This window comes from Sphingosinicella sp. BN140058 (assembly GCF_004135585.1).
GTDB lineage: Bacteria > Pseudomonadota > Alphaproteobacteria > Sphingomonadales > Sphingomonadaceae > Allosphingosinicella.
In genome coordinates this window covers 3191160-3248830 of the sequence record NZ_CP035501.1, presented here as the reverse complement: position 1 = coordinate 3248830, position 57671 = coordinate 3191160, and the positions used below count along the sequence as shown (strand labels likewise).

Annotated in this window: 50 protein-coding genes (2 of these 50 cut by a window edge); 22 read left to right on the top strand and 28 right to left on the bottom strand. The window is 67.5% G+C overall.

Features of this window, described 5'->3' with window-relative positions; all coding sequences use genetic code 11:
- The 7 genes from ETR14_RS14605 to ETR14_RS14575 form a co-directional block, all read right to left on the bottom strand.
- A protein-coding gene (locus tag ETR14_RS14605) for a glycogen/starch/alpha-glucan phosphorylase (protein ID WP_129385693.1) crosses the window boundary here: on the bottom strand, positions 1–291 show its 5' end (the start). It extends 2214 nt beyond the left edge of the window; the window shows 291 of its 2505 coding nt (coding positions 1–291); the start codon lies at positions 289–291; the stop codon falls past the left edge of the window.
- Positions 292–592: 301 nt separating this feature from the next.
- Positions 593–2218, bottom strand: a complete 1626-nt coding sequence (locus ETR14_RS14600) for an alpha-D-glucose phosphate-specific phosphoglucomutase (RefSeq protein ID WP_129385691.1) — start codon at positions 2216–2218, stop codon at positions 593–595.
- A gap of 216 nt (positions 2219–2434) precedes the next feature.
- Positions 2435–4963 carry a malto-oligosyltrehalose synthase gene (gene treY / locus ETR14_RS14595; protein WP_129385689.1) on the bottom strand — a complete coding sequence of 843 codons (2529 nt, stop codon included), beginning with the start codon at positions 4961–4963 and terminating at the stop codon, positions 2435–2437.
- Positions 4960–6954 carry a 4-alpha-glucanotransferase gene (gene malQ / locus ETR14_RS14590; protein WP_129385687.1) on the bottom strand — a complete coding sequence of 665 codons (1995 nt, stop codon included), beginning with the start codon at positions 6952–6954 and terminating at the stop codon, positions 4960–4962. Before malQ ends, treY begins: the two co-directional genes overlap by 4 nt.
- A gap of 222 nt (positions 6955–7176) precedes the next feature.
- Positions 7177–8913 (bottom strand): malto-oligosyltrehalose trehalohydrolase, encoded by a 1737-nt coding sequence (gene treZ, locus ETR14_RS14585; protein ID WP_129385685.1) that lies wholly within the window; start codon positions 8911–8913, stop codon positions 7177–7179.
- A 199-nt stretch (positions 8914–9112) separates the two neighbouring features.
- A complete protein-coding gene (glgX, locus tag ETR14_RS14580) occupies positions 9113–11242 on the bottom strand; it encodes a glycogen debranching protein GlgX (protein WP_129385683.1) in 2130 nt (709 codons plus the stop codon).
- A 149-nt stretch (positions 11243–11391) separates the two neighbouring features.
- Positions 11392–11958 carry a MarR family winged helix-turn-helix transcriptional regulator gene (locus ETR14_RS14575; RefSeq protein ID WP_371416677.1) on the bottom strand — a complete coding sequence of 189 codons (567 nt, stop codon included), beginning with the start codon at positions 11956–11958 and terminating at the stop codon, positions 11392–11394.
- Positions 11959–12029: 71 nt separating this feature from the next.
- Here ETR14_RS14575 and ETR14_RS14570 point away from each other — a divergent pair, with 71 nt between their 5' ends.
- Positions 12030–12425, top strand: coding sequence for an Ohr family peroxiredoxin (locus ETR14_RS14570; protein ID WP_129385681.1), 396 nt, complete (start codon positions 12030–12032; stop codon positions 12423–12425).
- Here the strand turns inward: ETR14_RS14570 and ETR14_RS14565 are convergent.
- A complete protein-coding gene (locus tag ETR14_RS14565; RefSeq protein WP_129385679.1) occupies positions 12374–13078 on the bottom strand; it encodes an Ada metal-binding domain-containing protein in 705 nt (234 codons plus the stop codon). The genes ETR14_RS14570 and ETR14_RS14565 overlap by 52 nt on opposite strands.
- Positions 13079–13199: 121 nt before the next feature.
- Here ETR14_RS14565 and ETR14_RS14560 point away from each other — a divergent pair, with 121 nt between their 5' ends.
- Together ETR14_RS14560 and ETR14_RS14555 are read left to right on the top strand one after the other, a co-directional pair.
- Positions 13200–13613, top strand: a complete 414-nt coding sequence (locus tag ETR14_RS14560) for an SRPBCC family protein (RefSeq protein WP_129385677.1) — start codon at positions 13200–13202, stop codon at positions 13611–13613.
- A gap of 159 nt (positions 13614–13772) precedes the next feature.
- Entirely contained in the window at positions 13773–16544 is a 2772-nt protein-coding gene (locus ETR14_RS14555) for a TonB-dependent receptor (RefSeq protein WP_129385675.1), read from the top strand.
- A 357-nt stretch (positions 16545–16901) separates the two neighbouring features.
- Here ETR14_RS14555 and dld read toward each other — a convergent pair whose 3' ends face one another.
- Positions 16902–18641 (bottom strand): D-lactate dehydrogenase, encoded by a 1740-nt coding sequence (gene dld, locus ETR14_RS14550; RefSeq protein WP_371416816.1) that lies wholly within the window; start codon positions 18639–18641, stop codon positions 16902–16904.
- Positions 18642–19251: 610 nt separating this feature from the next.
- Here dld and ETR14_RS14545 point away from each other — a divergent pair.
- Entirely contained in the window at positions 19252–20640 is a 1389-nt protein-coding gene (locus ETR14_RS14545) for a sensor histidine kinase (RefSeq protein WP_129385673.1), read from the top strand.
- A gap of 128 nt (positions 20641–20768) precedes the next feature.
- Here ETR14_RS14545 and ETR14_RS14540 read toward each other — a convergent pair whose 3' ends face one another.
- Positions 20769–21353 carry a TetR/AcrR family transcriptional regulator gene (locus tag ETR14_RS14540; protein WP_165356453.1) on the bottom strand — a complete coding sequence of 195 codons (585 nt, stop codon included), beginning with the start codon at positions 21351–21353 and terminating at the stop codon, positions 20769–20771.
- A 75-nt stretch (positions 21354–21428) separates the two neighbouring features.
- On the opposite strand from ETR14_RS14540, the gene bdcA reads away from it, so the two are divergent.
- Together bdcA and asd are read left to right on the top strand one after the other, a co-directional pair.
- Positions 21429–22142, top strand: a complete 714-nt coding sequence (bdcA, locus tag ETR14_RS14535; protein ID WP_129385669.1) for an SDR family oxidoreductase — start codon at positions 21429–21431, stop codon at positions 22140–22142.
- A 554-nt stretch (positions 22143–22696) separates the two neighbouring features.
- On the top strand, positions 22697–23548 hold the full coding sequence (asd, locus tag ETR14_RS14530; protein WP_129385667.1) for an archaetidylserine decarboxylase: 852 nt from the start codon (positions 22697–22699) through the stop codon (positions 23546–23548).
- A 47-nt stretch (positions 23549–23595) separates the two neighbouring features.
- Here the strand turns inward: asd and ETR14_RS14525 are convergent, their stop codons facing one another.
- The gene (locus ETR14_RS14525; protein ID WP_129385665.1) at positions 23596–24501 is read right to left on the bottom strand and encodes a LysR substrate-binding domain-containing protein; all 906 of its coding nucleotides are present in this window, start codon (positions 24499–24501) and stop codon (positions 23596–23598) included.
- A 112-nt stretch (positions 24502–24613) separates the two neighbouring features.
- Between ETR14_RS14525 and ETR14_RS14520 the strand changes: the two genes are divergently transcribed.
- Together ETR14_RS14520 and ETR14_RS14515 are read left to right on the top strand one after the other, a co-directional pair.
- Positions 24614–25366 (top strand): SDR family NAD(P)-dependent oxidoreductase, encoded by a 753-nt coding sequence (locus ETR14_RS14520; RefSeq protein WP_129385663.1) that lies wholly within the window; start codon positions 24614–24616, stop codon positions 25364–25366.
- A gap of 173 nt (positions 25367–25539) precedes the next feature.
- Positions 25540–25749, top strand: coding sequence for a hypothetical protein (locus tag ETR14_RS14515; protein WP_129385661.1), 210 nt, complete (start codon positions 25540–25542; stop codon positions 25747–25749).
- A gap of 33 nt (positions 25750–25782) precedes the next feature.
- Here ETR14_RS14515 and ETR14_RS14510 read toward each other — a convergent pair whose 3' ends face one another.
- The 5 genes from ETR14_RS14510 to ETR14_RS14490 all read right to left on the bottom strand — a co-directional run bounded on the left by ETR14_RS14510 (position 25783) and on the right by ETR14_RS14490 (position 30065).
- Complete coding sequence (locus ETR14_RS14510) at positions 25783–26109, bottom strand: helix-turn-helix transcriptional regulator (protein WP_129385660.1); 327 nt, start codon at positions 26107–26109, stop codon at positions 25783–25785.
- Position 26110: 1 nt separating this feature from the next.
- Positions 26111–26581, bottom strand: a complete 471-nt coding sequence (locus ETR14_RS14505) for an SRPBCC domain-containing protein (protein ID WP_129385658.1) — start codon at positions 26579–26581, stop codon at positions 26111–26113.
- A 148-nt stretch (positions 26582–26729) separates the two neighbouring features.
- Positions 26730–28823, bottom strand: a complete 2094-nt coding sequence (locus ETR14_RS14500; RefSeq protein WP_129385656.1) for a WD40 repeat domain-containing protein — start codon at positions 28821–28823, stop codon at positions 26730–26732.
- Positions 28824–29064: 241 nt separating this feature from the next.
- A complete protein-coding gene (locus ETR14_RS14495) occupies positions 29065–29307 on the bottom strand; it encodes a hypothetical protein (RefSeq protein ID WP_129385654.1) in 243 nt (80 codons plus the stop codon).
- Between the two features lie 29 nt (positions 29308–29336).
- Entirely contained in the window at positions 29337–30065 is a 729-nt protein-coding gene (locus ETR14_RS14490) for a Crp/Fnr family transcriptional regulator (RefSeq protein ID WP_129385653.1), read from the bottom strand.
- 338 nt (positions 30066–30403) lie between these two features.
- Here ETR14_RS14490 and ETR14_RS14485 point away from each other — a divergent pair, with 338 nt between their 5' ends.
- A complete protein-coding gene (locus tag ETR14_RS14485; protein WP_206185841.1) occupies positions 30404–31441 on the top strand; it encodes a DMT family transporter in 1038 nt (345 codons plus the stop codon).
- A 78-nt stretch (positions 31442–31519) separates the two neighbouring features.
- Here ETR14_RS14485 and ETR14_RS14480 read toward each other — a convergent pair whose 3' ends face one another.
- From ETR14_RS14480 to ETR14_RS14455, 6 genes are all read right to left on the bottom strand, one after another.
- Positions 31520–32539, bottom strand: coding sequence for an AraC family transcriptional regulator (locus ETR14_RS14480; RefSeq protein WP_129385651.1), 1020 nt, complete (start codon positions 32537–32539; stop codon positions 31520–31522).
- A gap of 112 nt (positions 32540–32651) precedes the next feature.
- On the bottom strand, positions 32652–33620 hold the full coding sequence (locus tag ETR14_RS14475; protein ID WP_129385649.1) for a chlorophyllase: 969 nt from the start codon (positions 33618–33620) through the stop codon (positions 32652–32654).
- Positions 33621–33851: 231 nt separating this feature from the next.
- The gene (locus tag ETR14_RS14470; protein ID WP_243455522.1) at positions 33852–34187 is read right to left on the bottom strand and encodes a glyoxalase/bleomycin resistance/extradiol dioxygenase family protein; all 336 of its coding nucleotides are present in this window, start codon (positions 34185–34187) and stop codon (positions 33852–33854) included.
- Positions 34188–34413: 226 nt separating this feature from the next.
- Complete coding sequence (locus tag ETR14_RS14465; protein WP_129385647.1) at positions 34414–34863, bottom strand: hypothetical protein; 450 nt, start codon at positions 34861–34863, stop codon at positions 34414–34416.
- A 426-nt stretch (positions 34864–35289) separates the two neighbouring features.
- Entirely contained in the window at positions 35290–35754 is a 465-nt protein-coding gene (locus tag ETR14_RS14460) for a hypothetical protein (protein WP_129385645.1), read from the bottom strand.
- A 276-nt stretch (positions 35755–36030) separates the two neighbouring features.
- Positions 36031–36783 carry a hypothetical protein gene (locus ETR14_RS14455; protein WP_129385643.1) on the bottom strand — a complete coding sequence of 251 codons (753 nt, stop codon included), beginning with the start codon at positions 36781–36783 and terminating at the stop codon, positions 36031–36033.
- 1330 nt (positions 36784–38113) lie between these two features.
- Here ETR14_RS14455 and ETR14_RS14445 point away from each other — a divergent pair.
- Together ETR14_RS14445 and ETR14_RS14440 are read left to right on the top strand one after the other, a co-directional pair.
- Positions 38114–39259: a hypothetical protein gene (locus ETR14_RS14445; protein ID WP_129385639.1), complete on the top strand. Its 1146-nt coding sequence runs from the start codon at positions 38114–38116 to the stop codon at positions 39257–39259.
- Positions 39260–40240 carry a hypothetical protein gene (locus ETR14_RS14440; protein ID WP_129385637.1) on the top strand — a complete coding sequence of 327 codons (981 nt, stop codon included), beginning with the start codon at positions 39260–39262 and terminating at the stop codon, positions 40238–40240.
- Between the two features lie 468 nt (positions 40241–40708).
- Here the strand turns inward: ETR14_RS14440 and ETR14_RS14435 are convergent, their stop codons facing one another.
- Positions 40709–41611 carry an HNH endonuclease gene (locus ETR14_RS14435; protein ID WP_129385635.1) on the bottom strand — a complete coding sequence of 301 codons (903 nt, stop codon included), beginning with the start codon at positions 41609–41611 and terminating at the stop codon, positions 40709–40711.
- Positions 41612–41861: 250 nt separating this feature from the next.
- Between ETR14_RS14435 and ETR14_RS14430 the strand changes: the two genes are divergently transcribed.
- On the top strand, positions 41862–42497 hold the full coding sequence (locus ETR14_RS14430) for a YceI family protein (RefSeq protein ID WP_129385633.1): 636 nt from the start codon (positions 41862–41864) through the stop codon (positions 42495–42497).
- A gap of 332 nt (positions 42498–42829) precedes the next feature.
- Entirely contained in the window at positions 42830–43222 is a 393-nt protein-coding gene (locus ETR14_RS14425; protein WP_129385631.1) for a hypothetical protein, read from the top strand.
- Between the two features lie 852 nt (positions 43223–44074).
- Here the strand turns inward: ETR14_RS14425 and ETR14_RS14420 are convergent.
- Positions 44075–44446, bottom strand: a complete 372-nt coding sequence (locus tag ETR14_RS14420; RefSeq protein WP_129385629.1) for a reverse transcriptase-like protein — start codon at positions 44444–44446, stop codon at positions 44075–44077.
- Positions 44447–44554: 108 nt separating this feature from the next.
- Here ETR14_RS14420 and ETR14_RS14415 point away from each other — a divergent pair, with 108 nt between their 5' ends.
- Complete coding sequence (locus ETR14_RS14415; protein ID WP_129385628.1) at positions 44555–45280, top strand: NYN domain-containing protein; 726 nt, start codon at positions 44555–44557, stop codon at positions 45278–45280.
- Positions 45281–45509: 229 nt separating this feature from the next.
- Complete coding sequence (locus tag ETR14_RS14410) at positions 45510–45995, top strand: hypothetical protein (protein WP_129385626.1); 486 nt, start codon at positions 45510–45512, stop codon at positions 45993–45995.
- 270 nt (positions 45996–46265) lie between these two features.
- Here the strand turns inward: ETR14_RS14410 and ETR14_RS14405 are convergent, their stop codons facing one another.
- From ETR14_RS14405 to ETR14_RS14395, 3 genes are all read right to left on the bottom strand, one after another.
- On the bottom strand, positions 46266–47279 hold the full coding sequence (locus ETR14_RS14405; protein WP_129385624.1) for a cation diffusion facilitator family transporter: 1014 nt from the start codon (positions 47277–47279) through the stop codon (positions 46266–46268).
- Positions 47276–47728, bottom strand: a complete 453-nt coding sequence (locus tag ETR14_RS14400) for a hypothetical protein (RefSeq protein ID WP_129385622.1) — start codon at positions 47726–47728, stop codon at positions 47276–47278. The genes ETR14_RS14405 and ETR14_RS14400 overlap by 4 nt, the downstream gene beginning before the upstream one ends.
- Positions 47729–48393: 665 nt before the next feature.
- Positions 48394–48594, bottom strand: coding sequence for a hypothetical protein (locus ETR14_RS14395; protein WP_129385620.1), 201 nt, complete (start codon positions 48592–48594; stop codon positions 48394–48396).
- 293 nt (positions 48595–48887) lie between these two features.
- On the opposite strand from ETR14_RS14395, the gene ETR14_RS14390 reads away from it, so the two are divergent.
- Positions 48888–51890 (top strand): GAF domain-containing protein, encoded by a 3003-nt coding sequence (locus ETR14_RS14390; RefSeq protein WP_129385618.1) that lies wholly within the window; start codon positions 48888–48890, stop codon positions 51888–51890.
- Positions 51891–51900: 10 nt separating this feature from the next.
- On the opposite strand, the gene ETR14_RS28390 is transcribed toward ETR14_RS14390, so the two are convergent.
- The gene (locus ETR14_RS28390; RefSeq protein WP_165356229.1) at positions 51901–52050 is read right to left on the bottom strand and encodes a hypothetical protein; all 150 of its coding nucleotides are present in this window, start codon (positions 52048–52050) and stop codon (positions 51901–51903) included.
- A 251-nt stretch (positions 52051–52301) separates the two neighbouring features.
- Here ETR14_RS28390 and ETR14_RS14385 point away from each other — a divergent pair, with 251 nt between their 5' ends.
- The 6 genes from ETR14_RS14385 to ETR14_RS14360 form a co-directional block, all read left to right on the top strand.
- The gene (locus tag ETR14_RS14385; RefSeq protein WP_129391891.1) at positions 52302–54572 is read left to right on the top strand and encodes a heavy metal translocating P-type ATPase; all 2271 of its coding nucleotides are present in this window, start codon (positions 52302–52304) and stop codon (positions 54570–54572) included.
- Positions 54573–54584: 12 nt separating this feature from the next.
- Positions 54585–54974 carry a Cu(I)-responsive transcriptional regulator gene (gene cueR, locus ETR14_RS14380; RefSeq protein ID WP_129385616.1) on the top strand — a complete coding sequence of 130 codons (390 nt, stop codon included), beginning with the start codon at positions 54585–54587 and terminating at the stop codon, positions 54972–54974.
- Between the two features lie 8 nt (positions 54975–54982).
- The gene (locus ETR14_RS14375) at positions 54983–55351 is read left to right on the top strand and encodes a hypothetical protein (RefSeq protein WP_129385614.1); all 369 of its coding nucleotides are present in this window, start codon (positions 54983–54985) and stop codon (positions 55349–55351) included.
- 36 nt (positions 55352–55387) lie between these two features.
- Positions 55388–55675 (top strand): hypothetical protein, encoded by a 288-nt coding sequence (locus ETR14_RS14370; RefSeq protein ID WP_129385612.1) that lies wholly within the window; start codon positions 55388–55390, stop codon positions 55673–55675.
- Between the two features lie 71 nt (positions 55676–55746).
- Positions 55747–57444 carry a copper resistance system multicopper oxidase gene (locus ETR14_RS14365; RefSeq protein WP_129385610.1) on the top strand — a complete coding sequence of 566 codons (1698 nt, stop codon included), beginning with the start codon at positions 55747–55749 and terminating at the stop codon, positions 57442–57444.
- On the top strand, positions 57441–57671 hold the start of the coding sequence (locus ETR14_RS14360; RefSeq protein WP_129385608.1) for a copper resistance protein B. 681 nt of this gene lie beyond the right edge of the window; the window shows 231 of its 912 coding nt (coding positions 1–231); the start codon lies at positions 57441–57443; the stop codon falls past the right edge of the window. The genes ETR14_RS14365 and ETR14_RS14360 overlap by 4 nt, the downstream gene beginning before the upstream one ends.

Here is a 57671-nt window from a genome sequence, read left to right as displayed (position 1 = left end):
GAATTCGAGGCTGAGATAATAAACCCGCTTCTTCTTCTCGGCCTTGGTGGCGCGGGTCGAGGTCATCCAGCGCTCGATCACCCGGTCGCGTACCGCCAGCGCGGTGGCCAGGAACCAGTCATGCTCGCGCGCCGCGATCGGATCCTTGCCGACCGAATAGGCCAGCTTGTTGACGATCAGCCGCCGCAAGGTCGCAACGTCCTCGTCCTGCACCGGCAGCGCCAGCTGGCTCGCATTCACCGCCCGCACCCCGCCCCCCGGCGAGTCCGAGCCGAATTCATTATACGCCATGTCACCCCACCCCGGGAAAAGAAGCGGAGGTTAGGGCCGCCGTTACGCCCCTGCAACGCCGGGTTGTTGCGTAGGAGAGTGGTAAGGGGGAGAGGAGATCTCCTCGCAGAACAGTTGATCGCGAGCCACTCGACCTTTCTCCACCCCTCCCCTTCAGGGGAGGGGATCAAGGGGTGGGGCAGCCGCGAGGCGGCTCGATGCCGCCGAGTGGCTGACTGGCGTCCTCGGCCCCATCGAGGGGCCTCGACCGGGCCCCACCCCTTTCCCCTCCCCTGAAGGGGAGGGGCGTCATCGAATCCCCTCACGTCACCACGTCCGGCCGCTCCCGGCCGGTATGCGTCTTGATCCCGGCCAGCGCCTCGGCCGCATCGATCAGCGGCTTGAGCGCGTCGCCGACATCGAGGCCGAGAGTGCCGCCCGCCGCCTCGTAGCGTTCGAGATAGACGCGCAGGGTCGCGCCCTCGGTGCCGGTACCGGAGAGACGGAACACGATCCGTGACCCGTCCTCGAACAGCACCCGCAGCCCTTGGTGGCGGCTCAGCGACTGATCGGTCTGGTCGAGATAGGAAAAATCGTCGGCGCTGGCGATGCGCAGACCGTTGACGTCGATCCCGGCGAGGCGATCGAGCTTTTCGCGCAAGCCTCCGACGACCGCCTCGGCCTTGTCGACCGGCAGCGCCTCATAGTCGTGCCGTGCATAATAATTGCGCCCGAACCGCGCCCAATGCTCTTGCAGGATCTCGGCGACGCTCTGCTTCCGGCTGGCGAGGATGTTGAGCCAGAGCAGCACTGCCCATACCCCATCCTTTTCGCGAACATGGTTGGAGCCGGTGCCGGCACTCTCCTCGCCGCAGATCGTCACGAGACCGGCATCGAGCAGGTTGCCGAAGAACTTCCAGCCGGTCGGAGTCTCGAAGAGGCCGATGCCGAGCGCTTCGGCAACCCGGTCGGCCGCCTGGCTGGTCGGCATCGAGCGGGCGATCCCGGCAATGCCGCCGGCATAAGCCGGGGCGAGGTGCGCGTTGGCGGCGAGGACGGCCAGCGAGTCGGATGGCGAGACGAAGATGCCGCGCCCGATGATCAGATTGCGGTCGCCGTCGCCGTCGGACGCGGCACCAAAATCGGGAGCGCCCTCGCCCATCATCCGCTCGTAGAGTTCGTGCGCGTGAACGAGATTGGGATCGGGGTGGTGGCCGCCGAAATCGCGCAAGGGCACGCCATTCTGCACCGTGCCCGCGGCGGCGCCGAGACGCCGCTCCAGGATCTCCGTCGCGTAGGGGCCGGTGACGGCGTGCATCGCGTCGAAGCTCAAAGTGAAGCCGCCGGCGATCATCTCCCTTATCGCGGCGAAATCGAACAGGCTCTCCATCAGCTCGGCATAATCGGCGACGGAGTCGACGATTTCGACCGCCATGTCACCGACACGGGTTTCGCCGATCGTGTCGAGATCGATCTCGTCGGCATCGACGATCCGGTAGCGGTCGATCTGCTTGGTGCGAAGATAGATGGCGTCGGTGACCTTCTCGGTCGCCGGGCCGCCGTTCGATCCGTTATACTTGATCCCGAAATCCTCGTCGGGGCCGCCGGGATTGTGGCTGGCCGAGAGGATCAAGCCGCCCGTCGCCTTGCGCAGACGGATCAGGTGGCTCGCCGCGGGCGTCGACAGGATGCCGCCGCGACCGACGATGGAGCGCGTGAAGCCGTTCGCCGCCGCCATCCGGATCGCGATCTGGATGACCTCGCGATTGAAATAGCGCCCGTCGCCGCCGATCACGAGCGTGTCGCGCCCGTCCACCACGTCGAACACCGACTGGATGAAATTGGCGGCGTAATTTTCCTGCTGGAACACGCGTACCTTCTTGCGCAGCCCCGACGTCCCCGGCTTCTGGTCGGGATAGGGGCGGGTGGCGACGTCTCTGATCGTCAATGGTCTAGCCTTTCGTTACGCTTACGACACGAGCGCGCATGCCGCGCCGGCCGTACCCTGTCCATCCTCGCCGGCGCCCTCACCGTCTCATCGCCTCCACTCCCTCTATTCACCCCTCCCCGCTCGGGGAGGGGCAAGGGGCGGGGCAGCTGCGAGGCGGCTCGTTGCCGCCGAGTAGCTCTCCGGCGCAGAGGTGCGACTTGAGCGGTCGCCCCCTCAAACCCAGCGCAGCGCATAAGGCGCCGCCTCGAACAACTCCGCCGCCGGCAAAGCCTCACCGCCGGGCACCACGACCTCCGTATCGCTCCAATATTGCGCAGGGAAGACGGGCGCGTCGGCGCCATGCAGAACCGCGCCGACCCGTAGCGGCACCGCGACCAGCAGCCGATCGCTGCCATGGCTGCGCAGGAAAGCGAAGACGTGATCGGCCCGGGCGCCGGTCACCGCGACACGCTCGAACCGGCCCTCGGCAAACAGCGCCGGCTTTTCCCGACGCAGCCGCAGCGCCTCCGCAATCGCCTGTTGCTTGAGCGCACCCGAGCGCCAGTCGCGTCCGTCGCCGGCAAGGGTGGCGATCCGCGCCGCAAAGTCGACCGGACGGCGGTTGTCGGGGTCGACGAGGCTGAAATCCCAATGTTCGGTGCCCTGATAGCAATCGGGAACGCCCGTCACCGTACAGCGCAGCACCGCCTGGACGATTCCGTTGACCGCCCCCGCCGCTTCGATCTCGCCCACGAACGCTCGAAGCTCGGCGGCGAAGTCGCCGGCAAGAAGCTCGCGAACGAAGGCCTCGCAGGCTTGCTCATAGGCTTCGTCCGGATGCGTCCACGACGACCGCAATTTGGCTTCGCGCAAAGCCTTGGTCTGCCAGGCGACGACACGGTCGGCGAAATCCGCCTCGGCCGACCCGAGCGGCCAGGCGCCGACCAGGGTCTGGAACATCTGGTAGCAATCGCCCGCGTCGATCCCTTCGGGCACGCGCGCCAGCCAGCGCCGCGCCGTTTCGATCCAGCGCTCCGGCACTTCGCTCAGCACCGCCAGCCGCGCACGAACGTCCTCGCCCCTCTTGTGATCGTGGGTGGCGGTGGCGAGCAATGCGTGCGGAAAGGTTTCCAGCCGTTCGACCGCGGCGCGGGCGAAATGCTCCGGCGTGGCGGCGAAGCGGGCCGGATCGAAGCCGACGTCGGTGCGCGAGAGCAAACGGCCGTAGCGATAGAAAGCAGTATCCTCGACCGCTTTGGCCGACACCGGCGCGGAGAGCTGCTGGAAGCGGCGCACCGCCTCACGCCTGAGCGCGATGTCGCCAGGTCCCTCGCCTGCCAGCCAGCCGACAAGCAGATCGATCACCGGTGCCTCGGCCGTGCCGATCTCCACCTTTGCACGTTCCGCAGCGCTTGCCCGGATGGTCGCATCGGTCTCCACCGCGCCGTCGCCCGTGCCATAGGTACGATAGGCCGGGAACACCGACAACAAGGCGGTCAGCCCACGCCGGAGCGCGCCGGCCGAAACGTCGCGGGTGACGACGTCCGACCGCGCAACCGCGTGGAAGGCCGCGACGGCAGCATCGAGCTGGCCGGAGAAGCTGCGGCTGAGGATCTCGAGCCGCGCCGCTTTCTCCTCCACCGCGAAATTCGCGGGGCGCCCGCTCAGCTCTTCCCAGAAGGCGGAAAGCGGCGCCTCGCCGGCGGGATCATGGAGCAGGGCGGCAGCCTCGTTCATATAATCATAGCCGCTGGTGCCGTCGGTGCCCCATTCGCGCGGCAGCCGCTCTCCCTCGGCCAGGATCTTCTCGACGACCAGATAGGCCGGACCGGCCGGAGCATCGACCGGCCGCGATGCGGCGGCGATCTCGAGCGCCGCGCGCAGGCGCCGGCAATAATCGGTGGGATCGGCAAGGCCGTCGACATGGTCGACCCGGACGCCGTCGATCAGTCCTTCGGCGTAGAGGCGCAGCGGCAAGGCGTGCACCGCGTCGAACACCGCCGGATCCTCGACCCGCAAGCCGGCAAGCTCGGTGATCTCGAAGAAGCGCCGCCAGTTGATCTCGTCGCCGGCGACCCGCCACCAGGCAAGGCGATGGAGCTGGCGGTCGAGCAGCGCATGGAGCCGCTCGCGGCCGGCGTCGCGCAGCGGGTCGTAGAGCGATTTCAATTCCTCGGCCACGGCCTCGGTCAGGCGCTCGGCACCCGCTTCGGCGAGCAAGGCGGGATAATCGTCGCGGCGGATCGGGAATCGATGAGTGCCGTAGGCGAGCACCGACAGGCGCCTCTTGTCCGGCTCGTAATCGAGCACGAGGTCGCCGCTGGCGAGCACTTCCTCATAGGGCCCGCCGAGGAAGGGCGCGAGCACCTTGCCATCGAGCTCGGGGTCGGCCGGCGCCCAGTCGATGTCGAAATAGCGGGCATAAGGGCTCTCCGCCCCTTTTTCGAGCACGTCCAGCCACCAGTCGTTGTCGGAGCCGCCGACCGCCATGTGATTGGGAACGATGTCGAGGATGATGCCGAGCCCGCGCTCCCGCAGCGCCGCCGCGAGGGTACGGAACGCCTCCTCCCCGCCGAGTTCGGGATTGATCCGGGTCGGGTCGACGACATCGTAGCCATGGGTCGAGCCGGCCCGCGCCGTCGCGATCGGCGACGCGTAGAGATGGCTGATGCCGAGATCGGCGAAATAGTCGACCAGACCGAGCGCGTCGGCGAAGGTGAAGTCCTTGTGGAACTGGATCCGGTAGGTGGCGCGGGGCGTCACTGGGCACGTGCCTCGTTGATCAGGGCGATGCGGCGGGCCGTTTCGGTCTCGGAGAGCAGCGCCTCCGCCGTTCCCGGCAGCCGCCGGCGCCAATTGGGATGTTCGTCGATCGTGCCGGGCAGGTTCGGCGCCTCCTCGATGCCGAGCAGATCCTCGGCCGGAAACAGAGCGAGGTCGCACGGCGCGGCTGCTGTGAAGGCCAGGGCGGCCTCGAGCGCGGTTTCCGGCGCGTCAGCGGCCGGGACCTTGCCCTTGGTGATCTTGGCGGCGGCGAATGCCTGCCAGAGGGCGGATCGCTCCTCGGCGCGGTGCGCGCGCGCGGCGGCCATGTCGTCACTCGTCAGTCTGGTCCGCCAGTCGAGGTCGCGTTCGCGCCACCAGCCGGCGACCGGCACCAGATCGTGGGTACTGGTCATCGCCACGGCGCCGCGCTCCCAGGCCGCGTTCGGACGGAATGCACCGTCCTTGTCGCGCTCGAACGGCAGCACCCGCATCCCGGAAATGCCGCGGGCGGCGATCGCGTCCCGGAAGCCCGGAGGAACGACGCCGAGATCCTCGCCGATCACCGCCACCCCGGCGCGCTGCGATTCGAGCGCGATCAGGCGGAGCAGATCCTCTTCCGGCATCTGGAGATAGGCGCCGTCCATGGGCGAAGCGCCTTCAGGCACCAGCCAGAGGCGGCGGAGGCCCAGTGCATGGTCGATCCGGATCGCACCGGCATGGCGCATCGCCGCGCGCAGCATGCGGATGAACGGGGCGAAGCCGGTCCGCTTGAGACCCTCGGGCGAGAAGCTGGTCAGGCCCCAATTCTGGCCCGCGGCCTGGAACGCGTCGGGCGGCGCGCCGATGCCGAGGCCGGTGAGCAGCTCACCGCGACGGCCCCAGGCGTGGCTGCCGCCGGGATCGAGCCCGACGGCGAGATCGGCGACGAGGCCGATCGCCATGCCGCGCGCCCGCGCCATGCCGTGCGCGCCGCCGAGCGACGCATCCGCAAGCCATTGCAGGAAGCTGTGGAAGCGGATCTCGTCGACGTTGGCCTTGGCGAATCTGGCCACCGCGTCGCTGTTTGGATCCTGATAGTCCGCCGGCCACTCCTGCCAGCCGCCGGCGCCCTGGGTGCGGAAGAAGAAGCCGTGCAGCGCCTCGAACAAGGCATGCTGTCGCAGGCGTTCGCCGCCGATCTCGACGAACGCGCGAAAGTGGCTCTCGTCCCGGTCGGGATCGGCGAAGAAATCGTCGTGGAAGCGTCGCAGCGCCTGCATTCGGCACGGCCACGCCTCCGCCCAGTCGACCAGGTCGCCCTTGCCGGGGCCGCCGCAATCCTGCTCGATGCCGATCAGCGCCGGATCGATGAACAACGGATTGAGATATTCGCGGCTCGACGGCGAATAGGGGCTGTAGCGGCCCGGATCGGCGGTAAAGAGCGCATGAACCGGGCTGATCGCGAGCGCGTCCATGCCGCGCTCCGCCGCCGCCCAGCCGAATTCGGCCAGCGCCCCGAAATCGCCGAACGCGGTCGGATGTTCGCCGCGCAAGGCATAGATCTGCACCGAAGCGCCCCATGGCCGCCGCCCGCCCTCGCCGGCCGGCAAAGGCGCACAGCGCGCCGGCGCCACCGCGACGACCAGCGATCCGTGGTGATGCTCGACGCCATGATAGCCGGGCTCGTCGATCGCCGGGAGCACGCCATCGGCACCGGTGTCCACCTCCCGCACCGCGCCGCTCTCGAGACGCAGCCGAACCTTGCCGTGAACGCCGGGCAGCCTCACCGGGGCGCCGACATCGGCGGTGACGAAATTGGCCGCATGTGCGTGCGCCAACGCCTCGATCGACTCCTTGCAGGCCACCGGGGTATCGCAGCCATGGCCAAGCGCGGCCAGGATGGTCCGCAGATTGGCGTCGGTCACCGTCTGCGGATTGCCGTCCGCATCCTCCCAGTCGACGAGCAATCCAGCCGCATCGGCAAGGGCGTGAAGGGCTTGATCAGTCATGTGCAAACTCTCGATTGAACAACCGCCCCTCCCTTTCAAGGGAGGGGAAAGGGGTGGGTTGCGGCTGAACCCCCTCGATGGGGGTGAAGACGCCCCGAGCCCCTCGGCGGCCCTTCGACGCCGCTTGCGGCGTCGCTCTGGACAGGCGCTGAGCCGCCTCACGGCTAACCCCACCATGCGACGCTTTCTCGGACCATGCCGGGGGCTTGGCAGTCGCAGCCATCAAACCTCCAGCCACGCGACGAAGCTCGCTCCGGCGAGCTGCCCATCCACCGGTCCTGCACCGATCGTAGTGAGCGGCGCAGTCTCCGGCGCCGTCACGGCCACCGCCTCATCGCCCAAATTCAGCGCCACCGTCAGCAGCCCCGTCCCAAGCCGCCACCGCGCCACCACCGCCTTGTCGCCGATCGCCTCGGCGCCTTCGCTCCGCGCTACCGCAAGGCCGGGCACGATCCGCTCCCGCCGCAGCGTCAGCAGCTCGCGATACAGGGTTCGCCACGCCTCGGCGTCGGCCCCCGGCTGCGGCCGCGACGCCTCGAAGGTCGAGCGCGCGTTCGGATCGGGGATCTTCGCCCGCGCTTCCGGATCGGCGAAGGCCGGGAATTTTGCGAACTCCTTGCGCCGCCCCTCCCGCACCGCATCGGCAAGCTGGTCGTGGAAGTCCGTGAAGAACAGGAAGGGCGTGGTCGATCCCACCTCGTCGCCCATGAACAGGAGCGGGATCTGCGGCGCGAGCAGCAACAGGCCGGTGGCCGCGCGCAGCTTCGCGGGATCGGTCAGCAACGTCAGCCGCTCGCCGAGCGCACGATTGCCGATCTGGTCGTGATTCTGGAGGAAGGGCACGAAGCGGGTCGGGGAGAGATGTCCGGACGGCACGCCGCGGGTATGGCCGTCGAAATCCTCGCCCTGATAGACGAAGCCTTCGGCGAGGCAGCGGGCGAGACGCTCGGCAGGCCACTCCGCGAAATGGGCGTAATAGGCGTCGCGCTCGCCGGTCAGCAGCACGTGGAGGACGTTGTGGAAATCGTCGTTCCATTGCGCGTCATAGCCGCCGGCGCGAAGCCGGGCCGCGTCGTTGCTCTCGTTCTCGAGCACCAGGTGGACGTGCCGCTCCGGCTCCACCGCCGCCCGTATCTCTCCCGCCATGCGATCGAGGAACTCAGGATCGCCGATCGCGTGGACGGCGTCGAAGCGAAGCCCGTCGAAGCGGTACTCGTTGAGCCACATCAACGCATTGTCGATGAAGAAGCGGGCAACCGCCTCCTGACGCACGTCGACCGCACCGCCCCAAGGCGTGTGCACGTCCTGGCGGAAGAAATCCGCGGCATAGGCGCCGAGATAATTCCCCTCCGGTCCGAAGTGATTGTAGACGACATCGAGGAACACCATCAGGCCGAGTTCGTGGGCGCGGTCGACCATCGCCTTCAAGTCGTCGGGCGTGCCGAGCGCGGCATCGGGCGCATAAGGCAGCACGCCGTCATAGCCCCAGTTGCGCGTCCCGGAAAAGTCGCCGATCGGCATCAGTTCGATCGCGGTGACGCCGAGAGCTGCGATCTCCGGCAGCCGCTCGGCGACGCCGCGAAAGCCGCCGAGCAGGCCGGCATGAAGCTCGTAGAGCACCACCTCTTCCCAGGGCCGCCCGCTCCAGCCGGGCACGCGCCAGGTGTAGGCTGTGGGGTCGACGACGAGGCTCGCGTCATGGACATCGCCGGCCTGGGCCCGCGAAGCGGGATCGGGCACGGCGAGGTCGGTGGAGATTCGGTATTTGTAGGCGCTGCCCGGGGCAGCGGGCGCTTCGATGGCGAACCAGCCGCCCGCCTCCCGGGCCATGGGAATTGGGTCACGCCCCTCGATCTCGAGCGAAACCGCGTTTATGCCGGGCGCCCAAAGCCGGAAGCGCGCGCGCCCGTCAGGACGCAGGGTGGCGCCCCAGGTTTTGGGTTGGACGAAGGTGGTCACAGCCGCCTCACCCTCTTGAACATAGGTTTCCCCTCCCTCTCAGGGAGGGGCTGGGGGTGGGTTGCGGCCGAAGCCCCTCGACGGGGCTGAGGACGCTCGCCGACAGCCGAGCCACGAGGCGGCATCGAGCCGCCCCGTGGCTCACCCACCCCCAACCCCTCCCTGGAAGGGAGGGGAAGAACGAGGGCCGGGACATACATCACGCCCCGCCCCACCCGACCACCACCACGGCGCCGCGGTCGGCAACCTCGATCGCCTCGCCCTCCGCAAGGTCGCGCTCTTCGCCGGCGGGATCGGCGCTGTCGACCACCAGCCGCCGCTGCAGCGCCGGCCCGGCGAGGGTGAAGGTCAGCGGCACATGGCTGCCGTTGACGAGCAGGTCGACCGTCTCGATGCCGCCATCGGCAGTCTTGCGCGCCCGCCGCATCACCAGCGCCCGCCCTTCCGGATTCTGCCAGTCCTCGGGGCTGAGGCGATTGCCGGCCTCGTCGAACCACTCGATGTCGGGCAGCCCGTCAGCGACCTGCTCCTGGCCGTAGAGGAAGCGGCCGCTGCGGATCAGTTCGTACCGGTCACGGAGTGCGATCAGCCGGGCGACGAAGTCGGTCAGCTCTTCGCCCGCCTTCGAGCGCGCCTGTGCCCAATCGATCCAGCTGATCTCGTTGTCCTGGGCATAGGCATTGTTGTTGCCGTTCTGGCTGCGCCCGAATTCATCGCCGGCGAGCAGCATCGGCGTGCCGAGCGAGCATAAGAGGGTGACCAGCATCGATCGCCGCACCCGGCCGCGGATGGCATTGATGTTGGGGTCGTCGGTCTCGCCCTCCGCGCCCCAGTTGCAGCTCATATTGTCCGAATGGCCGTCCCGGTTGTCCTCCCCATTGGCCTCGTTGTGGCGCTGCTCGTAGCTGACCAGATCGTGCAGGGTGTAGCCGTCATGGCTGGCGAGGAAATTGACGCTCGCCCAGGGACGGCGGGCGCGGCGGTCGAACAGATCGCCGGAGCCCGCGATCCGCGCTGCAAATTCAGGACGAAGGCCGCCGTCGCCTTTCCAGAAGCGGCGGACGGAATCGCGGTACTTGTCGTTCCACTCGGCAAAGCCCGGCGGATGGTTGCCGAGCTGATAGCCGCCGGGCCCGATGTCCCACGGCTCCGAGATCAGCTTCAACCGTCCCAGCACCGGATCTTGGCGGACGACATCGAACAGCGAGGCACCGGGATCGAAGCCGCCATCGGGACCGTCGCGGCCGAGCGTGGCGCCGAGATCAAAGCGGAAGCCGTCGACTCGGAAGCTCTCCGCCCAGTAACGCAGCGAATCCGCGACGAGCTGGACGACTCTGGCCTTGCCGAAATTGAGCGTGTTGCCGGTGCCGGTGTCGTTGACGCAGTAACGCGGATTGTCGGCCTGCAGCCGGTAATATGAGGCGTTGTCGAGCCCGCGCAGGCTCATCGTCTGGCCGAGTTCGCTGCCCTCGCAGGTATGGTTGTAGACGACGTCCAGGATCACCTCGATGCCGGCGGCGTGCAGCCGGCGGATGGCGATCCGCAGATCGTCGTGGCTCGCCTCCACGCTCTGGCCTCGGGCGCCGTAAAGCGGCTCCGGCGCGAAGAAGGACAGGGTGTTGTAGCCCCAGTAATTGGTCAGCCCCTTTTCGACCAGGAAGCGATCCTTGACGAAGGCGTGGATCGGCATCAGCTCGAGCGCGGTGACGCCGAGCCGCTTCAGATGCTCGATCACCCGCGGATGGGCGAGTGCGGCGAAGGTGCCGCGTTCCTCCGGCGGCACCTCCTCCATCAGCCGGGTGAGGCCGCGGACATGGGCTTCGTAGATCACGGTCTTCGACCAGGGCGTGTTCGGCCGGACGTCGCCGCTCCAGTCGAACACGTCGGCGGTGACCACGCCTTTCGGCATCGCAGGCGCGCTGTCGCGCGTGTCGAACGAGAGGTCCGCTTTGCGCGAGCGCACCCGGTAACCGTGAAGCGCGTCGGTCCAGCGGACCTGGCCATGGAGGCGGCGGGCGTAAGGATCGAGCAGCAATTTGTTGGGGTTGAAACGGTGTCCCTGCTCAGGCGCGTAAGGGCCGGTGGCGCGGTAGCCGTAGAGCAGGCCCGGCCGTGCCTCCGGCAGGTAGCCGTGGAACACTTCGTCGGTCACTTCCGGCAGCGGGTAGCGGGCGACCTCGCGCTTGCCCGAGGGATCGAACAGGCAAAGCTCGATCGCGTCGGCATGGGCGGAGAAGACGGCGAAATTGACGCCGAGGCCGTCGAACGTGGCCCCGAGCGGATAGGGAGAACCGCTTTCCAGGCGGTCCGGCAGGCGGTTCAAGGGCATTCCTTCACGAGACTGAGACTGGCACGCGACTGCCCACGCGCCAGGACGGCGGCGGGATCAGGCGTCGGAACGGCGGACGATGCCTGCCGGTTCCCGAAGGCTTCGGCGCCGGCGCGCATTCTTGCGGCAGTGCAGCATCGCCCCTGCGGCTAACGCGCCGCCTTGCCCACGCGGAGCAGCTTGTCCCGGAGAGCCGCGACCGCCTGCTGCAGCTCGCCCAGCTCCTCGCCGAGGTCGGCCGCCTCGGCGACGGCCAGTCCCGGATCGCTTTCGAGCAGTTGCCGCCCGGCGAGCGTCAGGCGCATCCGCACCTGCCGCTCGTCGGCGGGATCGCGGCGGCGCTCGAGAAAGCCGAGGCTCTCCAGCTTCTTGAGGATAGGAGTGAGCGTGTTCGATTCGAGGAACAGCTTCTCGCCGAGCGTGCTCACCGTCTGGTTGTCCTCCTGCGCGAGCGCGACCAGCGCGATATACTGGGTGTAGGTGAGGCCCAGCGGATCGAGCACCGGCTTGTAGGCGCGACCGAAGGCGAGGTTCGCCGAATAGACCGCGAAGCACAGGAAGTTGGACAGGCTCCGGATCTCGGCGCCCCGCGTCGGCGGCGTCCCGGAGCCGGGGTCGTCGTCGGGCCTCTTGGCGGCAGTCTTGGGCATGATCACCTCTTCTTTCAACGCCGATATAAATCGCATGCGATTGAATCGGAAGGGGTTGACGAGCATCAACCGCCAACCTAATTACATCGCATCCGATTGAAACGGACACGATACTTCTCTCGCGAAAGGACTAGGACATGACTGACAAGATCCTCTTCACCGGTGGCGCCCACGTCGTCGGCGGCAGCAACGGCAGCGCGCGCAGCACCGACGGCACGCTGGATCTCCCGCTGCCGGCACCGCACCCCGCCGCGGAGCATCTGTTCGCCGCCGCCTGGTCCGCCTGCTTCCTCGGTGCGCTCGGAGTCGCTGCCGGCCAGCGCAAGATCCGCCTTCCCGAGACTCCGGAAGTCGATGCCGAACTCGATCTGCTGCAGGGCGCCGACGGCTTCTTCCTGCGCGCCCGGCTCGACATCAGCGTCCCCGGGCTGGATCGAGAGACCGCCCAGGAACTGATCGAAGCCGCCGATCTGATCTGCCCCTATTCCAAGGCGGTGCGCGGCAATATCGAGGTCGAGCTCGCCCTCGCCTGATCCTCAGCCGTCCGCCCGATTCCGGGCGGACGGCCTGACGAGGTCGATGCAGCGTTCCCGGTTCCTCGCGCCCGTCGCAACCGGCTCGGCGGCATCCGATAGACGGCCAGCATCGCGGTGTTGAAGGCGCGCAGGCTGTTGAAGCCGGCGCGGTGCGCGATCTCCGTCATCGGCAGATCGGAACCGTCGATCAGCCGTTTCGCCCGCTGCACCCGGGCTGTCCGTGCCGCAGCCGTCGGCGTGGTCTGGAGATAGCGGCGGAACAGGCGCGCGAGATGGCGGGCACCGATGCCGAGCCGCTCGGCAAGCTGCTCGACCCTGGTCTGCTCGCCGTCGAGGGCGCCCTCCTCGATCAGCCGCAGAGCCCGCCCGACCGTCGCCCGCGCCCCGTTCCAGGCCGGCGAGTGCGGCGCCGTCTCAGGACGGCAGCGCAGGCACGGGCGAAAGCCCGCCGCTTCCGCTGCCGCTGCGCTGGGTAGGTAGACGACGTTTCGGCTGAGCGGTTGGCGCACCGGGCAGATCGGCCGGCAATAGATGCGGGTCGAGGTCACGCCGATGAACAACCGGCCATCATAAGCCGGATCGCGGGCGTAGCGGACACGCTCGCATTGCTCGAAGCTCAGGTCCGGAAGGCTGTGGGCGGGCGGGGCCATGAAGCTCTTCTACGCTCCCGGCGATCCGGGGTCACCGGCACGGCTTTGACCAGGTCCGATTTCGGCCAGCCCAGGTCACCCTCTCCCGCTATTCTCCGCTCTCGACCTGAGGAGACAACAGATGCCGACAGTCCATCACGAGATCACCATCGCTCGCCGACCCGCGGCGGTCTGGGAGGCCGCGCGCGATGTCGGCGCGCTCCACACCCGGCTGGTACCTGCTTTCGTAACGGACACCCAGATGCTCGCCGACACCGTCACACCGACTCGCCGGGTCACCTTCGCGAGCGGCACCGTCGCGGACGAGGTGATCGTCTCGATCGATGACGAACGCCGCCGGCTGGTGTGGAGCGTGCTCGGCGTCGAGCACCACAATGGCGCATTGCAGATCTTCGCAGCGCCTGGCGGATCGCGCGTCACCTGGACCGCCGACGTGCTGCCCGCCGCCTTCGCCGCGCGGATCGATCCGATGATGGGCGCCGGACTGCAATGCATGAAGGCGTTTCTGGAAGGCGGATCGTCGATGCCCGAATAATCTTGTTCCGCAACTCAGCAGCGCGATGCCTCGCCTCGGCGCATCGGTTCATTCAAATCGTATACTATCCGTAACCGTCGCCCTAAGCGCCGCGCGTTCGCGTCGTGCGTGTCGCCGGTCGGCAGCGCGCCTTCGCGTGTGTTCAGGGAAGGTCGGCTTATGCGTCTGCGTCACATCATTCTACTCTCTTCGGCTCTGGTCGGCGTTGCCGGCGTGGCCAATGCCCAACTACCGGCGGAAGCACCCACCGACGAAACCGACGCGGCGACTGATACCGGCACCGGCACCGGCGAGGAGGAGATCGTCGTCACCGGCTATGCGGGCTCGCTGCGCCAGTCGATTGCCATCAAGCGCAACGCCAATGCCGTCGTCGACGCGATTTCGGCCGAGGACATCGGCAAGTTCCCCGACCGCAACGTCGCCGAGTCGCTGTCTCACATCCCCGGCGTCTCGATCGATCGCCGCTTCGGGGAAGGCGAGAAGGTCGCGATCCTCGGCACCGATCCCGCGCTCAACCGCATGCTGCTCGACGGTCACGGGCTCGCGTCGGCCGACTGGGGCGGCAACGACAACGATCCGAGCAGCCGCACATTCAACTATTCCCTGCTCGCGCCGGAACTCGTCGACCGGCTCGAGGTCTACAAGTCGCCGGAAGCCCGTATCGAGGAAGGGAGCCTCGGCGGCACCGTCATCGTCCGCACGCGCCGCCCGCTCGAGCTCGACGCAAACTCCGTCTTCGCCTCCGCCGGCTATTCCTACAATGATCGCGCCGAGAAAGGCAGCGTCCGCGGCTCCGGCCTCTACAGCTGGCGCAACGAGGCCGAAACGCTCGGCTTCCTGATCGCCGGCACTTACGACAAGCAGCAGATGGTGCGCTCGGGAGTCGAATTCTTCGGCTACGACAATGCCAACGGAACGGGCAGTCCGTTCCTCACCACCAACGCCGCCGGCGAGCGCGTGCTCAAGAATCCCAATGCGGTGATCACCGGCGGTACCGTTGCCGATCTCGACAAGGCCGCCTCGCCCTTCGGCATCAACTACGCTTATTTTCAGCAGAAGCGCGAGCGCGCGAGCATCGCCGCCACTCTCCAGGCCAAGCCGACCAGCGAACTGACCCTCACGCTGCAGGGCCTCCACATCGACGGCAATTACAACAATTACAGCCAGTCGATGTACACCATCCCGGGCGCCTGGACCGGCGACGTGCTCCAGTCGGCGACGATCGCCAACGGCGTCGTCACCGACGCCAGCTTCGCCGCCGCCAACGGCCAGAGCGCCCAGCTCGACACGCTCGTCCGCCACACCAAGCTCAAGACCGACAACGTCAATCTCTACGCCGATTGGGAGGGCGAGGGCGGCGCCACCTTCTCGGTCGCCGCCGGCTGGAGCAAGGCCACCGGCGGCCGCAATCCCGAATATCTGTTCAACGTCCAGACCCGGCTGCCGTTCAGCTATTCGATCACGCCCAATTCAGCCGAAGTCAATTTCACCGGCGATCTCACCGATCCGGCCAATTACTTCACCAACCCCAACAACAATCCGGCGACGATCGAGGGCAGCCCGGTGCTTGTGGGCGGCGTGCCTCTGGTGGCGGCCCAGATCGGCGGCCTCGATTACAGCGTCACCACCGATCGCGATGCCTTCGGCGGCTTCGACGCGGTGGTGCCGATCGGCGGCTTCTTCACCCAGTTCCGCACCGGCGTTCGCTACACCGATCACGTCAACCGGGTCGATGCACGCGGCGTCAACACCTACCTGCAGCAGTCCCTGCTCGGCTCGCAGCTCGGCGTCGAGACGCTCGCCACCCCCGGCGGCGTGTTCAGCGGTACCGGCGCCAGCGGCAGCGCCACCCAATATCTCAACCTGCCCGAGCAATCGGTGATCGACATCCTGGCTAACGCGATCAACTCGCCGCTCGCCGACAAGATCGGTGCCTCGACCCGGGTCAAGGAGCGGGTGGCGGCTAGCTATGTTCAGTTCGACTTCGAACGGGGCGGCCTGCGCGGCAATATCGGCGGCCGCCTCGTCTACACCAGGGACGAGTCCTTCTACGCGCTGACCCTGCCGACTCCGGCCGATCCCAATCCGCGGCCGGTGCCGACCACGACCAGCACCGATTATCTGAAGTTCCTGCCGACGCTCAACCTCGCCTACGAGATCAATCCGAAGCTGATCGTCCGCGGTGCCGTCGCCAAGGTGATCTCGCGGCCGCGCTACCAGGATCTGGCGGCGTCGATCACCCAGAACGACATCACCTTCGATGCCGGCGGCGGCAACCCCAATCTCAAGCCCTACGAATCCACCAATTACGAAGTCACCGCCGAATATTATCCGCGCCCCGGCGCGCTGCTGTCGGTCGAGCTCTATCGCCGCGATATTTCGAACTACATCATCACCACGCGCCGCGAGGGGGTGACCCTGTTCAACTCGCTCACCGGCCGGCTCGAAAACCGCTACAGCGTCTCGCAGCCGATCAACGGCGGCAAGGCCAAGGTCAACGGCATCCTGCTCAACGGTCAGGCCGAGATCTGGGGCGGCTTCGGCATCCAGGCCAATTACGCCTATCAGGACAGCAGCACCTCGACCGATCTCGACACCACCGAGATTCTCAACCTGCCCTATCTCTCGAAGCACAGCGTCAACATCATCCCCTATTTCGAGAAGGGCCCGTTCCAGGCGCGGCTGAGCTACAATTACCGCTCTTCCTACTTCCGCACGATCGGCCGCCTCGGCTCGCAGGAGATGGTCGCCCCCTACCACCAGCTCGATCTGTCGGCGGCGTTCAAGGTCAACGACAATGTCACCCTGACCGTCAACGCGCAGAACCTGCTCGACGAGACCTACCTCCAGTATAGCGGCACTCGCGACCGCCCCTCGGCCTTCTACAAGAACGGCCGCACCTTCCTCGGCAGCCTCACCTTCCGCATGTAAGCCCATGGCCCGCGCTCGCGCGCGGGCCATTGGTCAGGCCATGTTGATCAGGCCCCTGCCCCCTCGATCCGTTCGGGCTGAAACTGAGCGAAGTCGAAGGGCTGGTCGAAAGTCATGCGCCCCTCCACCCTTTCGGGCTGAGGCTCTCCTGAGCGAAGTCGAAGGCCCTGTCGAAGCGCAGGTCATGACCTTCGACCACCAGACACGCCCTCTTCCCGTTCGGGCTGAGCTTGTCGAAGCCCTCCTTTTTCCTTTCTTCTCAATGTGGAAGGGGAGGGCTTCGACAGGCTCAGCCCGAACGGCATGGCGTGGGTCGGAAGAGTTGGCGGAGCAATGGGATACGCGAGCACCGCTCCCTCACCCGCCCGCCCCCTCCAAATCCTCGACCCCCCACCCCCGCGCCCGGCTCGTGCCGCCGATCCCGGGATTGAGCCGATTGCCCGGATCGAGCGCCCGATAATGCGCGGCGAGCGCCGGCTTGGCGGCATAATGGTGGCCGACATTGTGCTCGGCGGGATATTCGGCGCCGCGCGCGTCGAGCCGCGCCAGCATCGCAGCCTCGAGCGCGGCCGGATAGGCGCCCTTCGCCACCAGATAATCGAGATGGAAGACGTGGCAGAAGAAATGGCCGTAGGCGAGCGTCCGGACGATCGGCGCACCCCGCTCGACCGCCGCGTGCCACGTATCGTCGTTGCGGCGGAGCGCGACGTCGAGTGCGATCAGGCTGCCTACCTCATCCTCGTGCATTGCCCGATAGCGGATTGCCGCGCCGGCGATGGCGAAGCGGTGGAGAAAGGCGGCCGACGCTTCCGCCGAAGAACATTCGAACGCATCGCCGGCCCCGCTCGGGAAGAGTTCGCCGAGCAGCCGCCGCGTTTCGTCGATGCCGCGGCCCGCCACCTTGAGGATGAGATGATGTTCGAACTTGTCGCGCCAGGTCCGCAGCCGTGGCGGCAGATGATCGGGGAACAGCCGGCTTGCCGCCTGAGCGAGGCGGTCGGAGAGCGTGTCGGGCAGCCATCCCGCCCAGCGCGCGAAACGGTCGACCGCCGCCTTGGCTGCGAACAGCCGTCCCAGCCGCTTGGTGCCGAGCCAGCGCACCGCCAGGAACACGTCTTTTCCATAGATGTCGGCGACGTCGAACGCGTCGCGGTGCAGATATTCGCCGGAGACCGGCAGGACGCTGCCTTCGGCGAGGATCCGGCGGCGGAGGAGGGTGAGATCGGCCGGATCGTTGCTGCCGACGTAGAAGGTCGCGGTCGCGTCCTCGCGCGGAAAGGTGTCGAGCCGCACCGCGAACACGACGATGCGGCCGGCGCTGCCCGACGCCTCGAACAGCCGCCGCGGATCGGCGTTGAACCGCGCCGCACTCGGCGCATCCACGGCGCGGACCTCCGCTTCGTAGCCGGCGGCCGAGGCGGCGCGATCGTCGGCGTCGATGTCGCCGTCGCCGATCTCGCCGCGGTCGAGCCGGCCAAGCAAGTCTTCGGGGCCGTCGCCGAGCCGCAGCCCGAGCCGGTTGCACAGCCGCACATTGCCGTCCGCCTCGACCCGCGCGTAGAGCGCATATTCGGTATAGGCCGGGCCGCGCCGGACCAGCGCGCCGCCCGAATTGTTGCAGATCCCGCCGACCACCGAGGCGCCGAGGCAGGACGAGCCGATCACCGAATGCGGCTCGCGCCCAAGCGGCGCCAGCATGTGCTCGAGCGTGTCGAGCGTCGTCCCGGCGAGCGCGACCACCTGTTGGCCGCCGCGCAGCAGCCAGGCGCCGCCGATCCGCCCCGTGCTGAGGATGATGACCGGCCGGTCATAGCTTCCGTCGGGCGTCGACCCGCCGGTCAGACCGGTATTGGCCGCCTGGGCAATGACGATATGGTCGGCGGCGATGCAGGCGTTCAGGGCCTGCCACATCTCGACGAGGCTGCCGGGCCGCACCACGGCCGCGGCGGGCCCACTCCCGATGCGATAACCGGTGGCGTAGCGGCGGGTTGCACTGCCGGTCAGAACATGGCGGGGGCCGACGATCGCACGCAGCCGGGCGAGCAGGGGCGCGTCGCCCGCCCGAACCGGGGCACTGGCCGGAGCGATCGTCGGCAACACGGACACGCGGCCTCCTCGGCGATTGTCGATGCCGGATCCTTAGCGCCCGCCGCACCCAATGTCGCGAGGGCGGCGAAAGCCGGGCGCCGCGAGCGATCCTTTCTCTCCCCGTCATCCCAGCGCAAGCTGGGATCTCCGCGCGGAGGAGGCGCGGTGGTTCTTCATTTGCGCCGGCGTGTACCCTCAGAGAGATCCCAGCTTTGGCTGGGATGACGAGGGGGTGGCGGGGTTGGGAGTGGTGGGCGGCCAACGGAGCGAGGACGTACCCCGCCCCCATCGGCATCCCAGCGAAGCCGGCAATCTCAGGACGGCAGCGCGCGGCGCCCGGGTCGGCGCCGCCCCGCGTTCGGCAACAAGCCGGAACCCCAAACACGGCATCCCAGCGCAAGCTGGGATCTCCGCGCGGAAGAGGCGCGGCGCCAGGGCATGCGCCGGCGCTTACGCCGTGGAGATCCTCGTGTCCGCCAGAATGACGATCGAAGCGCGACCAGGCCGTCCAAGCGCCCGGCCCACGCGATCAGCCGCCCGGCGCCTCGCCACGCTGCGTTTCTCCAAACAACCGATTGTGCGCAGCGGTCGCCCTCGTCTATCCCTCTGAGCCGCGCACATGTCAGGCCCTCTCTCTCACTTCACGCTCGTCCTGACCCTGGCCGCGGCCTGGACGGGCGCGTGGCTCGCACTCGACATTCAGGAGGAGGCCCGCACCGCCATCGGCCGCGCCCGGCGGACCCTGCTGCTGGCGGCAGCCGCGGCCCTCGCCGCCACGGCCATCGCCACCCAGCTTGCGGCGGCACTCGGGTTTCCCGGGGGCGTGGGCAGCAGCGCACTTTGGGGCGGCGCGCTCCTCGCCCTGCTCGGCGCCGCCGCCGCCATGGCCGTGCGGCCGCGGCGCGGCTTGTGCCGGCGCGCGATTGCGACCGGCCTGCTCACCGCCGGGATCTGCGCGATGGCGTGGAGCAGCCTCTGGCCAGGCAGCGCCGGCATGGTCGCAGCCTTGCCCGCCTTTCTGCTCTCGCTGGCAAGCGCCACGGCGGCCGCCTGGACGTTCCTCTGGCTTGGCATCGCCCGCCGTCCCCTGGCGATGCGCGCCTGCGGGGCCATCGCTGTCGGCACCGCGCTTGCGGCCGCCGACGCGGTCGCGCTGCGTGCGTTCGCCGCCCACGCGCCCGGCATGTCCCCTCCATCCGCTTTCACCGGGCACGCGCCCGCGCTCGCGGCCGCCGCCCTGCTGCTCCTGTTCGGCGCCCTGCTCGCCGCCCGCGCAGTGCGCAGCGAGGAGGAACGGCGCATCACCACCTTGCGCGGGGATCTCGATCGTGCCGGGCGCCTCGCCGGCATGAACGCGGTCGCGGCGACGCTCGCCCACGAGCTCAACCAGCCGCTCACCGCCGCGCGCAACTACGCGTTCGTGCTGAAGCGCAAGCTCGGCGAAGGCGATCACGAGGAATGGCTCGATCGCATCGACGAGCAGCTCGGCCGCTGCGGCGACATCATCAAGAAGGCGCGCGTGCTCGCCGGCGCCGGCAAGCTGGAGCGCAAGCCGATCGACGTCCGCACCAGCCTAGACCGCTGCCTCGCTTTGCTCCGGGTCGACGCCGCCCTGAAGCCGCCCGAGATGCGAATCGGCTTCGCTGTCGGCGAGCGGGTGGTGATGGCGGATCCGACCCAGTTCGAGCAGGTCCTGGTCAACATCCTACGCAACGGCTGGCAGGCGCTGGAAAGGACCGGCGGCGCCCGGATGACGATCAAGTCGCCGCCGCCGCACAATGGCGCCGTCACCCTGATCATTTCCGACAACGGCCCCGGCCTTCCCGCCAAGAGCTGGAACGACCCCGTCGCCGGCCTGTTCACCGGCAAGCAGGGCATGGGCCTCGGCCTCGGCATCGCCCGGACCATCGTCGAAGGCCATGGCGGCAAGCTGTGGGCGGAGAGCAACCTGCTCCGCGGCGCCACCTTCTACATCCGCCTGCCCGCGGGCGAGCCGGGCAGGCGCTGAAGACGGGCCAGCACGGAGCTGCTGCGCTGAAGCGGCATCGGCCGGAACCCGGTCCGCTTGGTCGAATCGAAGCGCTGTCGCGACGATCTACCCCGCTCCGCGGCCGGCGCGCGCGAACGACTGCGCGATCAGTCCGCAAGCGCCTGACGAAGCGCAAGCCCGGCGATCTCCGCGGTCGCGCGCAGCCGCTCCAGGCTCTGGCCGTGGCGCGCCTTGGCGGACAGGCCGGACATGGTCGTGCTGACGAAGTCGGTCACCCGGGCGGCTGCCTCCGGATGGCGCGCCGCCACATAATCGTGGATCAGCGTCTCGGCGGCACGGTTGAAGCCCAGCGCCGCCTCCCGCGCCGACTCCTCGTTGCAGCGCGTGCCTTCCAGCACCAGGCAGCCCGGCGCTTCGGGATCGGCGGCGTAACGCCGCGCCGCCTCGTCCAGCAAGGCGGCGAGCGCCTCCGCTACCGGGCGGTCGGGGCGCAAGATGTCGGCGATCGGGATCGCCCCGGTGTCCGCCCACCGCTCCAGGCTCCGCTGGTACAGGCCGGCCTTGCTGCCGAACGCCGCGTAGAAGCTCGGCGGGTTGATACCCAGCGCTTCGGTCAGGTCGGCAACGCTCACCCGATCATAGCCGCGGGCGTGGAACAACTGCTGGGCAATCGCGACCGCCGCATCGGGATCGAAACGCCGCGGCCGCCCTCGCGGCTTATTTGTAGTCACAACTACAGAACTCCTTGACGCCTCCATCAGGAGTTTTATGTAGCACCTGCTACAGTAACTCTCAAGGAGGGCCGCATGGCCGCGTTTCAAGACAAATCCGTTCTCGTGCTCGGCGGCAGCCGCGGCATCGGCGCAGCGATCGTCCGCCGCTTCGCCGGCGATGGCGCGCGGGTGACGTTCACTTATGCCGGATCGCGCGACGCCGCAGAGCAGTTGGCGGCCGAGACCGGCAGCACCACCGTCCACACCGACAGCGCCGATCGCGACGCGGTGATCGCACGGGTGCGCGACTCGGGTCCGCTCGACATCCTGGTCGTCAATGCCGGCTTCGCTTTGTTCGGCGACGCGCTCGAGCAGGATCCGGACGAAGTCGACCGGCTGCTTCGGGTCAACGTCCACGCTCCCTACCACGCCGCGGTCGAAGCGGCGCGGCAGATGGCCGAGGGCGGCCGGATCATCGTCATCGGCTCGGTCAACGGCGACCGAATGCCGGTTCCGGGCATGGCTTCCTACGCGCTCAGCAAGTCGGCTTTGCAGGGCATGGCGCGCGGCCTCGCCCGCGATTTCGGCCCGCGCGGGATCACCATCAACGTCGTCCAGCCCGGGCCGATCGACACCGACGCCAATCCGGAGGACGGCCCGATGAAGGAGCTGATGCACAGCTTCATGGCGATCAAGCGCCACGGCCGCCCCGAGGAAGTCGCCGGCATGGTCGCCTGGCTCGCAGGCCCGGAAGCGGGCTTCGTCACCGGCGCCATGCACACCATCGACGGCGCCTTCGGCGCCTGACGAAACACGCAGGCACCCTATCCTCCCCGCTCGAGGGAGGGGGATGATCAGGTCCGAACTGCCCCGCAGTTCGGAGCCCTTCCGGGGGCATGGCGCGCCTGATCATCCGCAGGGCGTTGGAGAGGGGCGCGAGCCCCACTCGGAGCTTGGGAGGCGCGACCCATGCCGGTCTCCGCACCACCTCCACCACCGCCTCTCGGCGACGGCTCCCCTCTCCGCCTTGCGGGGAGAATCTTGATGCAGCAGCAGTCGCCGAGGCCGAGCGTTCCTGGCCTACGCACAACTTGAACACCAATCTAAGAACTCATTCTATTTCAGCGCCAACGCCGCGGGAAGCGACCGCGTGCCTGAAGGTCTTAGCACGAGAAAGTGCGCACACGTTATGCGTACGCCTGCGGCGCACAGGATGTCTCCGGAACAGCAGAGATCGAACCGGAGCCGCTCCCGCTCGCTTACGCTGGAGAGTCCGTCCTCTTGTCCGCCGCAACGTACAAAGACGATTTCACCTCCCGGCCGCGCCGCGCTAAGGCCGCCGCACGTCACGAGGATTGCCCATGCCCGATCGCCTGAAGATCCTGGTCCAGCATCTGCTGCCCAAGCAGGGCCTGACCACCCTCGCCGGCCGTGTCGCCGGCGGGCAGCATGGCGCGGTGACAACGCGGCTGATCCGCTGGTTCGTCGCCAGATACGGGGTCGACATGAGCGAGGCGGCGGATCCCGACGTCGCCGGCTACAAGAGCTTCAACGATTTCTTCTCGCGGCCGCTGCGGGACGGCGCGCGGCCGCTGGCGGAAGCCGATTTCGTCTGCCCGGTCGACGGCGCGATCAGCCAGTTCGGCGCGATCGACGATCACCATATTCTCCAGGCCAAGGGCCATCGTTTCACCACCACCGAGCTGGTCGGCGGCGACGCGTCGCTCGCCGCCCGCTTCCGCCACGGCAGCTTCGCCAACCTCTACCTCTCGCCGAAGGATTACCACCGGCTGCACATGCCGTGCGACGGCCGGCTCGTTCGGATGATCTACGTGCCCGGCAGCCTCTATTCGGTGAACCCCACCACCGCCCGCGGCGTGCCCGGCCTGTTCGCCCGCAACGAGCGCGTGGTCTGCGTGTTCGACTCGCCCGAGCACGGCCCGTTCGTGATGGTGCTGGTCGGCGCCACCATCGTCGGCAGCATGGCGACGGTCTGGCACGGCGTCGTCAACCCGAAGCGCACCGGCCGCCTGTCCGAATGGCGCTACGACGAAGATCCGATCGTGCTGAACAAGGGCGCGGAGATGGGCCGTTTCCTGCTCGGCTCGACGATCGTGATGCTGTTCCCGGCCGACACGATCGCCTTCAACCCCGACTGGGCGCCGGAACGCCCGGTGCGGCTTGGCGAACGCATGGGCGACCGTCCGGGCTGAGACCGAAGCACAAACTTCGGACGAACGGTTTTCTCGCAGCCCGCGCTTCAGCTCCGCGGCGCCAGCACGCCGCTCTGGAAGGTGACGGCGAGATGATCGATGAACGCGCGCACCGCCGGCGGCAGGCCGCGGCGGGTGGTGAAGACCAGGTGGACGATCCCCTCCTGGGCGTGCCAGTCCGGGAACAGCCGCACCAGCCGGCCCGCATCGAGATCGGGCCAGCAGACATGGTCGGGAAGCAACGCCACGCCGAGCCCAGCGGCCGCCGCCGCCCGTAGCGCGCCGAAATCCTCGCAACGGAAACGCGGCTCGTGCGGCAGGTCGAACAAGGCTCCATCCTCCGCAACCAGGTTCCAGGTCACGGGACCGCTGAGCTCGGTCGAGCTCAGGGTCGGCACGCCGGCGAGCTCCTCGATACGGCTGCCGATGCCCTCGGCCAGCGCTGGGGCGGCGACCAGGATCCGGCGCGAGCGGGTCAGCGTGCGCATCGTCAGCGACGCATCGCTTTCGATCCGGGTCCGCACCCGCAGCGCGACGTCGATCCGCTCGCGGATCAGGTCGACGCCGCGGTCGGTCGCGACGATCTGCAGATTCACCTTGGGGTAGCGCCTCAGGAACTCCGGCAGGCTCCCCGCCAGCGGCGCGACGAGGCCGCTCGGACAGCTGAAGCGCACCTGCCCCTGCGGCTCGGCGAGCGCCTCCGCCGTCACCGCGCGGGCCCGCTCCAGTTCGAGCACGATCGTGCGGCAATGTTCGTACAAGGCCTGGCCGATCTCGGTGACCCGGAAGCGGCGGGTGGATCGCTCGATCAGCCGCACGCCCAGCCGGTCCTCGAGCCCGGCGATGCGGCGGCTGAGCTTCGACTTCGGCACCCCCATCGCTCGCCCGGCCGGCGCGAAGCCTTGATGCTCCACCACCCCCGCGAACAGCACATAATCATCGAGATCGGCCATCGATCGTCCTGAATATGGAACGCAGAGTCGCGCTTCCGCCGTCTACCGCACGCATCGTCCCGGGAATAGATCCTGTTGGCAACGGGCATCCCCGCCCGGCAGGAGACAGACAATGACGAAACGGCTCACCAACAAGGTTGCGGTCGTCACCGGCGGCACGACCGGCATCGGCCTCGCCGTCGCGCAGCGTTTCGCGGCTGAGGGCGCCGCGGTCTTCATCACCGGCCGCCGCCAGGCCGAGCTCGACGCGGCGGTCGCCGCCATCGGCCACGGCACCGTCGGTGTCCGCGCCGACATGTCGGTCCTCGCCGACATCGACCGCCTGTACGACGCGGTTCAGCAGAAGCACGCCCAGATCGACATCCTCATGGCCAATGCCGGCGGCGGTTCGTTCGCGCCGATCGGCGAGATCACCGAGGAGGATTACGAGAAGACCTTCGGCACCAATGTGAAGGGCACCATCTTCACCGTGCAGAAGGCGCTGCCGCTGCTGAAGGAAGGCGCGTCGGTTATCCTCACCGGCTCCTCGACCACGATCAAGGGCACGGCGGCGTTCAGCCTCTACAGCGCCACCAAGGCGGCGGTCCGCAACCTGGCGCGCAGCTGGATGCTCGATCTCAAGCAGCGCGGCGTCCGGGTCAACGTGATCAGCCCCGGCCCGATCGAGACCCCGGGCCTGCTCGGCCTCGCCGCCGACGCCGAACAGGAGAGAGAGCTCCGCGCCGGCCTCGCTGCCTCCGTGCCGCTCGGCCGCCTCGGCCGTCCCGAGGAAGTCGCCAACATGGCCCTGTTCCTCGCCTCGGACGAGGCCAGCTTCGTCAACGGCGCCGAACTCTTCGTCGACGGCGGCGAAGTCCAGTTCTGACCCGGTTCGGCCGTGGACGGGTGGCCCCGTCCACGGCCGGGCCCGCCGATGCGACCACGGTCGCATCGGGCATACCAAGGGATAGGCCGACTGCACCTCCGTACGATTCCGCCGCGCGGCCCGGCGGCGCAAAACGGTCCTGGGCCGCCGGTGCCCGATGACAGGAGGTCTCCGTGACGACAGGACAGCAGGCGGCCCGCTCGGACATCCGGCAAGTGCTCGCGATCATTCTCGCGTCCGCCCTGGTCACCGTCGCCGCCGCTCTGATCCTGGGACTGCCGACAATCCTGTCGGATCTGGCGATCACCGCAGTCATCCTCTTCGCGATCGGTGCAGGCGGACTGGCCTATCTGGTTCCGAACATCGCCACGCGCCTCCGCTGAGCGAAGCAGCGATGCCCCGCTTTCGGCTGTCCCTCAGGGCTCCCGCAGGATCTCCGCCAATGCGTCCAGCCGATGCTCCCACCTCGATCGCCGCGCCCGGATCCACCCGTCGAGCACGTCCAGCCCCTCGGGCCGCAGCCGGCACGCCCGCACCCGGCCGATCTTCTCGGTCGCGACCAGCCCGCATTCCTCCAGCACGCGCAGATGCTGCATCACCGCCGTCACCGTCACCTCCAGCGGCCCGGCGAGCTCCGACACCGACCGCGGCCCGCCGCCGAGCAGGTCGATCAGCCGCCGCCGGGTCGCATCGCCAAGCGCCTGGAAGATCCGATCCGCGTCGCTGCTGTCGGGTCGATCCATGCTACGCCCTTAGCACGGCCTCCAGCCGTTCGAGCAACACCCGGCACCCCATCTCCCGGATCTCGGGACCATCGGCGCCTTCGAAGAAGGCACCCTGGAAGGTCAGCACCAGCTCGGTGCCGTCGGCGTGCGGCAGCAATTCGGCGGTCATCAACGCGGCCGAGATCACCGCCTCGCCGAACGCCATCTTGGAGGCCCAGACGATCCTTTGCTCCGGCACCACGTTCAGCACCGTGTCGACATTGGTCACCGCGTGGCCCGCGAACGGCGTCCCCTCACGAAAGCGGTAGCGCAGCCGCTCGGTCGCGCACTCGCGCAGATCGGCGGCGAATTCCTCGACCTCATGCTGGTCCCCTTCGGCGAACCAGCGTCGCTTGATGTCCGGATCGGCAAAGGCCTCGAACACCCGCGCGGCCGGCGCCGGCAGGACACGCGAGATCGAGAAGCTCGAATGGATCACATTGGCAGACACGGCGACTCTCCTTTGCTGAAGTCAACACTTCAGTATCAGGCAAGAAGCTATAGTCAAGTCCGGACTTCAGCATTCCTCGCGCGGGGAAATCGCCGGGGGCGCGGCGGTCGAGCCGCCAACGGCAATGCTCCCAGCTTCCCTGGGAGCCTCACGCGGCAAGGCACCTCTTCGCTTCGCGGAGGAAGGCGGCGAGCCAGGGTTCGTGCGGCTTAGCGATGTCGGAGGCCAGTTGGGCAAGTCCGCCTTTGCGCCGCCCGGCTGCGAACCGGCCGGATTTGAGATCCCGGCGGTGCAGCGTGGCGACCCGCCGCGCAACCACCTCCGGATCCTGCGCGATCAGCGCGTCGCGCAATCCCCAGTCTTGCCAGACGATGGTGAAATCCTGCAACGTGTTGAAATAGTTGCGGATCATGACCCAGAACACGAAGTCGATCATCGCGTCGCTCCAGCCATGCGCCGCGATCAGCCGCGGCACCACCAGGCCGGCGAAGTCATATTCGTGCTCGCGGTCGACCACCCGCCCGTAGGATTGGATGACCGGCAGCGCCTCGCGATCGAGCAGGCCGAGCGCGAGGACGGCATGGGACAGGAAGCCGTGGCCGTTCTCGGCATCGGAGAACAGGAATTCGCTGTCCCGCGCCACCGCCACGAAGCGCTCGATCAGCCGGCGCAGCGCGGGGGCGGCGCTCGGGACCTGTTCGGCGACGCGGTCGAAGAACGCCGTCTCGGCGATGCTTTCCTCCCCGTCCTGGAACGTCAGGCAGACCTCCCCTTCCTCCGCGCGCGCCGCGAGCGAGACATCCATCTCGGCGGCCAGGGCATCGATCGCCTCCTCGACCGCAGCGCCGGACCAGCCGGCAAGCGGGATCGACAGGCGATTGCCGCGCGGGTCGGGCGCAGCCGGCGGCGGCGGCGGCGGGGCGGCGCACCACTGATCCGCCTCCAGCGGGACGGCGCGGACGATGTCGGAAGACGGCGCCCCGTCGAGGATGGCCGTGCCGTCGTCATAGCGCACTTCGGCCTTGCGCCCGTCCAGCGCGCGGATGTCTTTGAACGAACAGGCGCTCTCCAGGACAACGGTGGACTCGAGCCCTTTTCGTTCGAGAGAGAGACGCGGCGAGACCGAGCCATCCAGTCCGACGCAGGTGAGGTAATGGGCCGTCGCGACCCAGAAAGCTTCGCCGTCCGGCTGCCAGCCCCGGAACTTCGAAATGAGCGGGGAGGTACGGAGGTTCTCGACGCTGTCCCCGACGAGCCTCAGCATTTCGTCCTCGTCGAATATGTCCGTTCGGAACGCCTCCGGCGGCGGCGGACCGCCTTCGGGCGGGGCGTTGGGGGCGCCCAGCGTGTCGGCAACCGTGTCCCAGAGCGCGCGCCGGCACCGGGCCGCTTCGGCCGGGGGCAGCCGCGTTCCGAAATAGAAGGCGTCCAGCAGTTCCTCGGCGCGCATCCATTGCGCGACGATCCGCCGCACGAAGCGCAGCGGACTCGCCTCCCAGACCTGCCAGACCAGGCCGTAATGGACCTCACCAGCTTGCCCGCTGCGGCGCCCGAAGCCGAACAGGCGGCGCGGCGCACCTCCGAGGGATCTCCGCGGCATCATGGTGAGATCGCGCCGCAACAGATAGCGCCCATCGGGCGAGGCGATGACCCGGTCGCTCGGCGGGCCGTCGCCGAGGACCTCCTCCGTGCGCTCTCCGTCCGCCGGATCGATGGTGACGACGGTGATCCCCGGGGTGCCGGGCCGCTTCAACCCGGTGAGCAGCAGCCGTCCATCGGGCCGTTCGGCGGGATACGCGTCGAGATGCCCCGGGATGCCCGCATGGCTGGCGACGATGCGGCCTGCCTCCAGGTCGATCACGTGCAGCGTCGAGCTCTCCTCCGTCTCGATCGGCTGGAACAGGTAGAGGCGGCGGCCATCCCTGCTGATCGAGGCCGGTTGCCATTCTTTCCCCCGCGGCACGAACACCGCGCCGGATTTCCGCCGCTGCCGGGCGTCGTAGAGGGTGATCGTGCCGTCGCGATCGCCGACCCAGACATGGTCGCGCCCGGCGCCGCAGCCGAGCCAGTCGTCGTCGACCTCGAACCGCCAGATTTCCCGCTGATCTTCGGTGACGGTCATTACGGTGACGTCGTCCCCATGGCGCCTGGCGTCGATCTTCAACATGGTCGCTGAGCCCCCCGACCCATCACTAATCCTGGCGGGTAAACTTCTGGTTGCCGGCGCAGGTGGCGGCAGCATGGCAGCGCCGTCACGCCGGTATCCACCTTGGCGCTGGTGCCTCCGCCGTCTCCCTTCAATCGCCACGCCGGGATTGGGCGTACGATTCACCACAGCGCTGCTGTTCTACGAAGACCTGAAGCGTGACCGATTGCGACGCCGGTCCGACAGGTGCGCTTCATTCGCCCCAATCTCGGACGGCCACGGGGACGCTGCCGGCGCCGGTGGTCCGGATTGCCGAGTCCGATCCGACCCGATCGCCTTACCGGCCCCGCACCACCAGGGCATCGCGGAAATTCACCCGCGCCAGCTCCGTCGCCCCGTCGTCCGTGATCACGATATGGCAGTCCAGGCACAAGCGGCCCTCGAGCACCTCGCCGGCCATCACGTCCCGGGCACTGGCCACGGCAAACTCCCGAGCCTCGGCCAGCGAAGCATATTCGACGCCCTCGGCATCCTCGATGACGGTGCCGCATTCGTGGAGGTGGAGAAAATATCGGTTCATGTTCGTCATGCCGTGTCTGCCTTCCCCGTTCAGGCGGCCGCGTGAAGGTAAGCGGCGTCGAAACCCGCGGCACGGCGGAAGCCGTCCCAATCCACGATTTCGAGAGCGCGGCCGTTCCGTGCGATCAATCCCGCTTCTGCAAGCTCGCGCAGCATCCGGTTGACGTGCACCGAGGTCAGTCCGGTCGCATCGCCGATCTCCTCCTGGGTGAACGGCAATCGGGTATGCTCGGGCGTGCCCAGGCCCGCAGCCGACCGTCGCACGATGAACTCGCACAGCATGTGCGCGATGCGCGACTTCGCGTCCCGGCGGCCGACGTTCAAGATCCATTCGCGGAAGATCGAGGCGTCGATCAGCGCATCCCGCCACAAGGCGGTGCCGATCGCCGGCCGCTCCGTCGCCAGTGCGCGCAGGGCGGGCATCGACACCCAGAGCAGGGTTGCCTCGCTGATCACCTGGACGTTGTGATCGGCGCGTTCCAGGAACAGATGCTGGATGTCGAGCAGGTCGCCCGGAATGTGGAAGGAGACGATCTGGCGGCCGCCGTTGAAACCCAATTTGCTCCGGGCCGCATAGCCTTCGAGGAGCGCGCAGCATTCCTGCGGCCTCGATCCCTCGCGCACCAGATAGTCGCGCGCCCGGGCGCGGCCGACGCGATGCGGCAGGGCAAGAAGGGCTGCCTCATCGGCGTCGTCGATCGGCGCAAGCCGCCGCAGCTTGGCAATGAGCGGGTCGAAAGGCGAACCGTCGCTGGTCATGGAGTGTGCGTGTCCATCTTTGTTCGTTGCGGAAAAATGCAGAACCGCCATTGCCGTTCCCGCCGCGAAATGGATGCCCCCGCCACGAGCGCGGCCGCAACCCTGTTCGGAGAGACCTCTGGAGCGGCCAGGGACGACCAGCCCCGGCCCTCGACAGCCGGGCCGGTCTGCTTGGCGCAGAATTTTTCCGACACGCAAGCGATGCAAGCGATCTCTGCACGATCCGATCTGCCCGTCCGACATGATTCCGTTCCCGACTTGATAAGACTGGCTTATCTCCGGCGCCCGCATTTCATTGAGCGGGCGCGGGCGACTGCGGTTAGAGGCTTTGCAATGCCGTGCCCTCATCTCTCCCGCAGTTCCGAAGCGGCGGCGCGTGCCGAAGTCCCGCCGCGGCCGCGCGCCGGATCCTGATCCAGAAGATGGCCCCACGCGAGATCCTGCTCTTCCTTTTGCTCTGCGCGATCTGGGGCACGACCTGGATCGCGATGAAGTTCGGGATCGAGACGGTCCCGCCGCTGCTCTTCGCCGGCACCCGCTTCCTCGCCGCAGGCCTGGTGCTCGCCGCCGGGCTCGCTATGCGCCGGTCGCTGGCGCTTCCGGCGCTCGCGGATGTCCCGCGCCTGCTCGCCGTGTCGCTCCTCGTCATGACCACCTGCTACGGCCTGCTCTTCTGGGGCGTGCAATATGTCTCCTCAGGGCTAGCCGCGGTGCTGGAGATGTCGCTGACCCCGGTCGCCCTCCTCGCCTTCGCGCTGCTGCTCGGCGACGAGCGCTTCAGCCGGCGACGCGCCGCGGCGATCGCCCTCGGCGTCGCCGGCATCGTCATCCTGTTCGCGCCCGCGGCGACGACCGAGGGCTCCAGTCTGGCGGGGCTGGCCGCCGTGTCCGGGGCGGCAATCGTCTACGGCTGGGGCGCCGTGCTCTCGCGTCCGCTGATGGCCCGCTACAGCTCCCTCTGGCTCGCCTGTGTCACCATGGTGATCGGCGGTGCCCTGCTCCTGGGCGTCGCTCTCCTGGTCGAGCCGCGCGCGCCGGCGATGCTCCGCACCGCCTGGCCGGCGCCGGCGATCGGCGGCTGGCTGTTCCTCGTCCTGTTCGGCTCGCTGCTCGGCTACACCATCTACCTGCACCTGCTGCGGGTCTGGGGATCGTCCCGCTCCGGTTCCTACGCCTTCGTCTCCTCCGTCGTCGCGGTCGCGGCCGGCCATCTCGTCTTCGCGGAAGCGGTCACGCGCACCCAGGTCGCGGGCATGGCCGTCCTCCTCGCCGCCGCCTGGTTCGCGATCCGGCCGGACCTTGCGCGGCCGGAACGCGACGCCCGCACGCCGGCGGACGGCGTCGATGCGAACCTGTCGCGGCAGGCAGCAGGATGACCCGCTTTGCCCACTGTGGGGCGTTTCTATAGCCGGTTCGGCGGCAGCGCGGCGCCTTGCTCCGTGGGCCTGCTCGCCTCAGCCCGGCTGGATCGCGGCGTTGCGGCTCCGCCAGGCCTGCGGAGTGACGCCCTCCCAGCTGCGGAACGCCCGGTAGAAGGAGGTGATGTCCTGAAAGCCGAGGATGCAGGCGACCTCCGCGATGTCTGCCGAGGGCTCCGAGAGCAATTTGCGGCCCAGTTCCTGCCGCGCTTCCTGGACCAGCGCGCGGAAGCTGCCCCCTTCGTCGGTGATCCGCCGCTGCAAGGTGCGTTCGCTCGTCCCCAGGTCCCGCGCCACCGCGGCGACCTCCGGGCGCCCGCTGGCGAAGCCGCGCTTCAGCACCGCCTTGACCTGCTCGGAGAAGGAGCTGCGCGGCCGCAGCCGGCCGAACGCGTCCTCCAGCGCCGGGGTGATGATCGCGATCAGCTCTTCATTATGGCCGGGAAAGGGACGATCGAGATCGGAGGCTTTGAGCACCAGCGTGTCGCGCGCGCATCCGAACACGATCGGGCAGCCGAAAAATTCCTCCTGTCCCTTGGTCGGCGCGCCGCTCCGGGTCAGCTCCACCCGCAAGGGAGTCAGCCTCTGGCCGGTGCCGCGGCGTCCCAGCGACAGCATGAAACCGAAGCTGATGTCGACCGACAGGTCCGGCTCGGCAGTCTCGGCGTAGAGCCAGTGCTTGGCGATATGGACCTCGTCTCCGCGCTCTTCGGCCGTGATCCGCTCCGGCATGGTGAATTGCTTGAACCGCGCGATGCGGCGGATTCCGTCGCGGAAATCGGACGCGTAGCAGGCCGCAACGAACATCGGCTGGTGCCCGACCGCATCCGTCGCCTCGACGAAGCGGAGCCAATAGTCCGGATCCGCGGCAAGCTCCGCCATCGCGGTCCACAAAGCGAACAATTGCGCGGTGCTGACGAAGCGGCTGGTATCGAGGTGCAGCGTCAACGGCAGGCGGGCCTGGCGCAGCACCGCCACCGGGCTGAGGCCGGTCGCCTCCAGCGCCGACCAGAAGGACGGCTGCAGGCGGCACTTGTCGGGAAGGCTGTTGGTCATGTCGGGCACCATCGGGAGAGAGCGGGTCGCCGGTCAAGGCCGCCGCGCCGCGCGTGGGGCGCCGCGCCGCAGACCGGGCGGATCCGGCCTGCGGCGCATCGCGGTGTTCAGGTCACTTGACCTCCACATGGGCATGGCCCGGGCAATAAGCGGCGAGCGCCTGCGTCGCCGCCTGCCAGGATCCGTCCCCTTCGTACAAGGCCGAGCGCAGATAGGCCCAGGTCATCCGCAGCGCGATCTCCATCCTTTCCGGATCCTCGTCGTCGGTTTCCCGGGCATCGTAGCCCGCGATGCCGCCGAGCCCGTGCTTGCCGCCGATCATGGTCAGCAGCGCCTCGGCGCTCGGGCCGTCGCGAAAGGCGTCTTCATGCCAGGCCGGCCCACGGACGGTGAGGTGCTCGGAGGCGTCCTCGTCGCCGACGACGACCAGGGTCGGCGTCGCCAAATACGAGAAATCCGGGTTGAAGAAGGTGTAGCGGCTCGCCGCCATTTCGCTCAGCGACGCCCCGCCATTGCCCGGCGCGGTCAGCATGATCCCCGCCGCGATCCGCGGCTCGCGCAGGTCGACATTCTGTGCGTCCGGGTCGTTCGGATCGGTCAGCCGCGCGCCGAGCAGCAGGCCCGCGGTCTGGCCGCCCATCGAGTGGCCGACCACGGCGATGCGGTCGCGATCGAGGCGTCCGGCGATCGCCGGCACCGCCGCCTCGATCGCGTCGAGCTGGTCGAGGATCGCGACCATGTCCTCGACCCGCGAGCGCCAGAACAGCGGGCCGCCCGGAGCGTCGGCGGGGAGGCCCGCGACCTTCGAATTGAGGTGGGTCGGCTGGATCACCACGAAGCCGTGTTCGGCGTAGAAGCTCACCAGCGGCCCGTAGCCGTCCGTCGACGGCAGATAGAGCGAGGGCCCATGGCCATGCGACAGCAGGATGATCGGCAGCCTTTCGCCGGTGGCGGGCGCCGTGATGCGCAGTTCGAGCGGGATCGGGCGTCCCTCGACCTCGAGCACCACCGGGTTGATCGAGATGGTCTGGCGCGGCGCGCTGACGGGGATCAGCAGTGCGTCCTTGATGAGATTGTTCATGTGTCTGACTCCATCGCCGGGGGCCGATAGGGCCGGCCCGGTGAAGTCGGTTTAGGCGGACGGCCGCCCGGCAGCATTGGCGCTTCCCGCCATTCGATTGGCAGAAAGCGCCAAGCGTCGGGGGCATCGTTTACCCTCGGCACGGATCAGGCGGAGCAACGCTCCTCGCCAGCCTACGACAACGCGACAAGGGGCCCCAGCCCGCCCCCGGCTGCAATCGCCGGAAGGCGATCAGCGAGACCCGAAGCGCGCTTTCGCAGCCTCGGTGACGGGCGTGAACAGGCTGACCACGGTCCCTTCGGGATCGCGGAACTGAACGGCACGATTGCCCCACGGCAGCAGCTTGGGTTCGTGCACCAGCTCGGCCTTGTCCTTCAACCGCTCGAACACGGCATCCACATCCTCAACCATGAACTCCGGGATCGCCGTCCGGTTCGCGCCCGGCTCGGCGCTGCCGACGCTGAACGCCGCCACGGTCTCGGCGCTGCCGATCGCCAGGGTCGCCGCAGACGTGACGATCTCAGCGAATTGCGGCCCCAGCCACTCCGCGGCCTGGCCGGTCACCATTTCGTAGAGGCGACCATCGCGCGCATGTCGGCGGCAATCAGGCGAGTAGACGCGAATCTCATCTTGGTGTCCATCGGCTGGGGTGTGCGTGCCGGGCCTGTAGCGCCGGCCTGCTGACACCGTGCTGGCAGCAGGGAGTCACGAGCGGCCGGCCGTGTCGCAGCGGGAAAGAAAGTGAGCCGCTCAAGCGGCCGCGAATGGCGTGCGAAGCTAACCGAGCACCGATTCAAGACGACTCGCACTGCGCGACCTTCGCCATCATCGCTTCAGCCTCTTTCTCTTGCAGCACAAGAACATCGCGGGCTTCGGAGCCGGAGGTAAGCGCAAGCACCCGCACGATCAGATGCCAGCGACCGCGCTTGTCGAGCGAGACGGCGAAGGTTTCGTGCGTGATCGCAGAGCGAAGGCGATTATGCTGGCGAAAGGTCGCCAGCGGGCCAGCCGCCGCCTTCCCCTCCTCCCCGAACGCGCCTCCCGACTCGATCGCCTTCGCCAACGCGTCGTAACGCCGGCCGCCGAGGTGCGGCAGCTTGATCGACGCCCCGCGCGTGTCGACCGCCGCCAGGACCAACAGCATCTCGGTGACCCCAACCTCGCTACGCGCGAACAGATCCAGGCCCCGCCCGCGCCACAGAGTCACTGCATCACGCGCCGCGTCAAACGGCAGGGGCCGCAACGCGGGTTCGATGGAGCTGTCGAGGCCACCCGCGGAGGATAGCTGTAAGGGTATTTGAGTCGGTTAGCAGGGTAACTGGCTAAGGATGAACAAGAGGATCAAGCACCGGCGAGATTTGGCCGATAACTGCCGTTCCGTCGATCGCGGCGACCGGCCGCTGCTGCCATAAGCACTCGTAGACAGGGCGACCTCCGGGCGGGTGCACATGCCGAGGCGCGAACAAATTCAACCATGACCAGAAACGCCAGCGCAGCACCTGATCAAGGGTGCGGGATCATCAGAATAGGCATACTCGACGGCGTAACGCGCCAGGAGATGGTCGATGTGACAGCGCCTCCTATTTGGGCATGCGGAGCAGGCGGCTGATCGTACGTCCCCAGGTAAGTGGGGGATCATCCGCCAAAAGGGGCGATACCAGGTTAACCGTTACGCCGACCAGCCCTTGGTCAGCGCAGCTTGGAGCGTGTGAAGCGCATCCACGACGCGCGGAACTGAATATTTGTAGTGCTTGACGTCGTACCGGTTTCCAGGTGCGGTAATCGCCTCGATCAGCTCGGCAAGCTCGATCAGCCGGCCCTGCTCACCACGAGCGACCCTGGTCTTGAACCCGTAACGCGCAAATGGCTCGCCGTAGCGGTCGAGCCATGCGCGAACGGCTGCGCTTTCAGGAATGTTGAGCATGGTGAGGATCACTTCTTCCGATTGCTTCACCTCAAGGAACATCGAGCAGAACCAGCCATACACGTTGCTATCGGCGGCGATGTCGTTCAGCGTGCGCTTGTCCACAATGAACCGATCACCGACGTCGATTTTCTTGATTCGGCCGTCAGCGAAGCCACCATAGGTGTCCAGCAGGGCTTGCTTGAGCTCCCGCAGCGCGTCCAATGCCATCAGCATTCTCCTGCTTGGCGTGACAAACTCAACTTAAGTCCGTCCGCCCTGCGGCTTTATCGCGCGGAAGGGCTGCCTATGCATACAAGCGTAACATCCGCTTCCAAGGGTAAATGTTCAGATCGCCTGCCTCCGATCTGGTATGTCGTGAGCGACCGGTCAGCTGCACACGCGAGACGATCTCAGCGTCAGTCGCATAATTTGCCAGCTGCCCGATGCGGGCCCTGAATGTGGGTGACGTGAGGCGCAAGCACGGCGCGGCTTTGCGTGGCATTCTTACCGGATGCCGGCTTCGCGCCGAGCTTTCTTCATGAACACCGCTAGATAATCCTGCAGATCGCTCACGCTCTCCGGCGAGAGGTCTGCAGGGTAAGTAATGACGACTTCGCCTTCGCTGAGATCGAAAACAGCACGCCGTTGGCCAGCTCCAAACACTGCCTCTGGAGGCACCACAGTGACCTTGCTCCAATCTGGGTGCAGGTTGGCAGAAAGAACCGGCGCCGAAGTATCTGGTGCCATGGTCCCTGGCTCCGGCTCGTTGAAGCTGGGCTCGCCCTCCCGCGGAAGGCCCTCTACCAGCTCCTTCGTTTCTCGATAGGAGCGGATTAAACGCTCCGCAGACTCGGGTAAAAAGCTGCGCTTAGTAATCAGATAAGAGCGAATGGCCTGATCGCTCACTTTCCCGCTAAATTGCTCATCGATATCGTTGTACAGCTCCACGTTCCCCGCAGCGGTACGCAGAGCTTGGAGACGCTCAGGGTCGCTCGACTCCCGCTCTAGGATATCTACAGCCAAGGGCGTGACCCACATCGAGTTCACACCGCCTTCTAGAAGGCCGTACTTCGCTATAGCAGAAATGATACCAAGCGATTTCCCGTTCAGCCCTTGGTAGCCCATGTGCTCGGCAACGAGAGCCTTTGGAATCTTATTGCGATGGTCGGCCGCGTAGACCTTCGCCACTCGGTCGATGGCCTCGGGCAGGCTGATCACCGGGTACCGTGGGCTCCGGAGCACCTTCAGCGGCTTCATGGTTCTCTCTCCTCTTTCGATTAATCGCTACCATTGTACGCGTATCAAAGCAATAGAACGCGATTAAAGGGTAGAAAAGGGAGAAAACACGTTGACAGCCATGTCGAGTCGGGCGCATTGAAGCGAGCGGAGGTGAAGCATGATCATTAGGAGGGTCGCCCTAGCCGTCGTCACGCTCACGGACGCGGCGAGGTAGAACGAGAGAAGCCGCCGAACCCCGGCCAAGGTCGGCGGCTTCAAGGTGAGCCAATAAGGGTAGGATCCACATACTGGTGGTGGCGCATATAGCGCCACCACCTTCGTTTGTGAATTCCTCGGTTGAGAAATGCTATTCGGCGCCGTTTGGCGGCGGCGCCGCATTCCGGTCGCAGGGCCGCTGACATGCTTGACGGGATCAGCAAGGGGCAAATCCTGCTCACCGATCGGGCGGTTATAACAGGAACACAGTGCGCCAAAAGCTCGACGAGCGCGGCGCCTGGGCGAACATCCTACCCCTGCCAAATCGCAGCGACAGCCCGGCGTTTTGCGCCTTCCCCTGCAAGAACCGGAACCTCGTCGAGGATACCTTCAACAAGCTCAAGCAATTTGCGAGTCGTCGCACCCAATACGAGAAGCTAGACGCTACTACCTCGCTCTCGCCAAACTCGCTTCAGCCGAGATTCCGGATGAACTCAACGAGGCTTTGACGTAGCGCGGAGTCGCTCTGGCGGGGCCAGCTCGCCCCCGTCGATCGCCCTTAAGACATTGCGGTTCACCGACGTCGCCTCAGCGGACACCGCACCCATTTTGGCGTTGAACGATCGTTCCTTCGGTTGGCACCGCCACACCGCCAATCTCCTTCCAGCTAGGCTTGATCGGTGCAGTTGAGAGCATGATAGAAGACGCGGCCCCCGAACATGGCAAGGGCAACCGTTCCCGGCTGTCGCGCCAGTGACAGGTCCAATGCCGGCCGATCCAACGGCGTGCCAAGCCGCGACCATCGAGGTATATCACAACAGCGAAGCCGTGTGCGATGCCTCACGCCGTTTGAAGCAACAAACGGCAACGATTAACAAGGCCGCATAGGCTGCGGGAGCACCGAGCGGCTGAGAAGCGTTGTAGAAGTTTGGAGGCCCAGAGAACCATGCTCAACCCGGCCGCCGGCCGGGTGAGCGTCCAACAGCGCGCAGGAACTGATTACGCCGTAACCATCTTGATTCCGGCTTCGATTTGAAGTCGAGAGCGAGTGACGAGAGGCCCGTAGTGGGCTAAACCATCTTGGCGGCTGCGTGCGTGCCTGAGCGCACCTGGCGAAGGGAATATGCGAGGGCGAGGTATGCAATTCGAAGTCGTGGGCATCGATTATGATAATCGGATCAACAACTTCATGGTGAGTGCTCGGGCAGACTATGATTGGTATCTCGAGAAAACTAAAGGTTCTGAAGAGAATCTAGCAATCCAGCGTGACATCATCAAAGGGTCGAAGCCTTACAAGAATTTGCGAGCTGACCTGAAGATGGGCTGTATTTTGCCTACAATTGTGTTGGCGGTTAGAGATGTTGACGTTTCGGTGACAGAGAAGTACGATCCAAATGATGGTTTCATGCGGGCTTCTCGAAAGGACCTTGACGTTCTTGAGGGTGAACTCAGGGGCATCAATTCCTCGCACGTTGATATCGTTGATGGTCTGCAGCGCACTAACGCTTTACGTCAGACTTTGGAAGAACTAGATGAGGCCGAGCGTTCGACATTTTTGAGTCGGTCTCTTCGCCTTGAAATCTGGGTAAATATAGCCTTCTTCCCGCTGGCCTATCGGATGCTGCTACTGAATGCTGGGCAACGACCGATGTCGATGAAGCACCAAATTGACATTCTATCTGGCGGGCTTGCCAAAGATCTCCAGGATTTACCTGGGATTGAGATCATTCGACTCAAGGATCATAAACGCCGTGTCAAGCCGGGTCAGTTTCACCTGTCGACCCTCGCTCAGGCTTTTCAGGCTTGGATGCAACGAAGCCCTAATGTGGACAGAACCAACTTAGTGGTTGAAACGATGGTAGTCGACGAGGCGCTCGACTCGCTCGGCATCGATCTTTCTGACAACGATGGCAACCAGCGCGATGGTTTCAGGCAGTTCATGGCTTGGGTCCTCGCCTTGGACAAAGCTTTGGGCGAGGAGAAAAACCGGTTTTTCGCCAATGACACGGTTGTCCTTGGCTTCGCAGCCGCAATCGGCTTTGCTCATAAGAATGAAACGCTGCAAGACAGATTGGTCGGCGCGATGGACAGGTTGATCGCAGACACTACTAATAGCGATCTTTCTGATGCGCTTGGCGTGGAAACTTTTGATCAGATTCGGCGCAGTATTGACACCAAGAGAAGCAACGTTGGCGAGGCGACTAGGGGTCTCGTGTTTCGAGCTGTCCGGGAATACATCATGCAGGAAGGCACCAGCCCGATGGTAGAATGCTGGACGCAATCTGCGAGCATGATGTGAATGATGCAACTGGCAAAAGCACTAGGTGTCGGATCAGCTGAGGAAGTCGACCCTACGCGGCCCCTGAGCCTAGGGAGGTTTGAGTTGGGGACGGAGGCTTCAGCTGAGGCGCACCGAATTCTTACGGGTGAGCATCAGCCGCCGGAGCTACGCTGGCGCACGCGTGCCTTCGAGACGCCGTTGTATTGGTCAGTGGCGCATCAAACGGACGGCGCAGGCGAGCTGTTTAGCATTCCCTCGGATTATAGTGGCGTTCTGCCGACGGCTTTGGAAATTGCGCTTGTCCGTGCCATAGCAGCTGCGCCAGAGGCCGATCAGGCAAAGATATTGGAAGGAGACGTCATAGTTGAGCTTGGATCGCCTTCAGTCACTAAAAGGTTTGGCGAGCTAGTGGAAGTTGTAAGGAGACCGCTTGCGGGTGAAAGTATTTTGTTTGGGTCATGTACCCAGGCTACCATTCAGACTGACGTTGACACCAAATTGACTGAAACTTGCCTGACGTGTTTTGGTAATTCTATGCGAACATCTCCGCTAAAGTTTCGCTTTCTGGAGCTTTATCGGATGATAGAGGCACGCTTCATCGCTGACGTGAAGGCAAGGCTTCTGACTCGCTTCGATGCACAACCGGGCGATGCACTGCAAGAGGCAGTTGACGCCCTCAAGAGCGAGATGAACCAGATCAGAGGGCTGGCTGAGAATCAGAAGGATGCGTTCGAAGCATGCTGGACCGTGGTGGATACCATGAGAAGTACGAATCGATTTGCTGCAGCTCTTTTTCGAAAAGCACAACAAAATGGGCTAAAAGGGGCGAAGTGGGAGACGGGGGCAGCTTTAATCTACCAAATCAGGTGTGCTATTGTTCATGCAGGGCAAAAAGACCTTATTTATGAAGGGTTCTTGGACGGTGACGAAGTCATCGAGGCGCTACTTCCGGCGGTCGAGCGAACAGCTTTGATCCTGGTGGGGATCGAAGTCGCTTGATTACCGAGCGGCGCTGGGGGCTAAAACAATGTCGCGAGTTGCTGGTCTGGTGGCATGCCTGCCTAGCTTGTCCCCGGGTTAGGCGTACCTAGCCGGATCGGAGCGACACCCCATGTTCCCCAGCTAGCGTCCTCGGTCAGGTTCTCCATTTGCCGTGACGCACCCCGTCAGTGTCTCGCCGGCTGGAATCATGAGATCGTTCTCTGGTCAGCCATCTAAATCTTCCATAAGCCGGTCAGCAGGGCATCCTTCAAAATAGGCTTCTCGGCAAGCTTCAAATCCGCAAGGTAGATGCGGCGCTCCTCTTACCCTTATTCTGCCTTGAGAGCACTGTAGAACCCAAGGGGTTGCTCGTGGTTATTTGCCTCGATCGTCGGCCTACGACTACTTCTGGCGTTGAGTCATCTTGGGAGGGGGGTTCAAGATTCGTTGCGCCGCACACGTGCGTCATCACGACCCGCGCGACATTCACTGCTTGAAGCAATGCGCCCGATGCCAGGTGACGAAATGCGGATGCGGACGGTCCGCAACCCGGGCGGGCAGGATCAGCCGCCCGCTCGAGTTGATCACGCCCCGAACGCTCTCCGGATCGTTCACCTGCCGCGAAACCAGGATCTGCATGTCGTCCCCGATCCCGATCAGGCCACGATCGAACATCCAGTGCGCAGTGCCCGAGAGGGCAAGGCCGTTGCTGACGATGTCGGGTCCGTTCGCCTCGACTGGGCGGATGTGCGCCGCCTCGACTTCGGCGCGGCCGCCGCCGTTGATCAGCTTGAGGCCGGTGACGGCGCAGCGCTCGTCATAAGCGCGCAGGACGATGCGCCGGAACACGCGATCGCGAACCACGCGGGACACGAGCATGGCGACACGCTCCCGCGCTTTGTCGAACGCAAAGGGTGCGTGCTCCTCGCGAACGGCCTGATCCGGCTCCGCGCTGCCGAGGCGCGGCAGCAAGGGACTCGGCTCGGCGAGGCCGGCTTCGATGATCCGGGTGAAGTCGCTGGCGGAGAGGCCGCGAACCGCCGCCTGTGCCCGACCGGAGATTGCGCCGGCCTCGTTGAGAAGGCCGCGTTCCACCAGCGTGCCGCTTGCATCCGTGAACGGCACCGGGGTTGCAAAGTCGAGATAGGTTCCTGGCTCGATCAGCGCGAGATACATGCCCGGCGCGGAAGGGTCCGGGATGATGCGTTCAACCTTGGCGACGGCGAAATAGCCGCGCGTGCCAGGCACCTTGCGAGGCTCGTAATAGACGATCCAGTCGCCCTCACTCGCCTGCGCGCGGCTGAGATACTGGCGGGGAAACTGATACTGCGTCGCAGGCATGTCCCGGTAGATCGAGTCCGATCGGTGGATGAAGACGCCGAAGGCCATGACCCATTCCCCTGCCTGCGCGGCTTTCCTTTGCGCGCAGCACGTGACCGGCGCAGCTTAACAGGGTTTCTCAGGAGCGCTAGGCTCCCCCGCGCAGACGCGCACAATCCAAAGTTGCGCCCGCACCCGTTGCAAATCCCGCAACACCAAGGTTCCGCCTCCGCCGCTTCCCGCACCGCCCCGCCGGCTCTAGATCACGCCGCAAAGCAACAACGCCGCGCCTCCACGCGGCGCCCACGAAGGAACGCCCATGCGCCGCACCCATCTCGCCCTGATCCTCGCCTCGTCCGTGCTCGGCATCACCGCTGCCGGCCAGGCGGTCAACGCCAGCGCCGCGCAGCCGGCGGCGGCCCAGGCCGCCGCGCCGGCCGTCGCCTCGGGCGACTACCGGCTCGACAAGAGCCACGCCAAGATCGTCTGGGGGATCTCGCATTTCGGCTTCTCGACTTATTATGGCGAGTTCACCCGCTTCGATGCGCAGCTGAAGCTCGATGCCGCCAATCCGGCCGCCAGCAGGCTTGAGGCGACGATCGACGCGACCTCGCTCAGCACCAACGATGCCAAACTCGACGCGCACCTCAACAGCGCCGACTTCTTCGACACCGCCAAATTCCCGCAGGCCCGCTTCGTCTCGACCGCTGTCCACCGCACCGGCGCGAAGAGCGCCCATGTCCTCGGCAATCTCACCCTGCACGGCGTCACCAAACCGGTCGAGCTCGCCGTCACCTTCAACGGCGCCGGCCAGAATGTCGCCAAGGTGCCGGTCGCCGGCTTCTCCGCCGAAGGCACGATCAAGCGCAGCGACTTCGGCATCAACGCCTATCTGCCCGCCCTCGGCGACGAGGTCGCGCTCAAGATCAGCGGCGAGTTCAACCCGGCAAATTGATCCCATCAAAGTGGTACTTTGATGGGGACCCGGCCCAATCCAATCGAAGTGGTACTGCGACGGGCTAGGGCCTGGCTATTCTGCTCAGCGCAGAGAGTGCATGTGACCTTATCATCCTCCCTGTCGGCAGAGCCGATGGGGAGGGGAACCAGCTGAAAGCTGGTGGAGGGGCTGACACCGCCGGTCGCCTATGGCGATCGGACGGATTGAGGCTCTGGCGGAGCAAGGCTGCGCAAACTTGGAGCCATTAGCCCTGCCGCGGCCGACTGGTGCGGTTGACGCTTCTCGAAGACGTGATTTCCAAAGCGAGCGGGCTGGGTTAGCCTTTCCGGATGATCCGCTCCCGTCTCGCACTCGCCCTGCTCGCGTTCGCCGCACCTGCGGCGGCCGAGCTCCCGCCGCAGGTCTATGCGCGTGCCCGCGACGCGGCGGCATCGGTGGTCGTCGTCGATGTCGCCGCCGTGGACCGGCCCCGCGGCGCCTTCGCCGAAGCAGCCTGCACCCTGCGCGGCCGGATCGCCGCGGTGGAGCGCGGTAGCCTTCACCAGCGGGGACAATCGGTCGCGGTGCCCCTGCCCTGCATCGGCACGCGCCACCGCGCGATGCCCGGCCCCTTCCCCGGCTATCCCGCCGACACGCTGCTCAAGCTGCGCCGCGCCCGCCTCTTCCTCGACGGCGACGGCGCCCTCGTCCTCCGCGGCCTCGATCCGTTGCCTCGCCGCTGAACGGCGGGCGCTCGCGCGCGGGTCTTCTCGAGCGCCGTAGAGATCGCAATGGACAAAACGCCACGTTCGCGCTATGTTCCGTCGCTATCATAGGCGTTCTTGGCCCAGCCGCAGCGGGCAGCCGTCACGCTCTTTGAACCGTCGAACCAGTAAGACTGCGGAAGCGCAGGCGACCGGACGCGGTCGCCTGCCCCCGCGCCTCCAGGCGCCCACCTGTATTTCACCTGTTTTTAAAGCTGGCAGCGGCGCGCGGAGATTTCGCACCCTAACTTATCCGCCCACCTTTTGTAGCTCCCCTCCCCACTCGGGGGAGGATGCGGCGCCTTGACCGCGCCCCGTGCGGTCCTGAGTTGGCGTCGCATGGGTGGGTGCGCCGCCTCGTGCGGCGCCCTTCTCATCTCCGCCACGCCGCCGCTCAGCCTGTATTTCCCTGTTTCCGATCCCGACGCCTCAAAGGGGGTCGCTACCTGTATTTCACCTGTTCTTGCGGCCATCCAGCGGCAGCAGGAGCGCCGCCTCACGGCGTCGCCCCACCTCCGGCCCCTCCCGCACTTGCGGGAGGATGCGGCGCCTGGGCCTTCCCCGTGCGGTCCTGAATTGGCATCGCATGGGGTGCGGCTAAGGCGGCACTCTTCTCACCCGGCTTGGGCCGCAGCCGTCGCCACCTGTATTTCACCTGTTTTTGCGGCCACCAAGCACAGCCAGAGCGGCGCTTGGCACCCTCGCTCCTACCGCAAGTGCCGGATGGGAGAGGCGCTGCGGCGAACGGCGTCAAGGCCGCCCCCAACCCCCTCTCCCATGCTGGGGAGAGGGCGGGGCCCGCCGCGGAGCGGTGGGAGGGTGAGGGCAGTCCTAGCGCCACCGCGCCGCATCCAGCGCGATGCCGGCCAGATTCTGCGCGCGCCGGACATGGGTCAGCCGCAGCCGCGGAATCGCCGCCGCGCGCGTCCGGAACTCGTCGCAGAAGTCGCGGAGATGCGCACTCCGGCAGGGAAGCCGGCCCGCGGCCTGGTCGATGACCAGCTTGGAATCGCCGACGAAGCGCACGTCGTCCAATCCGGCCGCGAGCGCCAGCTCCAGCGCGAACAGCAAGGCCCGCCATTCCGCGTCATTATTGTCGCCGGTGGCGATCGTGGTGCGAATGTGGCTTTGCCCCCGAAGCACCACCGCGACATCGATCGTTCCAGGGTTGGGGTGGCAGCCACCGTCGAAGAAGATCTTCATGCCCGTCCTTCTGCCGCCGGCGGCGCGGCGGCGGCAAGGGCGCACATGTTCGCGCTTCCGGGGGAGGAGCTCTGGCCTTTTGCCCCGCATCCGGTGCATGTGTCCGCCATGGCCACCGAAGTCCGCGCACCCCGCCTCGCCGTCCTGATCGACGCCGACAACGCCTCGCCCCGCATCGCCCGCGGCTTGTTCGAGGAGATCGCCAAGATTGGCGAAGCGAGCGTGCGGCGCATCTATGGCGATTTCACCGGCACCAGGCTCAAGTCGTGGGTCGAGATCCTCGCCGCCCACGCCATCCAGCCGCAATTGAGCCCGGCCAACACGACGGGCAAGAATTCGTCGGACATCGCGCTCGTCATCGATGCGATGGACCTGCTCCACTCCGGTCGCTTCGACGGTTTCTGCCTGGTCTCGTCGGACAGCGATTTCACCCGCCTCGCCTCACGGATCCGCGAGCAGGGCATCGACGTCTACGGCTTCGGCGAGCAGAAGACTCCCGAAAGCTTCCGCCAGGCCTGCAAGCGCTTCATCTACACCGAAAACCTCCTCCCCGAAGCGCCCAAGCCCGACGAGCCCGCCGACGCGCGTCCCGACGCGGCGACGCGCCGCCCGGCGCTGGCGGTGCCGCTGATCAAGCGCGCCATCGCCCAGTTCGAGGGCGAGGACGGCTGGGTCGCGCTCGGGGCGGTCGGCCAGCGCATCGCCGCCCTCGCCTCCGATTTCGATCCGCGCACCTTCGGCCACGCCAAGCTCGGCGACCTCGTCGAAAGCACCGGCACCTTCGAAGTCCGCCGCGACGCCGGCCGCAGCGTCTACATCCGGGTCAAGCGTTGATCTCCGCTCCTCTCCCGGGGACCCCATCAAAGTAGTACTTTGATGGGAACCTCTGGGGAGAGGGTAGGGAGAGGGGGAACTAGGAACTTGATCGCCGAAGCAGGAGAAGAGGCACCGCACCTCCGCACCTCGCCACGATTTGACGCCAACCTATGTTCCATATACGTTCTCCGGATCGAAGCACCGGCACGGATCCGCTTAGGGCATTGCCGATGACCAGGAGGCAGGTATGCGGAACGCACTCGCCATCTTCATCGCGTGCGGGGTCACGGCAACGGCCGCCGCGGCGCCGACGCCGCAGCAGATCGAGTCCCAGCGCCGGTTCCTTGCCGCATGCGGCGCCGTGGTCGATTCCGAGGCGGCGCTTCGGCGCCTGCCCGGTCCTCAGCGTAGGGAGAAGGTCGCGTGCGTCCTGCGCGAATTGGCGCGGCAGCTGAACGAAGATCTTCCCCAGCGTGATCCCGTCCTGACGTCGGAGAAGATCGAAGCGGATGGTCTGCGGCTGACCTATCCCTACACGCTCCATCGGGACGCGGCGACGATCACGCCCCAGCAGCATGCTGCCCTGACCGAACGCTCGGAGAAGGCAGTGCGGGAGCAGGTCTGCGGCGGGCTCCGGTTTCCGCTCTGGGTGGCGCTTGGCGCATCGGTCGCGTCCGTCGTCCGCGATCGTAATGGGACGCTCCTGGCCGAAAGCATCGTGACGCGCTGCTAAATCTTCTCGGCGCCTCGGCCGGCGAGACCAGCAGCTGGCGCGCATCGCACGACAAGCCGCTCGCACCCGGACCGGCCGCCATGACGTGCGATATCGAAAAAGGGCGGGACGAAACGGGCCAATCTAACCAGGGCAACTTGCTCGCGCCTGCGATGGACAAGGGCCTGCCCCTTCACCAAGGCCGATGCCGCCGCGAGAAAATCGACCGTAATTACGGTCAATACGGTGCGGCCCCTCTCCCTGCCCTCTCCCCTGAAGGGGAGAGGAGACTCAAGTGCCGAAATCCCCCGGCGCGCCCGGCCCGCGTTCGTCGCGCGCGACGAAGCTCAATTGCGCCAGCCGCCAGGCGCGCTCCGGCGTGCCCGGCCACAGCGCCTTGAGGTCGATCACCGGGTCCGGGCGCTCCGCCCCGGCCACTTCGGCATGGATGAAGCGGCCGGTCTCGCGCAGCCGCACTTCGGCGCCGGGGTAGCGCGCTTCAAGCTCGTGGCGGAGCGACGCGGCATCCTCCGCTTCCTCGTCCTTGTCGAGCGCGCGCGGGGCGCCGTCGACCAGCTCGGCGGTGGCGCTGCGCAGCGCCTTCACGCCATCGTTGAGGATCGACAGCGAGATGATCGCGGCGGCGGTTGCGTCCGCCCACCAGAAGCCGAGGCCGAGGCCGATCACCCCGGCGATGCCGGCGAGGCCGGTCATCCAGTCGGCCTTCTGCATCATCGCATCGGTGTGCAGCACCTTGTCCTGCAGCCGTTTCGCGACCGGCAGCTTGAGCCGCCCCAAGATCACCGGCGGCACGATCGAATAAACGAGCGCGGCGACCATCACCCAGCCCGCCCAGATCTCGTGTCCGAACAGGCTGACCGGGCCGACCGTCGCATGCTCCTGCTTCACCAGGGTCATCACGCTCTCGATCAGCAGGCTGACGCCGACGGCGCAGAGCGCGACGGCGGCGATCAGGAAGGACAGGCTGTTGGCGCGGTGATAGCCGAAGGGGAAGCGCCGGGTCGGCGCCTTCGGCTCGAAATGGGCGGCGACCAGGAAGACGATGGCGGGGACGAGGCTCAGCAGATCCTCGATCCAGGCTGTGCGCATCGCCTGGCTCGATCCGGCGGCGAAGCCCATCGACACGATCACGGTCACCATCAGCCCGATCGTCCACCATTCGAGCGTGCGGCCGCGGGCCATGTCGCCCCGTATCTCCGGCGGCAGCGGCTTGATGCCGTCGGCACCGTCCTCGGAGCGTCCGTGGGGCGCGTGCTGCGCGTGAAGTGTCCGGTCCGCGCTCATTCGGGCACCCCTGCGGCCTTGGCCTCGCCGTGGAGCAGGGTGATCCAGGCATTCTCGCCATTGCGCGCGATCGGCAGCAGCCGGATCTTGCCGTGCGGTGTGACCGTCTGCGCCAGCGGCGGCAGCAGGCTGACCGAAGTCGCCCACGGGCTCTTCTCGTGCATCGCGCCGATGACGAGATCGAGCTCGCCCTCCTCCAGCCGTTTGAGCAGGGGCTCGGCCGATCCAGCCTCGATCACCGGCTGCGCGCCGGTGGCCGCGGCGACCCGGCCGAGAAAGGCCCGGCCGGCCTCCGCCCCGGGCCCCTCATGCGGCGCGATCAGCCCGACCCGGAAGCTGCGCTCGGCGCGGACCCGGTCGAGCGTGCCATCGGGATCCTTGGGGAAGTCGTCGCAGCCGGCCAGCGACACGGCAGCGGCGGCGAGCGCGAAAAGGGCCGGAATTCTCATTACGGCTACAGAACGCTCCGCCTTCAAGGCATGTTCCTTGTCCCGGGTGCGACAGGACTAAGCAGGCAGTGCGCGATCGCCATCATTCCCAGGATTCACGCATCGGTCGCCCCGCGTTCGTCGCGACTTTGCCTTTGCCAATCACGCATGTTCCTGCTATGTTCCACGGCTTCGGAGCGCTGTTCGCCCGACAGTGAATGGCGGCAGGCGCCCCGCTCTTTGACTCGGTGAACCAGCAAACACTGCGGACGCGCAGGCGACCGGCAGCATGGTCGCCTGCCGCCGCGCGTCGCCGGCGACCTCCACCTGTATTTCACCTGTTTTTCCCGTCGCAAAGGCGAGCAGGAAAGCACCGCCTGACGGCAGCGCACCCGATGCCTCGGCAACGCAGGACCGCATGGGGCGCGGTTCACGCGCCGCACCCTCCCGCACTTCTCACTCCCATCCCGCACTTGCGGGAGGGGGCTGGAGGTGGGGCCGCCGCCGGCGGCGCTCTGCCTTCCCGCACCGCCTGTATTTCACCTGTTTTTTGGGCGCGCAGAGCGGAACGGAAGCGCCGGGTTCGTGGCATCTTACTGCCCGCTCCTCCCGCAAGAGCAGGACGGTAGACACAGCGGAGCGAGCCGGGCGCAGAAGGAGGGCGCCGCCGGCTGGCCTGATCCGGTCTAAAGCCCGGTCGGCCCGTCCGGCGCCGCTTCCACCGCCACCGGCACTTCCGGCTCGAGTGCGTCGACGATGCGCTCGAGCGCATCGAGGCGGGTGGCCGTGCGGCGCTGCTCGGTGGCGGCGGGACGTTCGGCCTTGGGCTTGGGCGGGACGTCGGCGACGGGGGGCGCGGCGGCGAGCGCCAGAGCGAGGATGATCATCGTGTCTTCTCAAGCGATTAGCAGGTCGAAGGGGTAACGGCCGGCCGCCATTGCCGTTCCGGACGCACGATGGACCGAGCCTCCCCCGGGGCGTGCCGACCGCCGGAAAGGACCCGCACGGAGGCGATGGCGAAGCAGGCCGCGCAGGATCTTCCCCTCTGCCGACCAGGTCAACAAGCCGTCCGGCGGCGCGTTCGCCGCCCCGCCAGCGCGCTGCCGCTTGCCGGCTGCCTAAGTCTCTGGCATCGCAGGGCTTCCGCGGGGCCGGCGGAGTGTAAAGGGGAGTGACGCGGATGCAGGGGGCGGGAGCAGAAGACATCTCGCCTGCGCAGGCCGCCGACGACGCGGCGGGCACGCCGCTCGGCGCGCGCGAAGCCTGGCCGGCGACCTTGCGCAACGCCGTCGACCTCATCTCCGCCTCGCGCTTCCCGATGTTCATCCTGTGGGGACCGGAGCGGCGGCTGATCTACAATCGGGGCTACCAGCCGATCCTCGGCGCGCGCCATCCCGCGGCAATGGGCGCCGACTTCCTCGACATCTGGCCGGAGGTGCGCAGCACGATCGCGCCGATCATCGCCGACGCTTTTGCCGGGCGGTCGAGCCTGTTCGCCGATCTGCCGGTCGTGCTCCACCGCGACGGCGGACCCGAGCAGACCTGGTTCACCTTCTCCTACAGCCCGATCCGGGACGATGACGGGGCGATCGCCGGCGTGCTCTGCGTCTGCGTCGAGACCACCGAGGAAATGCGGGCGCGCCGGCGCCAGGGCTTTCTGATCGCGCTCGAGACGCAATTACGCGCGCTCGCCGATCCGATCGCGATCATCGCCGCCGCCCAGAGCGCGCTCGGCACCCATTTCGGCGTCAGCCGGGTCGGCTACGGCACCGTCGACGAGAGCGAACGCTTCTTCACCACCGATCGCAATTGGACCGACGGCTCCGTCCCGCACCACAACGGCACCCACGATCTCGCCGCATTCGGCGAGGCCGTGTTCGGCGCGATTCGCCGCGGCGAGTCGCTGCGGGTCGACGATGCCGAGCGCGACACCCGCGCGGAGGATCCGGCCGCGGCGGCCGCCTTCGCCGCGCTGGAGATACGCGCCGCGCTCACCGTGTCGCTGATCAAGCAGGATCGCCTGGTCGCGGTGCTCTACCTCCACGATCGCACGCCCCGCCATTGGAGCGACGACGATCTCCGCCTCGCCGAGGAAGTCGCCGAGCGGACCTGGTCGGCGGTGGAGCGCGCCCAGGCCGAAGCCGCGCTGCGCGCCCAGGCCGAGCGGCAATCCTTCCTGCTCGCGCTCGGCGACCGGCTGCGCGGCATCGCCGACGCCGAGGCGATCAAGGCCGCCGCCGCCGAGGCGCTGGGCCGCACGCTCGGCGTGCCGCGAGTCGGCTATGGCGAGATCGACGCCGCCGGCCAGCGGGTCACCGTCGAACGCGACTGGACCGACGGCACGATGGCGAGCCTCGCCGGCGAGACCCGCAATCTCGATGTGTTCGGCCCCGCCATCATCGCCCGTCTGCGCACCGGCGAGATCCTGCGCCTGGACGACATCGCCGCCGATCCGCTGTCTGCGCCTTATGCCGCCGGCTACGCCTCGATCGGCACGCGCGCCCTGCTCGTCGTGCCGCTGATCAAGGCCGGCCGGTTCACCGCCATCCTCTATCTGCACGCGGCGGCGCCGCGGGCGTGGCGCGACGAGGAGAGTCTGCTCGCCGCCGAGGTCGCCGAGCGGACCTGGGCCAGCGTCGAGAAGGCGCGCGCCGAAGCCGCGCTGCACCGCCTCAACGCCACCCTCGAGGCCGAAGTCGCGGCGCGGACCCTTGAGCGCGACCGGATGTGGCGGCTGAGCCGCGACATCTTCCTGGTGATCGGCGGCGACGCCCGCATCGAGGCGGTCAATCCCGCCGTGCGCCGGCTCGGCTACCGGGCCGAGGATCTGCTCGGCCAGGATTTCGCCGCCTTTCTCCACCCGGACGACGTCGCGCCGGCGCGGACGGCCGCGGCGGCGGCGCTTTCCGGAACCGTCGCCGACGTCGAAACGCGGCTGCGCGGCGCCGGCGGCGGCTGGCACTGGATCGCCTGGACCGGCGCCACCGACGGCGGCAAGATCCACTGCGTCGGCCGCGACGTCACCGCCGAAAAGGCGCGGCAGGCCGAGCTGGCCCAGGTCCACGAGGCGCTCCGCCAGTCACAGAAACTGGAAGCGATGGGCCAGCTCACCGGCGGCGTCGCCCATGATTTCAACAATCTGCTGACGCCGATCATCGGCAGCCTCGATCTGCTCCAGCGGCGCGGCATCGGCAACGCCCGCGAGGCGCGGCTGATCGGCGGCGCACTGCAATCAGCCGACCGCGCCAAGACCCTGGTCCAGCGCCTGCTCGCCTTCGCCCGCCGCCAGCCGCTGCAGCCGCGCTCGGTCGACATCGGCGTTCTGGTCGACGGCATGCGCGATCTGATCGCGAGCACGATCGGCCCCCGGATCCGGCTCGACATCGGCTTCGCCGACGATCTGCCGCCCGCGCTCGCCGATCCCAACCAGCTCGAAATGGCCCTGCTCAACTTGAGCGTCAATGCGCGCGACGCGATGCCCGACGGCGGCACGCTGAGCCTGCGGGTCGACGCCGAGCAGGTCCGCCGCGGGCACCTGAGCGACCTTTGCCCCGGCCCCTATCTCCACCTCTGCATCGCCGACACCGGCACCGGCATGGACGCGGACACCGCGAAGCGCGCGATCGAGCCCTTCTTCTCGACCAAGGGAGTCGGCCAGGGCACCGGCCTCGGTCTCTCCATGGTTCACGGCCTCGCCTCGCAGCTCGGCGGCGCGCTGACCATCGACAGCGCGCCGGGCGAAGGCACGCGAATCGGCATCTGGCTGCCGGCGAGCACGTCCGCGGCGGAAGCCCCCGTCGACACCGCGGTGCCGGCGGATGTGCCGAGCGCGTCCGGCACCGTCCTCCTCGTCGACGACGAGGAGGCGGTTCGCGCCACCACCGCCGACATGCTCGCCGATCTCGGCTTCACCGTGATCGAGACCGACTCGGCGGAAGCGGCGCTGGCTCGGCTGGAGGCGGGCGCGGCGATCGACCTTCTGGTCAGCGACCATCTGATGCCGGGGATGACCGGCACCGCCCTTGTCCGCGAAGCCCGGCAGCTGCGGCCCGGCCTGCCGGTGCTGATCATATCAGGCTATGCCGAAGCCGAGGGCGTCGCCCCCGAGCTGCCGCGGCTGACCAAGCCGTTCCGCCAGTCGGATCTGGCGGCGGCGATCGCGGAGAGCCGTCGCAACGGCTGAGCCGCGGGCGTCAGCCCTTCTTGTTCGCCTTCCACCAGGCATAACCGGCACCGGCGGCGGCGCCGATCACCGGGCCGACGAACGGCACCGGGATCGCGATCACCGCCCCGATCGCCGCCGCCGTCGCCATCTTGCGGCCGAGAGGTTTGTCGTCTGCCATGCGCATACTCCTTCGCGGCCGGAACGTGCGGCGCCGATCGAGGGTCCGAAAATCGCAAATCCGCCCTTGACCCTGACATTGTGTCAAACCCCATCTCACCCGACATGAGCAGGACCCAGGCCAGGAGCGGAGCCGTGCAGCACGCACCCGAGACCCACCACGCACATTCGGGCGAGACTGGCGATACCGGCGCCGCATGCTGTGGAGGCGGCAAGAGCAGGGCGGGCGCCATCCTCGATCCGGTCTGCGGCATGACGGTCGATCCGGCGACGAGCCCGCACGCTTTTGCCCATAATGGCGTCCTCCATCATTTCTGCAGCGCCGGCTGCCGGGCCAAGTTCGCCGCCGATCCCACGACCTATCTGGCCAGCAGCCCGGCGGAGCGCGCCGCGGGCAAGGCTGCTGCTGCCCCGGCGGGAAGCATCTGGACCTGTCCGATGCATCCGGAGATCCGCCAGGAAGGGTCCGGCACCTGCCCGCTCTGCGGCATGGCGCTCGAGCCGCTGGAGCCGAGCCTGGAGGACGGCCCCAATCCGGAGCTGGTCGACTTCACCCGCCGTTTGTGGGTGAGCGCGGCGCTGTCGATCCCGCTGCTCGTCCTCAATATGGTCGCCGACATGCTCGGCCTCCATCTGCTGCCGATGTCGGCCGCCGCCTGGGTTCAGCTGGCGCTGGCGGCGCCCGTCGTGCTGTGGGCGGGCGCCCCCTTCTTCGCACGGGGCTGGGCATCGGTCAGAAGCCGCAACCTCAACATGTTCACCCTGATCGCGCTCGGGGTCGGCACCGCCTTCGGCTACAGCCTGGTCGCGACCCTGGTGCCCGGCCTGTTCCCGCCCACGTTGCGGACGATGGGCGGCGCGGTACCGGTCTATTACGAAGCCGCGGCGGTGATCGTCACCCTCGTCCTCCTCGGCCAGGTGCTCGAACTGCGGGCGCGGGCGGCGACCGGGCGGGCGATCCGCGCCCTGCTCGGCCTCGCGCCCAAGACCGCGCGGCGGATCGATGCGGACGGAATCGAAGCGGACGTGCCGCTCGACCATGTCCATCCCGGCGACACGCTCCGGGTCCGGCCCGGCGAGAAGGTGCCGGTCGACGGCACCGTGCTCGACGGCCGCTCGGCGGTCGACGAGGCGATGATCAGCGGCGAGCCGGTGCCGGTCGCCAAGGCAGCCGGAGACCGGGTGACTGGCGCCACCGTCAACGGCACCGGCGCGCTGCTGATCCGGGCGGAACGGGTCGGCGCGGACACGATGCTCGCCCAGATCGTCCGGATGGTCGCGGCCGCGCAGCGCTCGCGGGCGCCGGTGCAAGCGCTCGCCGATCGGGTCTCGGCGTGGTTCGTACCCACGGTGCTGCTCGTCTCGCTGCTCGCTTTCGCCGCCTGGGCGCTGTTCGGCCCGGCACCGGCGCTCAGCCACGCTCTGGTCAATGCAGTCGCGGTGCTGATCATCGCCTGCCCTTGCGCGCTCGGCCTCGCCACGCCGATGTCGATCATGGTCGGCACCGGCCGCGGCGCCGGCGCCGGGGTGCTGGTCCGCGACGCCGAGGCGCTCGAGCGGATGGAGCGGATCGACACGCTGGTCGTCGACAAGACCGGCACGCTGACCCTCGGCAAGCCGAAGCTGGTCGCCGTCGAGGCCGCCGCCGGCTTCGCCAAGGACGAGATCCTGGCACTCGCCGCCGCACTCGAACGCGGCAGCGAGCACCCGCTTGCCGGCGCGATCGTCGAGGCTGCGGCCGGGCGCGCCCTTGCCGAGACCGACGGCTTCGAATCGCACACCGGCAAGGGGGTCACCGGCAACGTCGACGGCCGCAGTGTCGCGCTCGGCAATGCCGCCCTGCTCGCCGATCTGGGCGTCGATCCTGCCCTGCTCGCCGACGCGGCCGAGCGGCGGCGCGGCCGGGGCGAGGGCGTGATCTTCGTCGCCGTCGACGGGCGGCTTGCCGGCCTGCTCGCCGTCGCCGATCCGATCAAGGACAAGGCGGCCGAGGCGGTCGGGGCGCTGCGCCGCGACGGTCTCCGCGTGATCATGCTCACCGGCGACAATCGCCGCACCGCCGACGCGGTCGCGGCGCGGCTCGGCGGGTTGGACGGGGTGATCGCCGACGTGCTCCCCGCCGACAAGCAGGCCGTGGTCGCGCGTCTGCGCGGCGAGGGACGCCGGGTGGCGATGGCGGGGGACGGGATCAACGACGCGCCTGCGCTCGCCGCCGCCGATGTCGGCATCGCGATGGGCACCGGCACCGACGTCGCGATGGAGAGCGCGGCCGTCACCCTGATCGGCGGCGATCTCGGCGGCATCGTCCGGGCGCGGCGGCTAAGCCGGGCGACGATGCGCAACATCCGCCAGAACCTCGCTTTCTCGTTCCTGTTCAACGCCGCCGGGGTGCCGATCGCGGCCGGCCTGCTCTACCCCGCCTTCGGGTTGCAATTGAGCCCGATGCTCGCCGGCGCGGCGATGGCGCTGAGCTCGGTGACGGTGATCGGCAACGCGCTTCGGTTGCGCGCCGTCAGGCTGTAAGGAGGTCGCAGGATGAAGATCGGCGAAGCCTCGGCGGCGAGCGGCGTCAGCCCGCGGATGATCCGCCACTACGAGAAGATCGGCCTGGTGCCGGCGGCGGCACGGCGCGACTCGGGCTATCGCGATTATGACGCGCGCGACGTCAACACGCTGCGCTTCATCCGCAACGCCCGCGACCTCGGCTTTCCGATCGAGGAGATCGGCAAGTTGATCGCGCTCTGGCACGATCGCGGCCGGACCAGCGCCGAGGTGAAGGCACTCGCGCTCTCGCGCGCCGCGGAACTGAAGCGCAAGGCCGAGGCGCTGGACGCGATGCGCCGCTCGCTCGAACATCTCGCCGCCACCTGCCATGGCGATGCCCGCCCCGATTGCCCGATCCTTGGCGGGCTCGCGGGCGAATGAGGCGGCAGATGCACATTGTTCGCCGCCGCGGCGAGGCCTATGGAGCGGTCATGCCGCGCTTCCTGCGCCTTTTCGCCCTGGTCGTCCTGCTGCTGTCGCCGCTTACGATGATGGTTCACGCGCCGGCCATGGCGGCGGTGCCGGAGGCCGTCGCTGGCGAGACCCATGCCGCGATGGACGGTCATTGCGCGCCGCGGCCGAAGAAGGCGCCAGCGCGGTCGCCGGATTGCGCGCTGGCCTGCGCGGCTTTGCCCGCGCTCGGCGCGATGCTCGTGCATCCGGCGCCGCTGCCGGTCCGGCTCGATCCGCCCGCGCCGTCAGCGGAACCCCATGGCCTTCATCCCGAAGCGGCAACCCCGCCGCCACGAGCCTCCTGACGATCCTTTCTTTCGATCTTTTCAGGAGTTGAAGACATGAAGACCTTGTTTGCCGCGGTCGCGCTTGCGATCGCGATCCCCGCCGCTGCGCAGGCCCAGACTGCGCCGGCCGATCCGCACGCCGGCCATGCCGGCCACTCGCAGCATGCCCAGCACGCCGAGCAGGGCAAGGCCAAGGACGCGCACGCCGACCACAAGGCGCAGCACGATTCCTGCCTGAAGGCCGGCAAGAGCGCTGCCGAGTGCGAGAAGATGTGCGCCGAGCACGGCATGAAGCACGATGGTCCGCACGCCGGCCACGGCGCCCCGTCGCCGCAAGGCTGAGGCAGGGAGGCGGCGGCGGCGCGATCCGTCGCCGCCGCCTCTTCGCGGTTCGTCCGCACATGAGAGTGACGATGACCCCATATTCCTGTTCGCGCCGCGCCCTGCTGAGAGGCGCGGCGCTCGGCGGGCTCGCCATGGGCCTGCCCGCCTGGGCCAAGACGATCAGCCATGGCCTCGCCGCCAAGGGCAGCGGCACGCTGTCGGGCACCGATATCCGCCTGACAGTCGCCACATCGCGCTTCGGAGTCGACGGCCGCTCCGGTCATGCGGTGACGGTGAACGGCACCCTCCCCGCGCCCCTGATCCGCCTGCGCGAGGGCGACACCGTCCGGCTGACCGTCGACAACCGGCTCGGTGAAGACACGTCGATCCACTGGCACGGCCTGCTGGTGCCGTTCGAGATGGACGGCGTTCCCGGCGTGAGCTTCCCCGGCATCAAGGCCAGGTCGACCTTCACCTACGAATTCCCGCTCCGCCAGTCCGGCACCTATTGGTACCACAGCCATTCGGGCCTGCAGGAGCAGGTCGGCCTGTACGGACCTTTGATCATCGATCCGGCCGGCGCCGATCCGATCGCGTCCGATCGGGAGCATGTGATCGTGCTCAGCGACTGGACCTTTCTCCACCCGCACCACCTGTTCACCCGGCTGAAGCAGGAAGGCGGGGTGTTCAACCGCCAGAAGCGGACGCTCGCCAATCGCTTCGACGGCAAGGCTGACCCAATGACGGCCGCGGACAGGGCGATGTTCGCCCGGATGCGCATGGACCCGACCGACATTGCCGACGTCACCGCCGCCGCCTTCACCTTCCTGGTCAACGGCCACAGCCCGGCCGAGAACTGGACCGGCCTGTTCCGCGCCGGCGAGCGGGTGCGGCTGCGCATCGTCAACGCCGCTGCCCAGACCATCTTCAACCTCCGCATCCCCGGCCTTCGCCTGGAGGTGGTCGCGACCGACGGCGTGCCGGTGCGGCCGGTCGCGGTCGACGAGCTCCAGATCGGCAATGCCGAGACCTATGACGTGATCGTCACGCCGGAGGACCGCGCCTACAGCCTGGTCGCGGAGACGATCGATCGTTCCGGCATGGCGGTCGCGACGCTCGCCCCCCGGCCCGGCCTGCGCGCGGCGGTGCCGCCGCTGCGCGAGCGGCCGACGTTGGGAATGCGGGACATGGGCATGGACCATGGCGCGATGCCGGGCATGGACCATGGCGACATGGACATGCGCGACGAGTCCAAGGTCGCCTTTCCGGTCGGCGTCGGCGTCGACATGATCGCGCCGATGCCGGCCGACCGCATCGGCGATCCCGGCATCGGGCTCGACGACGTCGGGCACAAGGTGCTCACCTATCGCGATCTCGTCGCACTCGCGCCGCGCGCCGACCGGCGGACGCCGACGCGCCGGGTCGACATCCATCTGACCGGCAACATGGAGCGCTTCATGTGGTCGATGGACGGTGCGAAGTTGAGCGAGAACCCGGAGCCCTATCGCTTCGCCCGCGGCGAGCGGGTGCGGCTGCGGCTGATCAACGACACGATGATGACCCACCCCATGCACCTGCACGGCCACTTCTTCGAACTGGTCAACGGCCATGGCGACCTGCAGCCGCTCAAGCATACGGTGCGGGTGCTGCCGGGCGGCTTCGTCGACCTCGATCTTACCGCCGACGCGCCCGGCGACTGGGCGTTCCACTGCCACCTCCTCTACCACATGCACGCCGGCATGATGCGGGTGGTGACGGTACGGCCGCTCGAAGGAGAGACAGCATGAGGGCCGGGCTTATCCTGCTTGCCGCCTGCACCGCCTCTCCCGCGCTTGCGCAGCACGAAGGGCACGATCCGCATGCAGGGCACGCCATGCCGGCCGCGCGGGACCCCTCCTGCCCGCCCGAGCATGCCGCAATGGGCCATTGCACGCCCGCCACGGCAGCAACGGCGATCGAGGTCTCGCCGGGTGCACCGCCGCAAGGCGCGATGTCCGGTCCCGAACATGCAGCC

Bases quoted from the DNA above. Each gene is read 5' to 3' on its own strand.
- malQ (WP_129385687.1), bottom strand. From the start codon at position 6,954: ATGACTGATCAAGCCCTTCACGCCCTTGCCGATGCGGCTGGATTGCTC.
- glgX (WP_129385683.1), bottom strand. From the start codon at position 11,242: ATGCCCTTGAACCGCCTGCCGGACCGCCTGGAAAGCGGTTCTCCCTAT.
- ETR14_RS14575 (WP_371416677.1), bottom strand. From the start codon at position 11,958: ATGCTCGTCAACCCCTTCCGATTCAATCGCATGCGATTTATATCGGCG.
- ETR14_RS14570 (WP_129385681.1), top strand. From the start codon at position 12,030: ATGACTGACAAGATCCTCTTCACCGGTGGCGCCCACGTCGTCGGCGGC.
- ETR14_RS14565 (WP_129385679.1), bottom strand. From the start codon at position 13,078: ATGGCCCCGCCCGCCCACAGCCTTCCGGACCTGAGCTTCGAGCAATGC.
- ETR14_RS14560 (WP_129385677.1), top strand. From the start codon at position 13,200: ATGCCGACAGTCCATCACGAGATCACCATCGCTCGCCGACCCGCGGCG.
- ETR14_RS14555 (WP_129385675.1), top strand. From the start codon at position 13,773: ATGCGTCTGCGTCACATCATTCTACTCTCTTCGGCTCTGGTCGGCGTT.
- ETR14_RS14545 (WP_129385673.1), top strand. From the start codon at position 19,252: ATGTCAGGCCCTCTCTCTCACTTCACGCTCGTCCTGACCCTGGCCGCG.
- bdcA (WP_129385669.1), top strand. From the start codon at position 21,429: ATGGCCGCGTTTCAAGACAAATCCGTTCTCGTGCTCGGCGGCAGCCGC.
- asd (WP_129385667.1), top strand. From the start codon at position 22,697: ATGCCCGATCGCCTGAAGATCCTGGTCCAGCATCTGCTGCCCAAGCAG.
- ETR14_RS14525 (WP_129385665.1), bottom strand. From the start codon at position 24,501: ATGGCCGATCTCGATGATTATGTGCTGTTCGCGGGGGTGGTGGAGCAT.
- ETR14_RS14520 (WP_129385663.1), top strand. From the start codon at position 24,614: ATGACGAAACGGCTCACCAACAAGGTTGCGGTCGTCACCGGCGGCACG.
- ETR14_RS14510 (WP_129385660.1), bottom strand. From the start codon at position 26,109: ATGGATCGACCCGACAGCAGCGACGCGGATCGGATCTTCCAGGCGCTT.
- ETR14_RS14500 (WP_129385656.1), bottom strand. From the start codon at position 28,823: ATGCTGCCGCCACCTGCGCCGGCAACCAGAAGTTTACCCGCCAGGATT.
- ETR14_RS14495 (WP_129385654.1), bottom strand. From the start codon at position 29,307: ATGAACCGATATTTTCTCCACCTCCACGAATGCGGCACCGTCATCGAG.
- ETR14_RS14490 (WP_129385653.1), bottom strand. From the start codon at position 30,065: ATGACCAGCGACGGTTCGCCTTTCGACCCGCTCATTGCCAAGCTGCGG.
- ETR14_RS14480 (WP_129385651.1), bottom strand. From the start codon at position 32,539: ATGACCAACAGCCTTCCCGACAAGTGCCGCCTGCAGCCGTCCTTCTGG.
- ETR14_RS14475 (WP_129385649.1), bottom strand. From the start codon at position 33,620: ATGAACAATCTCATCAAGGACGCACTGCTGATCCCCGTCAGCGCGCCG.
- ETR14_RS14470 (WP_243455522.1), bottom strand. From the start codon at position 34,187: ATGGTGACCGGCCAGGCCGCGGAGTGGCTGGGGCCGCAATTCGCTGAG.
- ETR14_RS14460 (WP_129385645.1), bottom strand. From the start codon at position 35,754: ATGGCATTGGACGCGCTGCGGGAGCTCAAGCAAGCCCTGCTGGACACC.
- ETR14_RS14455 (WP_129385643.1), bottom strand. From the start codon at position 36,783: ATGAAGCCGCTGAAGGTGCTCCGGAGCCCACGGTACCCGGTGATCAGC.
- ETR14_RS14440 (WP_129385637.1), top strand. From the start codon at position 39,260: ATGATGCAACTGGCAAAAGCACTAGGTGTCGGATCAGCTGAGGAAGTC.
- ETR14_RS14435 (WP_129385635.1), bottom strand. From the start codon at position 41,611: ATGGCCTTCGGCGTCTTCATCCACCGATCGGACTCGATCTACCGGGAC.
- ETR14_RS14430 (WP_129385633.1), top strand. From the start codon at position 41,862: ATGCGCCGCACCCATCTCGCCCTGATCCTCGCCTCGTCCGTGCTCGGC.
- ETR14_RS14425 (WP_129385631.1), top strand. From the start codon at position 42,830: ATGATCCGCTCCCGTCTCGCACTCGCCCTGCTCGCGTTCGCCGCACCT.
- ETR14_RS14420 (WP_129385629.1), bottom strand. From the start codon at position 44,446: ATGAAGATCTTCTTCGACGGTGGCTGCCACCCCAACCCTGGAACGATC.
- ETR14_RS14415 (WP_129385628.1), top strand. From the start codon at position 44,555: ATGGCCACCGAAGTCCGCGCACCCCGCCTCGCCGTCCTGATCGACGCC.
- ETR14_RS14410 (WP_129385626.1), top strand. From the start codon at position 45,510: ATGCGGAACGCACTCGCCATCTTCATCGCGTGCGGGGTCACGGCAACG.
- ETR14_RS14405 (WP_129385624.1), bottom strand. From the start codon at position 47,279: ATGAGCGCGGACCGGACACTTCACGCGCAGCACGCGCCCCACGGACGC.
- ETR14_RS14400 (WP_129385622.1), bottom strand. From the start codon at position 47,728: ATGAGAATTCCGGCCCTTTTCGCGCTCGCCGCCGCTGCCGTGTCGCTG.
- ETR14_RS14395 (WP_129385620.1), bottom strand. From the start codon at position 48,594: ATGATCATCCTCGCTCTGGCGCTCGCCGCCGCGCCCCCCGTCGCCGAC.
- ETR14_RS14390 (WP_129385618.1), top strand. From the start codon at position 48,888: ATGCAGGGGGCGGGAGCAGAAGACATCTCGCCTGCGCAGGCCGCCGAC.
- ETR14_RS28390 (WP_165356229.1), bottom strand. From the start codon at position 52,050: ATGGCAGACGACAAACCTCTCGGCCGCAAGATGGCGACGGCGGCGGCG.
- ETR14_RS14385 (WP_129391891.1), top strand. From the start codon at position 52,302: ATGACGGTCGATCCGGCGACGAGCCCGCACGCTTTTGCCCATAATGGC.
- cueR (WP_129385616.1), top strand. From the start codon at position 54,585: ATGAAGATCGGCGAAGCCTCGGCGGCGAGCGGCGTCAGCCCGCGGATG.
- ETR14_RS14375 (WP_129385614.1), top strand. From the start codon at position 54,983: ATGCACATTGTTCGCCGCCGCGGCGAGGCCTATGGAGCGGTCATGCCG.
- ETR14_RS14370 (WP_129385612.1), top strand. From the start codon at position 55,388: ATGAAGACCTTGTTTGCCGCGGTCGCGCTTGCGATCGCGATCCCCGCC.
- ETR14_RS14365 (WP_129385610.1), top strand. From the start codon at position 55,747: ATGACCCCATATTCCTGTTCGCGCCGCGCCCTGCTGAGAGGCGCGGCG.